The sequence below is a fragment of the Agrobacterium genomosp. 2 str. CFBP 5494 genome (genome assembly GCF_900013495.1).
GTDB lineage: Bacteria > Pseudomonadota > Alphaproteobacteria > Rhizobiales > Rhizobiaceae > Agrobacterium > Agrobacterium pusense.
This window is the reverse complement of record NZ_LT009718.1, coordinates 527,048-582,734: the sequence shown is the minus strand read 5'-3', so window position 1 is coordinate 582,734 and position 55,687 is coordinate 527,048. Positions and strand designations below refer to the sequence as shown.

The window sequence follows — 55,687 nt, the reverse complement described above, 5'->3', positions numbered from 1 at the left end:
CCGAAATGCGGTGGAGAATATCGCGGATGACCGCGCCCGTTGGCGAGGTCACAACTCCAATGACGCGCGGCATGAAAGGCAGGCGGCGCTTGCGGGCCGGATCGAACAGCCCTTCCGCCGCCAGCCGCCGGCGGCGATCTTCCAAAAGCGCCATCAGCGCGCCGGCGCCGGCAGGCTCAAGGTTTTCGATGACGATCTGATATTTCGAGGAACCGGGAAAGGTGGTGATCTTGCCGGTGGCGATGACTTCCATGCCCTCTTCCGGGCGGAATTTCAGCCGCGAGAAGGTGCCCTTCCAGATCACCGCATCGATGCGGGCACGATCATCCTTCAGTGAGAAATAGGCGTGTCCTGACGAATGCGGCCCACGATAACCAGAAATTTCGCCCCGCACCCGCACCTGTTCGAACGCCGTCTCCACCGTGCGTTTGATGGAGCCCGACAGTTCGGAGACCGAGAATTCGGCAAGATTGCTCAATGCGGCGTGGGAGAAGATATCGCTCATGCCTGTTTGTAACCAAAAGCCGTCGATTCGGAAATGCCAGCGCCGGCCAGCGCTTTTTTAACCGCGATGAAACCATATCCTCAACTACCGAGTTAGGAAAATGGGGAATGGAGGAGAAAACAAGGGTTCGTTAGGGAAGACGGCGTTACGTCTGTCCCAGGCCCGGCAACCAAAGAGGAGGCGGCATCATGATTTTTCTTACCGCCACATTGCTTGGCGTAACCGCAGTTGCGTTACGTTCGGTTTTCAGCATCGTTTTCATTTGCATGATGATTATCGGTGCCTATGGCGTGGCGATTGCACTTTCTCCCACGGCCGTACCGCTGATGTCGCTGCTTCTGGCACTCGCCGGTTACAATTTCGGTGTCGTCGGTGTCGTTATCAGCCTTCTCGTGCTGCAGCGCCCGCGTTCCACTCAGCCAACCCTCTAAAAGTCCCCCGGCCTTGAGGCTTCCGCGCTTCGCCCTTACCGAGATTTGCGGGCTGGCCGCCGACATCATCGTTACCTGCCTGCTTATGTTCTATCTCGGCGTTGATCCGCTCGTCGCCCGCGTGCCCGGCGCGGCAACGGGTCTCGCAACAAGCTGGCGGCTGAACCGGGTCAATGCTGAGGCATCAGTTAGGCCGAACGGTTTCTTGATGAACGCCGTAACTTTTACCTCACGTATTGTCAGCGTCGGGCTTTTTGCGCTGCTGCAATGGCGCACCCCCCTGGTGCAACCGCTCGTGCCACTTGTCTTTTCAGCATTCGCGGCACTGGTGCTGGCGCTTTACGGCTATTGGCGGCTTCAAAGGCAACGGCAAGAGCGAGACTAAACCGTTTCCCAGCCGTCCTTTTCCGCCGCCCGGTAGATGGCGTCGATGAAAAGCTGGTTCTTCCTTGAGCTTTCCAACGTGACGACGTCTTCCTCACCTTTCGCCGCACGTGCAAAGGCCTCCGCTTCCAACTTGTACTGACGGCTGTCCTGAAACCGGAAGATTTGCGAGGCGTTATGGGTCTGATTGGTTAACTCGATCTCTTCCGCACCCCACCGATTGGCGTTGAAGGGCGACTTCACCTCGATGTAACCGTCCGTGCCATGGAAGATCATCAGCTGGCGGGAGGCGAGTTGTGTCGCTAGATAGAAGCTCAGTTCAAAACCGCCGAAATCGGCCCTGACGCTAGCGTAGATATCCGTGCCGAATTCACTGTCGCGTTCGACGGTCGCTTGCACACGTTTTGGTTCCGCACCGGTGGCAAAACGCGTCACGATCGTCGGGTAGACGCCGATATCCGGCAGGGCGCCGCCGCCCAGTTCGGGAATATTACGCATATTACCGGGATCGCGGTTGAAGTAGGTGAAAGCGCCCTGCACATGTTTCAGCGAACCAATTGCGCCCGAAGCCAGCAGTTCTTTCACTTTCGCCCAGACCGGAGCGTAGGCCACCATGAAGGCCTCGGATACGATAACGCCGTTACGGTCGCGCGCGGCGATAAGGGCGTCTATCTCCTCGGCCTTTAATGAAATCGGCTTTTCGCAAAGAACATGCTTGCCGGCATCAGCCGCCCTGACGGTCCATTCCACATGCTGCGAGGTGGGAAGCGGAATATAAACCGCATCGATGACATCAGAAGCCAGCATTTCTTCATAAGAGCCGAAAGCGTAGGGCACTGAAAAGCGATCGGCCACCGCGCGCGCTTTGGCAGGATCGCGGCTGGCGATGGCGCTGACCACACAGTTCTGTGCATCCTGTATTGCCGGAATAACGTGGTCCTGAGCGATTTTCGCCGTTGAGATTATACCGAAGCGCAGCATTCCGTTCTCCCGTTCTGTCATTCCTGGAAACTTAGCACCGCCACACACTCTGGCAACCCGCGGCAGCGCGACTGATAAAGAATGGCCGGATTTGTCCGGTCATTGTCGGTCTGGCTGCTTTTATACGTACATCAAAAGGGAAATGATGCTAGACATGAACCCAAGGGAGAACCGTGAAATGTCCTCTTCCAACACCGCGCTGCTTGTCATCGACGTTCAGGAATCCTTTCGTCACGCCCCCTACTTTGATGAGAGCGGCCTCACGCTTTATCTTGAGAAGCAGCAGGCGCTCATCGATGGCGCCAAAGCTGCTGGTATTCCCGTTGTGCAGATCTTTCATGTCGATGGTGACAAGGCCTTCTCAAAAGACAGCGGTTACATCCGCGCACTTGAGGGCGTAAGAATTACCCCAGATGTCACCTTTCACAAGAACCGCCATTCGGCCTTTGCCGGCACCGGTCTTGAAATCTGGCTGACTGAGAAGGGCATCAACCGATTGATCGTCTCCGGCATCCGTACCGAGCAATGCTGCGAAACCACCACCCGGCACGCTTCCGATCTTGGTTACAAAGTCGACTACGTCAGCGAAGCGACGCTGACTTTCCCGATGACACATGCTTCCGGCACCGTTTTCAGTGCGGAAGATATCCGCAAGCGAACCGAACTGGTGCTGGCTGGCCGCTTCGCGCGCATCGCAACTGTCAGCGACGTGCTTGCAACCGTCAAAGAGGCCACCTGATGGATGAGGGCGGCACCCGCGTCATTCCCTTTTATACGCTTGTGCCGCCACATGCGCTGTTGCTCGATATAGCCGGCCCGCTCGAGGTGATCCGTTATGCCAACGGGGAACAGCGCGACATTCATTTTGACTGCCGGTACATTGCTGCGAGCGACGAGCAACAAACTTCCATTGGCCTTGCGCTTGCCCGGCTTGAGAGCTTGCCGGCGACGTTGCCGGAAAATGCTCTTCTACTGATCTCCGGGAGCACATCACGCTTCGACAGTGATCCGGGAACGCAGCGTGAGCGGCAGGCGCTGGCGACATGGCTGCGCCGTGCAGTGCGTCCCGACACCACGGTGATTTCCATTTGCTCCGGCGCGCTTCTGGCGGGCGAAGCGGGCCTTTTCGACGGCCGCAACTGCACGACCCATGCCGACTGTCTAGAGGGGCTACGCCGCATTGCGCCATTGTCACAGGTGGCCGAAAACCGCCTTTTCGTCGAGGACGGCAACCGTTTCTCCAGCGCCGGTATTTCCACCGGCATCGACCTGATGCTGCATGTGGTCTCCCGGCTGACATCGCCTGCGGTTGCGGCACGCATCGCCAAAACCATGGTGGTTTATCTCAGGCGTAGCGGTAACGATCCGCAAATCTCCCCTTGGCTCACAGGCCGCAACCACATCCATCCCGCCATTCACCGGGTGCAGGACCGCGTGATGGCCGAACCGGCGCAGGACTGGTCGCTGGAGCGGCTAGCGGATATCGCCGCGCTCAGCGAAAGGCATCTCTCACGTTTGTTTCGCGAGCAGCCGGCATCAGCGTCATCGATTATGTCAACCTGATGCGGGTCAACCTCGCCCGTGATATTCTCGCAAACAGCCGCCTTGATATGGAGACCATTGCCGAACGGGCGGGTTTTGCCTCCGCCCGGCATTTGCGACGGGTCTGGCAGCAGCATAACCGTTATCCGCCCAGCCACTATCGCGGCTTTCACGCCTGATAATCTCGGACCTCCCGCAGCCTGATGATTGCCATCAAAGGAATTGAATGGTTATGCCAGCAGGCAGTTGCTAACCTTGCGATAAGACAGCAACAGGAGCATTCCCCGTGGAAAAACGAAGCCTCGGCCGCACCGGCCTCTCCATCGCCCCCATCGTCTTCGGCGGCAACGTGTTTGGCTGGACAGCGGATGAAAAGACGTCCTTTGCCCTGCTTGACGCCTTTTTTGATGCGGGGTTCAACGCCATCGACACGGCGGATGTCTATTCCGCTTGGGTGGATGGGCATGTGGGCGGTGAATCCGAGGCCATCATCGGCAAGTGGCTGAAACAATCCGGCGTCAGGCGCGAGGACGCGGTGATCGTCACCAAGGTAGGTTTCGACAATCGCGGCCAGAAGACCGGTCTCAGTGCCAAGTGGATCGCCGAAGCCGTCGAAGCTTCGCTGAAGCGGCTTCAGACTGATTATATCGACCTTTACCTCGCGCATAAGCCGGATGCCGACGTGCCGCTGGAAGAAACACTTGCCGCCTTCGCAAAACTGAAGGAACAGGGAAAAATTCGCGCCATAGGCTGCTCCAACTATTCCGCGGGCCAGCTTCAGGATGCGCTGGACACGGCAGAAAAAAATAATCTTCCGCGTTACGACGTGCTGCAGCCGGAATACAACCTCTATAACCGCAAGGATTTCGAAGGCCCGCTTGCCGAGCTTTGCCAGAAGGAAGAGATTGGCGTCATCAATTATTACAGCCTAGCGGCCGGCTTTCTGACCGGGAAATATCGTGCCAAGGCCGATACAGAGGGCGTCTCCCGCAGCTATCGCGTGGGCGAATATGTCAATGCCCGTGGCCTTGCCGTCCTGGGGGCCATGGATGCGGTGGCAGTCGAAACGGGGGCCAAGCTTGCAGATATTGCACTGGCTTGGCTGTTGAGAAAGAAGGCGATAACCGCGCCCATCGCCAGCGCCACCAGCCTGTCCCAGCTCGAAAGCTTCAAACGCGCCGTCGAGTTGACCTTGACGGATGAGATGATGACGCTTCTCGACAAGGCGGGTGCATAAATGGAGCTTGTAATTCGCGATGCGCAGCCGGCTGACCGGGCGGAATGGCTGCGCCTGTGGAACGACTATCTCGCCTTTTACGATGTCGATCTCGCCGACGAGGTAACCGACCATACCTGGGAGCGCATTCTCGACCCCGCCTCGCGCGTTTCGATGCGGGTGGCAATGCTTGGCGACCGCATGGCCGGTTTCGCCATTCACCACTTCCATGATTCTACCTGGGTGAAAACGCCTGACTGCTATCTGGAAGACCTTTTTGTCGATGGCGAAATCCGCGGTAAGGGGACGGGCCGGGCGCTGATGGACGACCTTATCGCTATCTGCAAGGAAAAGGGCTGGTCCAGGCTTTACTGGAACACCGGTGAGGACAATTACCGCGCCCAGAAGCTCTACGACAGCTACGTGAAAAGCGACGGCCATATCCGCTATCGCATCACCTTCTGATCACCCCCGGAAGCGGAAGAAATCCACGAAGGCCCTCAGCGCCGGACGCATCTGCCGGCGCGAGGGGTAATAGATGTAAAATCCGTCAAACGGCGCGCACCAATCCTCGAGAACGCGGATCAGCCTGCCCTCCCTTATATCGTCTTCGACACGCTGTTCAAAAACGAAGGCAAGCCCTGCACCGTCTATCGCCGCCCGGCGAATGAGACTCTGGTCCGACAGGATCAGCGGCCCCTGAACGTCGACCACAAGCGCTTTGCCATTTTTCTCCAGCTCCCAGCGATAGATCAATCCACTCGCAAAACGCCGGCGGATGCAGCGATGCCGGATGAGGTCCCTCGGATCACGGGGAGGCGGATTTTCCGCAAAATAGGACGGTGCGCCGACAATCGCGCCACGCCAGGCCCCGCTCGCTTTCACGGCGATCATATCTGCATCGAGATGTTCCCCGAGACGAAGCCCGGCATCGAAACCTTTTGCGACAATATCTTCAAAGCGATCATCGGTCGAAATTTCGAGGGAGATTTCGGGATAGAGCCGCAGGAATTCCCCCAGTCGGGGCACAATAAGATCTTCAGCGGCAAGTCTGGGGAGAGTGATGCGCAAAGGACCTGCGGGTCGACCGCCCTGTTCGGCAAGAGTATCGATGACGGCGTCGATATCGGCAAGCGCCGGACCCAAGGTTTCGAGAAGCCGCTTTCCCTCCTCTGTCGGAGAAACGCTGCGGGTGGTACGGTGAAGTAGCCGCAGGCCCAGGCTCGCCTCCAGCGACGAGACCGCATGGCTGACGGCGGAAGGGGCAATGCCGAGTTCGGCAGCCGCCTTGCGAAAGCTCCGGCCTTCGGCAACGGCGGAGAGAACGGCCAGTTGGGAGAGTTGCACACGGTTCATTGTTCTAAATTATAGAACAACCCACGCGGATTTGCAGCGATTATTTTTCCTGCTCTCATTCGCTATGTTCCCATCACGCCCTGATGACGGGCGGTTCCTTATGGAAGGACGAACAGATGAAAAGCAGAACCCTTGGAGACAATCTGACCGTATCGGCGCTCGGCCTCGGTTGCATGGGAATGACCCATGCCTATAGCCCGACGGGCGATGAAAGCAGTGCGATCGCGACGCTGCATCGCGCTGTTGACCTCGGCGTTACATTTTTCGATACGGCGGAAGTTTATGGGCCCTACACGAACGAAATTCTCCTCGGCAAGGGCCTGAAGCCTTACCGTGACAAGGTGGTGATTGCCACCAAGTTCGGCTTCAAGATTGATGGCAGCAAACCCGCGGGCCAGATGATGGTGGGAACGGACGGTCGACCGGAAAATGTTCGTGCCGTCGCCGAAGCCTCTCTCAAGCGCCTCGACGTTGACGCCATCGACCTCTTTTACCAGCACCGTGTCGACCCCGATGTGCCAATCGAAGAAACTGTTGGGGCGATGGCGGAACTGGTGAAGCAGGGCAAGGTAAAACATCTTGGCCTCTCCGAAGCCAGTGCCGAAACGCTTCGAAAAGCCCACGCCACCCACCCGATTGCCGCCATTCAGAGCGAGTACTCGCTGTGGACCCGCGACCCGGAAGAAAATGGCGTGCTGGATACCTGCCGTGAGCTCGGCATCGGTTTCGTACCGTTCAGCCCGCTTGGGCGCGGTGCGCTGACCGGAGCGCTGAAATCGCTGGACGGACTTGCAGCCGATGATTTCCGGCGTGGCCTGCCGCGTTTCCAGGGTGAAAACTTCGACGCGAACCTGGCGCTGGTCAGACTTCTGGAAGACATGGCTGCCGAAAAGGGCGTGACTGCCGGGCAACTGGCATTGGCCTGGGTGTTGGCGCAGGGGGATTTCATCGTACCGATCCCGGGCACCACGAAGATTGCCAATCTGGAGAAAAACGTAGCGGCCGCTGATGTGTCCCTGACGCCGGAAGAAGTCGAAAGCCTTGGCGCGTTGCTGGCTCCGTCCAAGGTTGCGGGCGAACGTTATCCCGAACGCATGTCACAGATGGCCAATCGTTGAAAAACAAAAAGCCGCGGTGGTTGCCGCGGCTTTTTTCAATCTGTTATCCGACGTCAGGCGCGCAGAACGCCGCCTGTCGATTTCTCGACATTACCGACGATCTTGGCCGTCAAGGCTTCGAAATCCTCATCGGTCAGAGTCTTGTCGACCGGTTGAATCTGCACTTCGATGGCGACCGACTTGCGGTTTTCTCCGAGCGATGCGCCTTCGAAAATATCGAAGACATTGACGCCTGTGATCAGTTTGCGATCAGCGCTCGTTGCCGCCTTGATGATCGCCCCCGCCTCTACGGCCTTGTCGACCACGAAGGCGAAGTCGCGCTTGACCGCCTGGAAGGGGGAGAGTTCGAGCGCAGGCTTGGTGCGGGTGGCTTTCTTCTTCGGCTCCTGCATGGCGTCGAGATAAATCTCGAAACCGCAATAGACACCCGACACATCCAGCTCGGACAGTGTTTTCGGATGGAATTCACCGAAGTAACCAAGCACGACCTTCGGGCCCATCTTGATGGTGCCGGAGCGGCCGGGATGATACCAGGCAGGCCCGCCGGCCTCGATCTGGACATTGGCCATGGGGAGGCCGCAGGCTTCCAACACCGTCAGTGCATCCGCCTTTGCGTCGTAGACATCCACGGGCTTGCCGCCGCCCTTGGACGCATTGGACCACATGCGGCCGCTGCCAGCGAGCGAGGCCGTGCCACGGCGAACGCCGCCAGCAACACGGCGCTGCGTATCAGGCGTGTCGCCTTCATAGGTGCCGGAGACCTCGAAGATTGCGACGTCACCATAGCCCTTGTCGGCATTGCGCTGTGCGGCGGTCAGCAGGCCCGGCAGCAGCGAGGGCCGCATATCCGACATATCGGCCGCAATCGGGTTGGCGAGCTTCAGCGCCGGCGAGCCGCCGCCGAATAGCTTCGCCTGCGCTTCCGGGATGAAGGACCAAGTGACGGCCTCCAGCATGCCGCAGCTTGCCAGCGCACGGCGCGCGGTGCGCGTGCGGACCTGCAGCGTGGTCAGGATGCGACCGTTGACGGCACCGAAGCTTTCCAGCGGTTCCGGCTTGATATTGTCAACGCCATGAATGCGCATGACTTCTTCAACCAGATCAGCCTTGCCGTCGACATCCGAGCGCCAGGACGGCACAGTGACGGACACGCGCTCGCCCGTTCCCTCGACCCCAAAACCCAGGCCCTTGAGGATGGCGAGGCTCTCTTCAGCCGAGACTTCGAGCCCCGTCAGCCGCTTGACTTCCGCAAGCGGGAAATCCACGACCCTGGGCTGATATCCCTTGTAACCAACGACCTTGGCTTCGCCGGCAACGCCGCCGCAGAGCTCCAGAGCCAGTTCGGTGGTCCGCTCCAGGCCCGGAACCATGTACTCCGGATCGACACCGCGCTCGAAACGGTAGCGCGCATCGGTGATGATGCCGAGCGAACGGCCGGTCTTGGCAATGTTGATCGGGTCCCAGAGGGCGGATTCGATCAGCACGTCGACGGTGTTTTCGTCGCAGCCGGAATGTTCGCCACCCATCACGCCGCCGATAGACTCGAGGCCCTTTTCATCGGCGATGACGACATTGTTCGGGCCGAGCTTATATTCACGCTGATCGAGCGCGAGGATCGTCTCACCCTCCTTTGCGCGGCGAACGGTCAGATCACCCTTGACCTTGGCGGCGTCGAAGACGTGCATCGGCCGGCCCTGATCGAAGGTCATGTAGTTGGTGATATCAACAAGCGCATTGATCGGACGCAGGCCGATCGCCAGAAGACGCTGCTGCATCCACTTCGGGCTGGGGCCGTTCTTCACACCGCGCACGATGCGTAGCGAAAAGCCAGGGCAGAGGGCGGGATCGTCCAGTTCCAGCTTCACATCGACGGGCGTTGCGCCTTCCACCTTGAAGGAGGGTGCAGGCTTTGTCTTCAGCTTGCCGAGACCGGAGGCCGCGAGATCACGCGCAATGCCGTAGATCGAGGTGCAGTCCGGACGATTGGGCGTGAGATTGATCTCGATGACAGGATCATCGAGGCCGGCATATGATGCGAAGGAAGTACCGACGGGCGCATCCGCCGGCAGGTCAATGATGCCGTCGTGATCGTCGGAAATGTTGAGCTCCTTTTCGGAGCACATCATGCCATGGCTTTCCACACCGCGAATCTTCCCGATGGCGAGCGTGACATCGATGCCCGGGACATAGGTGCCGGGACGTGCGAGCGCACCGACGAGCCCAGCGCGCGCATTCGGTGCACCGCAGACGATCTGCACCGGCTTGCCGTCACCGGCATCGACCATCAGCACTTTCAGGCGGTCGGCCTCGGGGTGCTTTTCAGCGGAAACCACCTTGGCAATGACGAAGGGCTTGTAGGCCGCCTTGTCGTCAACATCCTCGACCTCAAGGCCAATCGCCGTCAACCGCTCGCAGATCTCGTCCAGCGTCGCATCGGTATCGAGATGCTCTTTCAGCCAGGAAAGAGTGAATTTCATGTCTTTGCTCCTTGGCTAACCGGATTAAACGCTCAGACCGCCGAACAGCGTCGGCATGTCGAGCGGGCGGAACCCGTAGTGGTTCATCCAGCGGACATCGGCGTTGAAGAAATCGCGCAGATCGGGCATGCCGTATTTCAGCATGGCGATGCGGTCGAGACCCATGCCCCAGGCAAAGCCCTGATATTCATCCGGATCCAGCCCGCCGGCGCGCAGCACGTTCGGGTGCACCATGCCGCAGCCGAGAATTTCCATCCAGTCCTTGCCCTCGCCGAACTTGACGATGGGGCCGGAACGGTCGCACTGGATATCCACCTCGAAGCTTGGCTCCGTGAAGGGGAAGAAGGACGGGCGGAAGCGCATGACGACGCTGTCGACCTCGAAGAAGGCCTTGCAGAACTCCTCAAGAATCCAGCGCAGATTGCCGACATGCGCCTTCTTGTCGATGACAAGACCTTCGACCTGATGGAACATCGGCGAATGGGTGGCATCGGAATCCTGGCGATAGGTCTTGCCGGGGATGACGATGCGGATCGGCGGCTTCTGGCTCTCCATGGTGCGGATCTGCACCGGTGAGGTGTGGGTGCGCAGCACCTTACGCTCGCCTTTTTCGTCCGGCTGAAAGAAGAAGGTATCGTGCATCTCGCGGGCCGGGTGGCCTTCCGGGAAGTTCAGTGCCGTGAAATTGTAATAGTCAGTCTCGATGTCAGGACCTTCGGCGATGGAGAAACCCATATCCGCGAAGATGGCAGTGATTTCGTCGACGATCTGACTGATGGGATGAATGCGGCCGCGCTCTGCCGGAGACTGGCGGACGGGCAGGCTGACGTCCACCGTTTCGGCCTTGAGACGCGCGGCGATGGCGGCGTCTTTCAGCGCGTTCTTGCGCTCGCCGATAAGGTCGGTAATTTCGGTCTTGAGCTGATTAATGGCGGCGCCGCGGGTCTGGCGCTCCTCCGGGCTCATGCTGCCAAGCGTCTTCAGAAGCTCCGAAACCGAGCCCTTCTTGCCAAGCGCGGAGACGCGCACGGCTTCGATGGCCGGTTCATCGGCAGCGGCGGCGATCTCCGACATCAATTGCGATTTCAAGGTATCAAGTTCAGTCATCTTTTCCTGCCTTGCCGGATTTTTTAACAGCGGCGTCGGTGTTCACAGCATTCATCAGATAGTCGGTCGCCATGATAAAGCGTCGCAGATCACTACCCATCCGCACGCGCCCGATCAACCGGGCAAGCGGTAAAAAACGCCCGAGAATGCGGGTCAAGCGGGTTAATTCTTCCAGTGCGCGGGGTGGAGCATTTTCGAGCCACCGCGAAAAGGCGGCGTCGCGGGTTTTGGGGGCATCATTGGCGCGCGTGGCAACCTGCAGAAACAGCAGCCAGATATCACGAGCCTGCGCCGTTTCCAGCGGCATGACATCCTGAGGGCGCTCCTCGAAATCCATGAAACCGATACGGCCATCCTTCAAGAAGAAGTCTCGTACATGCGGGCGGCCGTGGCAGAGGCCTGCGGCATGCAGCTCGCCAAGTGCTTCTGCGGATTTAACAAGCAGGGCGTCATGCTCGATTGGATCGGAGGCCTTCAGGGCATCCATGCGCTCCATGAGCGTCGGGCCTACATCTCCCAGCACCACGGCCGTGCGGGATGAGTAGATCAGCGGCGGAACCGGGAAGCCGCGCTGCTGGAACTGCTGCAAGGTTTCCAGTTCTCGCTGCATGAGGCCCGCGCCATCAAGCGGCTCGGAAGGGCGAAGAAAAGCGTAGGGCAGCAGTTTTGACAGCAGCTTCTGAATTTTCATCCACCACGTCACACGCTCCGTGCCCTGCCGTTTGATCCACACCGTCAGCTGCGAGAGTTCAACCTTCTGAATGCGACGGTCACTTTTCAGGAGGACACGCATCACGATTGCGATGTCATCGTCGTCGAGATGAACGCGAAAACCTTCCGCTTCCACAACCTCACTTTTATTGACCTGCATTTCGTCCACCAAAGGTTTCGCTTCAAACGGCGTGAATACTCCAACTCTTCTAAATTTCTAAATTAAAAAACGCCGATAGAAATGTATGGCAGCTGAAAAGAAAAAACCCGCGCCGGTTGCCCGACGCGGGTTCAAATGAACAACAGATTGTCCGCGCCGTAATTACTTTACAGCGGTTTCAAACTCGTTGGCCGTACCAGCATCCTTGAGGTACTCAAGCGCCTTCTTCGCTGCTTCGACGAGCGCGCCGAATGCTGCCGGCTCATGGATAGCCATGTCGGACAGAACCTTGCGGTCCACTTCGATGCCAGCCTTGTTCAGGCCGTCGATGAAGCGGCCATAGGTGAGGCCGAATTCGCGGACAGCAGCGTTGATACGCTGGATCCAAAGAGCGCGGAAGTTACGCTTGTTGACCTTGCGGTCGCGGTAAGCGTACTGCTTGGAACGATCCACGGCAGCCTTTGCTGCGCGGATGGTGTTCTTGCGGCGGCCGTAGAAACCCTTGGCTGCCTTGAGTGTCTTGGTGTGCTTGGCGCGGGAAGTTACGCCACGTTTTACGCGTGCCATGTCATGATCTCCTTAAAGTGTCCAAAAATGCGGAAAAGTCTCAGAGACCGTTCGGCAGGTAGTTCTTGACGACCTTCTTGCCGTCAGCTTCGGCGAGAACCATGGTTCCACGCGCGTCGCGAATGAACTTGTTGGTACGCTTGATCATGCCGTGGCGCTTACCGGCGGCGGCTGCAACAACCTTGCCGGTTGCAGTGATCTTGAACCGCTTCTTTGCAGCGGACTTCGTCTTCATCTTGGGCATTTTGCTACTCCGTTTTTGTATCGAAACAGGCAGACGAGGCCTATTTCAAGCTATTCAGGAACGGCCTCGGCATGCCCTGCCGGACCGTTCGGACGCGCGCTTATAACCGCAGTCGGTTAAAAGCGCAACGGGGAAAGCGAACTTCCCCGTGCGGCTCATTACGCCAGTTCTGTGGCGGTATAAATTATTTCGGCGCGAGAACCATCATCATCTGACGGCCTTCAAGCTTCGGCTCGGCCTCCACCTTGGCAATCGCCTGAGTGTCTTCCTTCACCTGAAGAAGAAGCTTCATGCCCAGTTCCTGGTGGGCCATTTCACGGCCACGGAACTTCAGCGTCACCTTCACCTTGTCGCCATCTTCAAAGAAACGGCCCATCGCCTTCATCTTCACGTCATAATCATGCGTGTCGATGTTAGGGCGCATCTTGATTTCTTTGACTTCGACGATCTTCTGTTTCTTGCGCGCTTCAGCGGCCTTTTTCTGGGTCGCGTATTTCAGTTTGCCGAGATCGAGGATCTTGCACACCGGCGGTTCAGCGTTCGGCGAAATCTCAACGAGATCGAGACCGGCCTCCTCCGCCAGTTTCAATGCCTGATCCGTCGGCATGCTACCGAGGTTCTGGCCCTCTTCATCAATAAGCTGAACTCTGGGAACCCGAATTTCCCGGTTGGAGCGCGGCCCCTCCTTGACGGGGGCATCGGCTTTGAAAGGTCTGCGAATGGTCGTATTCTCCTGATCTGTTTCTGGATCACGTCGGCAAAAAACAGCTTGTTTGGTACAAGCGGCGGAAATGTCGTTATTGCCGTGGCGAAGTCAATAGCATATCTGCCCGAAAAGATCACCTGTTGTCACGGTTTTTGCAAATACGCCGCCGTTGTTGCACTAAAATCAGGAGAATTGCATATACATGAGCGAACAAGCCGCCGAATTCCTGCGCGTAGGTCCCGATAACGACAGCCGCGAGATTGCCATTCTCCATCGTCCGGCGATTTCCGGCAAAAGCGCACCCATGCTGGTGTGGCTCGGCGGCTATCGTTCAGACATGACCGGAACAAAGGCGGTCGAACTGGATCGCTTTGCAGCGGAAAACGGCCTTGCCTGCCTTCGGTTCGACTATTCCGGCCACGGCGCGTCCGGCGGAGATTTCAAAAAAGGCACGATCTCCCGATGGCTGGAAGAGGCACTCGCCGTAGTGCGTGCAAAGGCGCCGTCGAGCGTCATTCTCGTCGGCTCTTCGATGGGCGGATGGATCGCCTTGCGCATGGTTGAGGAACTACGCAAGACAGGTGGCGCCCCATCCGTCGCAGGCCTGATCCTCATCGCGCCTGCGCCTGATTTCACGGCGGAACTGATAGAGCCCAGCCTGACGGAGGCAGAAAAGACATCGCTGCTGGAGAGGGGATATTTCGAGGAGCACTCGGAATACAGTCCCGAGCCCAACATCTTCACCCGCGCGCTCATGGAAGACGGCCGGCAGAACCGCGTGTTGCAGGGCATCATCACCACCGGTTGCCCCGTTCACATCCTGCAGGGCATGCGCGATCCCGACGTGCCCTATCAACACGCGCTGAAACTTCTGGAACACCTGCCAGCCGACGACGTGGTTCTGACGTTGATCCGCGACGGCGACCACCGGCTCTCCCGGCCACAGGACATTGAAAGGATGCTCACGGCGGTTAGAGCCCTTGCAACATAGGCATTTCCGCAACGCTCTTAACCATATTCAACGAGTCTTGCGCGCCATTGATTGCTAAAGATTGACTCCTGCCCCCCAACCCTCTTAACTTTTCATTAAGAATTAAGGGACGGGTTTCATGATGAACGCACCGCTGGCGCGTGCGCTGCTGTCTGCAGTTGCCGCCGGGCTAATGACTGCTGCCTCCGCCATGGCGGAAACCAAGGGAAGCCCTTCCATGGTGACGGGCGGGATCACCTCCCAGCCGATCGGCCATTACGAGTTCTGTCAGAAATATGCCGATGAGTGCAACATTCGCAGCAAGGCGACGCCGCCGCCACGCGTCACCGACTATGGCTGGGGCGTCATTCGCGAGGTCAACACCTCGGTCAACACGACCATCGTGGCGATGACCGACCAGGAAATCTATGGCAAGGACGAGGTCTGGGAATACCCGACAACCGCCGGCGATTGCGAAGATTTCGTACTGCTGAAGCGCAAGAAGCTGATCGAGCGCGGATTTTCCGTGGCCGACCTGCTGATAACAGTCGTTCGCAAGCCTGATGGTGAAGGTCATGCGGTGCTTACCCTTCGCACCACGGATGGCGACTATATTCTCGATAATCTCACCGACGACGTGAAGCTCTGGACCGACACAAACTACACCTATCTGAAGCGGCAGGCGTCCTTTAATACGGGCCGCTGGGTTTCCATCGAGGATGGTCGGGACGTTCTGGTCGGCGCGTTGCGCTGATCTGCATGAAATCGATTATATCGAAAAGCCCGCGGCACGCGCCGCGGGCTTTTGCCTTTTAGCCATTGCCGATGATAATGCCGGCCGCCAGCACCAATGAGCCACCGAGGACCACCTGAAAGACGGCGCGCAGGAATGGCGTTTCCATGAAGCGGTTCTGAATGAAGGCGATAGCCCAGAGTTCCACGAAAACAACGATCGCGGCAATAGCCGTAGCTGTCCAGAAATGCGGGATGAGATAGGGCAGCGCGTGGCCGAGGCCGCCAATGGCCGTCATGATGCCCGATGCCAGGCCGCGCTTCAGTGGCGAGCCCCGACCGGAAAGCTTGCCGTCATCATGAGCGGCTTCCGTAAACCCCATGGAGATGCCCGCGCCGACGGAGGCGGAAAGACCGATGAGGAAGGTCTGCCAGGTATCCTGTGTGGCAAAGGCCGCTGCAAAGATTGGCGCCAGCGTCGACACGGAACCGTCCATAAGCCCGGCGAGACCCGGCTGCACATAGGTCAGGAGGAACTGACGCTTGGCGGTCTCCTCTTCTTCCGTTCTGCCGTTTTCATCGAGATGTTTTTCCTCGAGCATATGCGCGATATCCTCGTGGCCGCGCTCTGCCTCCGCCAGATCACCGAGCAACTTGCGCGTCGAGGCATCCGTGGTGCGCTTGACGGCTTCGTCATAAAAACGGATTGCCTGCGCTTCCATCAATTCCGCCTGGGCGCGAATTTTTTCCAGTGAGAGATTCTTCACCAGCCAGTCCGGTGTGCGTTCGTAGAAACCACGCACATGTTCCCGGCGTATCAACGGTATGGTTTCTCCGAAGCGGCGGCGATGCATGTCGATCAACACGTTTCGATGCTGCTGCTCGACCTCGGCCATGTCGTCAAAAACCTTCGCCGATTGAGGATATTGCGCGCGCAGATGATCAGCATAGGAGCGGTAGATGCGAGAGTCATCTTCTTCCGACGAGATGGCGAGCGCCAGGATTTCCTGTTCGCTGAGGGAGGAAAAGGGACGTTTGGAAAGCGAGAAAAGACTGTGGAACATGGCTGAAACCTTTTTTTAGAATAATTCTAAATACATCCGCATCACCCCGCGATCAAGCCATCTTAGAATAATTCTAACCAGTCAAAGCGCCGCATTGCCGATGGCAGCGCAGCGGCGTAAATTCGCCGGGAAAGGATCGATGATGCAGAACCCAACCGCGGCAAGAGCCGCTCACAGCGCAGAAATTCAGGACAGGGCAGAAAAAGCGATGGCGGCTATCGGTGTCGATGCCCGTTTTATCGATCTGCTGGTGGAAACATTTTACGGTCGCGTGCTGAAGCACCCCGCGCTCGGGCCCGTTTTCGATGCGCGGCTTGCAGGCCGCTGGCCGGAACATATGGCCAGGATGAAGCAGTTCTGGGCGGCCGTCGCGTTCAAGAATGGCGGTTATGGCGGCAAGCCGGTCCAAGCCCATCTTGGCGTAGAAGGCATGACCGCCGAGCTTTTCCCCCAATGGCTTGCGCTGTTTTCCGCCACACTCGATGACATTGCACCAGGCAGAGAGGCGCACGACTGGTTTATGGAAACCGCTGAACGCATCGCCAGAAGCCTGACGCTCTCGCTCTTTTACAATCCGGCGCTCGATGATCCCGCGTTGACGCGATCGTCGTCTTAACCGCAAGGCGCGGGGCCTGGGTACGGCACCTGATTGCAGAGTTGGAACGATGACGAAGCGCCGCGCAGGAGCGCGCAGGTTTAGAACATTCCCTCTTGATGGCCGTAAGGATAAATGTTTAGTAGCCGGCGGGAGGCGTACCGTGCGGTTCGCCTGTAATATGAAGTATAGCAGGGCTTATCGACATGGATCGCAGATCATTTATCCGCAAGGCTGGCGCCGTGGGCGCCGGTGTTACCGCAACGGCGCTGGCCGCTCCGGCCATCGCACAAGAAAATCCCAAGATTACCTGGCGCATGACGTCGTCCTTCACCAAGGGCCTCGACATTCTGTTCGGCGCGGGCCAGATCGTCGCCGATCACGTCAAGGAAGCTTCCGGCGGCAATTTCGTCATTCAGCATTTCGCGGGCGGAGAGATCGTGCCGGCCCTGCAGGCTGCGGACGCGGTGACGGCCGGAACCGTCGAAATGGCGCATACATGCGCCTATTATTACGTTGGCAAGGACCCGACCTTCGCGCTCGGGACCTCGGTTCCCTTCGGCCTCAATGCGCGCCAGACGAATGCCTGGTTCAACCAGGCCGGCGGCAACGAGCTGCTCAATGAGTTCCTTGCCCAGCACAATATCTACTCGATCCTGCTCGGCAACACCGGTGCCCAGATGGGCGGCTGGTTCCGCAAGGAAATCAACACCATCGACGACCTCAAGGGTCTGAAGATGCGTATTGCCGGCCTCACCGGCCAGGTGATGCAGAAGGTTGGCGTGACGCCGCAGCAGATCGCCGGCGGCGATGTCTACGCCGCGCTCGAAAAGGGCACGATCGACGCCACCGAGTTCGTCGGCCCCTATGATGACCAGAAGCTCGGCTTCTACAAGGTCGCGAAATATTACTATTACCCCGCATGGTGGGAAGGCGGCCCGGCCGTTCATGCCTTCGTCAACCTGCAGAAGTTCAACGAACTGCCGGAAAACTACAAACGCATCCTGAAAGACGCCTGCGCCGCGGGCAGCGCCAGCATGCTGGAACGCTACGATGCACGCAATCCGAAGGCGCTGAAGGAATTGGTAGCGCAGGGCGCGATCCTGCGCCCCTTCAGCCAGGAAATCCTCGATGTCTGCCACAAAGCGGCGCAGGAAACCTACGCGGAGATTTCGGCCAAGAACGAGAGCTTCAAGAAAATCTACGAGAGCCAGCAGGCCTTCAAGAAGGATGCCTATCTCTGGGCACAGATCGCCGAATACACCTATGACACCTACATGATGATCCAGCAGCGTAACGGCACGCTCTGATCGACAATCATTTCCCGACGATCTTCAGACGGTCATCCGGCATCTGCCGGGTGGCCGTTTTGTTAGACGAGACCAGTTTCCACACCTGCCGTTCCCGCCAGTCGACCGGGCTCATGCCGGTGACGCGGCGAAATTCCCGGTTGAAGTTGGACTTGGTTTGAAAGCCGGAAGAAAACATGATCGATGTCACCGATTGATTCGTCTCCTCCAGCAACCGGCAGGCTTCGCGGATGCGCAGCTGGTTGACATATTGCGATACGTTGACGCCAAGCGAACGATTGATCGCACCCGAAATCTGCCGGCTCGGCAGGCCGAGGCGTCTTGCTAGGCGCGACAGGTTGAGATTTTCGTCGCGGTAGAGCGCCTGCGACGTCATCAGGCGATCGAGGCCCGCAACAATCTCGCGGTCCTGTTGTGTTGGTTCTGAAGGAGGCGGCACCTCTGCCGGCGGCTCCGCGGCCGCTTGCGACGCCTTGCTTTTCCCGGCCATGGCCGCCATCAGCCCGATCAGCAACAGGCCGAAAAGATTGGCGTTGCTGACGAGCGCCGCGACGTTCTCGCCATGTGCCCATTCGAAATCGAGAAACACCAGAAGATCGAACATCGCGGAAACGCACAGCGCCGCAGCAGCGATGATGAGCGCCTTGTGTGCCGAAGCGACGCTCGCAAATTGCGCCTCGTCCAGCCCATCCGGCCCTTTTCTTCCGAGTAATAGCAGAGCGGTGGCATGGCCAACGAAGAGGGCAATCAGGCCAAGATCGATAGCGACCGGGAATGTGAATTCCAGAAGAATGATCAGCAGAGGGGACAGGGCGAGGCTTGCCAGCATGGCCCTTCTGCTTTCCGGCCCCACTTTCATCAGGCCGCGAAAGGCAATGTACACCAGTGGTGGCAAGCAGGCGGCCAAAACCGGCAGCACGTATCGCACCAGGCTCACACCATATCCCCAGCGCAGGCCGACGAGCACAGACTGCACGGCGCAAAGGGCGATAAGCGCCAAAAATACGCGGCTTGTCCGCACATCGTCTCCGCTTCGAAAGAAGACGATGAACATGACCACCAACAACAGCGCCACGACGAAAGGCAGGGGAATGAAAAGCACGATAACCATCCCGGAGCGAAACCTTGTCGCACTTCATGGACCAGATCGCGTTTCGGTACGACCTTTAACGCGATCAAGGACGCAAAAAATACGTGGCGGCGCAGATTGAGCACCGTTCTTCCCAAACACACGAGGTTTTCATGCGCCCTGTCACCACCATAGCGACCATGTTATTTTCCGCTTTCGTCACTCAACCGGTTTTTGCGGCGGACGCCGTCGGCATCAGCGAAACTACCGTTCATTCGCCAGCTCGCGGCAAAGACCTTGCTCTCACCGTCTGGTATCCATCTGACGGAAAGGGCACACAGGCGCCTTCCGGCGAGGACCGAATTTTTCTGGGCACGCCCGTGTTCAAGGATGGTGCGGTGAAAACTGGCCGTTTGCCGCTCGTGCTTCTGTCCCACGGCTCGGGTTCAAGAGTGTCCGGCATGGCATGGATCGCCGCGAAGCTTGCGAGCGAGGGTTTCATCGTCGCCGGCACCAACCATCCCGGCACCACCAGCGGCGATTCCACGCCCGCCGATACGCCGAAAATCTGGGAGCGAACAGACGATCTCTCAACGATCATTACGGTCATGACGGCAGAAGGCAAGTGGTCGAATGCGATCGACACGAAGAGGATCGGCGTTCTCGGCTTCTCGCTGGGCGGCAGCGCGGCGATGGAGATTGCGGGTGCGCGCGCCGATCTCGATGCCTATGCCCGCTATTGCGAGGACTATTCTTCGATGATGGATTGCCAGTGGTTCGCCGGCGGCCGGGGTTACCTCAATGGCGAGCCGGTCAGCGTTCCGAAGCTGGATATCAAAACCCTCGACAAGGCCCGTTTTGAGCAGCAGAACCGCGATCCCCGCATCCGCTCCGCCGTGCTGGTTGATCCCGGCCTGGCGCTGGCTTTCAAACCGGAGAGCCTGAAAGCGATCGATATTCCGCTGACCTTCATCAATCTCGGCAGCAAAGGTAAAATTCCGCCGGCCGTGCTTGCGGATAAACTCGCAGACGACGTGCCCGGCGCGACCTACCTGCGGGTGGACGACGCCAACCATTTCAGCTTCCTGCCCCTCTGCAAACCGGATGCCGATGCATTTCTCAAATCCATCGGCGAGCGTGATCCGATCTGCGAACCGGCCGGACCACGAGACCGCGCGGATATTCACGCACAATTGGAGACGATGATCCTTACAGCTTTCAACCGCACGCTGAAGCCGGGCCAGTGAGGCTGCAGTCTCAAAGGCCTAGCCGATCCGCTTATAGAACAGGGTCGTGCTGCAAAAGCGTCCATCCGGAAACAGGGCGTAATCCGGAATGACGCCGACCCGTTCCCAGCCGAGACGGGGATAAATCGCCTCTGCATCGCTGCCAGTTGCCGTATCCAGAACCAGAAGGGTACGGCCACGTTTTGCCGCTTCCTCCTCCACCCTTTGCATGAGCTTGCGGGCGACGCCAAGGCCTCGGGCGGATGGGTGCACGAGAAGTTTCATCAGATCGCCGCGATGTGGCTGGTTGGGTTTGGAGGCGAGCCCCACCTGCACGGTGCCGACTACCTTGCCATCCACTTCCGCTACCACATGAATAGTCGCACCCTGACCTGCCGCTTCAGCCACGGATCGCCAGAAGGGTTCGGCATCCTGCGGGGAAAAGGGCAACATGAAGCCGACGGAGGCGCCGCCGTTCACGCAGGCGGCGAGGACTTCGCAGAGTTCTGGCAGGGCATCGATGGTCTCTTGCCCGTTCAACATGCGGATGATGGTCATAAAAACTCCTGTGGGGAAATCAGCGCTGTCTTTGATCCAGCACAACGGCATAACGGGCAGGTTTTTCGGAAGGATTGTGGAAGACGTGCCCTTCTCCGACCGGCATGAAAAGGCAATCGCCCGGCTCCAGCCGGTGAACGTTTCCGCCGCTCGTCATTTCCAGCACGCCTTCGAAAAGCCAGACATATTGCGTCATGCCCCGGCTTGCCGCATGCGGCGGAAAACCGACGCGCGCGCCGGCTGGAAATTCGACTTCGACAATATCGACATTCGATCCCACACGCGGCGGGGAAATGGCGCGGCGGACATAGCCTGTCTCGGGATCTTTCCAGAGCTGCTGGTCGCGCTTTCTCACCAGCGGAGAAACGGTCTCTTCATTTTCGGCGAAGAAACCGGAGAGCGACAGGCCAAATGCCGCGCAGATGCGGGCGAGCAGCGACGCGGTGGGGCTCGCCTCTCCCCTTTCAATACGGGAAATCATGGCGCGGCTGACGCCCGATTCGGATGCAAGCCTGTCCAGCGTCAGGCCGCTTTCAGCCCGCAACGTTTTGATACGCTCGCCGATCGAGCGTTCGAGAATGTGATCTTCGTTTTCCATCATATGAGAATTTCACTCTCACATGATGGAGTCAATATCCTTCATAGTGGAAATTGTCATTTTTCCGCCGGGTGCTTATCGGCAAATAGGCGTCAGGCGCCGACCTGGGCAATCCAGTCATTCAGATTATAGTAGTTCGTTACTCGACTAACCTTTCCATCTTTCAGGTCAAAAAAGGCGCCGGCCGGCAGCACATATGTCTGACCGTTCGCCTCGGGCAACCCTTCGTCAGTCTTGAGATATTCGCCATTGACAATGAATTCGGCGGACGCGCGCTTTCCATCCTCGCTCGCCATGATCACCATATCGGTAAGGTTTTCCTTATAGCAGCGGTTCATATGATCCATGAAGGACGCAAAGGCGGCCTTGCCGGTCTGGCGCTCGCCCTGATTAATGTCATGCACCACCTCATCGTGAAGCAGCGCCAGGAAGGCATCCATATCCTGACTGTTGAAGGCATCGTAATAGGCGCGGATGGTCTCGGCAGCGGTCATCGTCTTCTCCGTTCATGCTTGCGCGGGTGTTCCACGCCGGTATAACCAGTGCAACCGAGAGTGAAAATGCCCATGACCGTCGAAATCAAGTCTCTTTCCGGCATTGACGCCACACGTTATTTCGATGACCTCGCGCGCCTGCGGATCGGGGTGTTTCGCGCCTTTCCGTATCTCTATGACGGCTCGCTGGAGTATGAGCGCAAATATCTTGCGACCTATGCCGATACGGACGGGGCGATCTTCGTGCTGGCGCTCGATGACGGCAGAGTGGTCGGCATGTCCACCGGCATGCCGATGGCCGCCGAAACCGACGAGGTGAAAACGCCATTCGTGGAAGCGGGCTACGATCCGAACCGGATATTCTACTTCGGTGAAAGCGTGCTGCTTCCCGGCTATCGCGGCCACGGCGTCGGCGTGCGCTTCTTCGAGGAGCGGGAGGCACATGCAAAGCGGCTCGGCTTCAACCAGTGCACCTTCTGCGCTGTCGAGCGGCCTGCCGACCATCCCCGCCGGCCGACGGATTACGTGCCGCTCAATACCTTCTGGGAAAAGCGCGGTTATCGCCACCACCCCGAGCTGCATACAAGCTTCACCTGGCAGGACCTCGACGAAAGCACCGAGAGCCCCAAACCCCTGTCATTCTGGATGAAGACCATCCTTGCCGGAGATGGAGACACATGACACGCCTCGCCGCCAGCCAATATGCCATCGAGCTGATCGAGACATGGGAGGCCTATACCGCCCATCTGTCCGCCGTTGTCCGCGAGGCCAAGAGCGAGGGCGCAGAACTCCTGCTGCTGCCGGAATATTCGGCTATGACGCTGACCGGTCAGTTGCCACCCGACATCCGTTCTGATCTGCACCGTTCCATCGAAGAGATACAGCCGATGATCCCCTCCTGGGTAGAGCTATGCGAGGAGCTGGCGCGGCAACATCAAATTCTGTTCCAGCCCGGCAGCGCGCCTGTGAAGGACCCGGACGGCAAATTCCGCAATCGCGCGTGGCTTTTCGGTCCGGATGGCCTGATCGGTTATCAGGACAAGCAGATCATGACCCGCTTCGAACGGGAGCAATGGAACATCCATGCCGGCGTCGAGGGCCTTAAAGCGTTTAATACGCAGATCGGCAGGCTGGGCATTCTCATCTGTTACGACAACGAGTTCCCGATGCTTGGCCGCAGGCTGGCGGAACTCGGCGTCGAACTGGTCCTCGCGCCCAGTTGCACCGATACCCTCGCGGGTGCCTATCGGGTCCGCATCGGCGCGCAGGCGCGGGCGCTGGAAAACCAGTATGCCGTCCTGTCATCGCCCACCGCCGGGGAAGCGCCATGGTCCCCGGCCGTCGATGAAAATCGTGGTCGCGCTGCCCTTTACGTGCCGTCGGACTACGGCATGCCAGCATCCGGCATCGTCGCGGAAAGCGAAAGTGATGCGGTGACGCAAAGCAGCCTTTTGATCGCCGATATCGATCTTGCCGCAGTGGCAAGGCTGCGCACCGAAGGACAGGTGGCCACCCGCCGTGACTGGCCGGAGCAATTTGCGATCTGAAAAGCCGATTTTAAAAGGCTTTTAACCAAATTCCCGCTTTGCGGCATGACAAGCCCCTGCTATAGCGCGGAACATGAGCACAAATTCGACCCGCACGCCCCTGGACCATATCCGCAACTTTTCGATCGTTGCCCACATCGATCACGGCAAATCGACGCTGGCCGACCGGTTGATCCAGTCGACAGGCGGCCTCGCCGAACGCGACATGTCGGAACAGGTCCTCGATTCGATGGATATCGAGCGCGAGCGCGGCATCACGATCAAGGCTCAGACCGTGCGCCTGCATTACAAGGCGAATAACGGCGAGACCTATGTGCTTAATCTTATCGACACGCCCGGCCACGTCGACTTTGCCTATGAAGTCTCCCGCTCGCTTTCGGCTTGCGAAGGTTCGCTGCTGGTGGTCGACGCTTCGCAGGGCGTGGAAGCCCAGACGCTCGCCAATGTCTATCAGGCAATCGACAATAATCATGAGCTGGTCACGGTGCTCAACAAGATCGACCTGCCTGCGGCCGAACCCGACCGCATCAAGGAACAGATCGAGGAAGTCATTGGCATCGACGCTTCCGATGCGGTGATGATTTCCGCCAAGACAGGTCTTGGCATTCCCGATGTTCTGGAAGCCATCGTCCACCGCCTGCCGCCGCCGAAGAGCGATGTCGGCGAAAACGGGCCGCTGAAAGCGTTGCTTGTTGACAGCTGGTACGACACCTATCTCGGCGTCATGGTTCTCGTGCGCGTCATTGACGGCGTGCTGAGCAAGGGCCAGCAGATCCGCATGATGGGTTCGGGCGCGAAATACGGCATCGAGCGCGTCGGTGTCCTGACCCCGAAGATGGTCAATGTCGATAGTCTCGGCCCCGGCGAGATCGGCTTCATCACCGCCTCTATCAAGGAGGTGGCCGATACACGCGTTGGCGATACCATCACCGACGACAAGCGCCCGACGGCGCAGGCCCTGCCCGGCTTCAAGCCCGCGCAGCCCGTGGTGTTCTGCGGCCTCTTCCCGGTCGATGCGGCCGACTTCGAAGATTTGCGCGCGGCGGTGGGCAAGCTTCGCCTTAACGACGCCTCCTTCTCCTTCGAAATGGAATCGTCTGCCGCTCTCGGCTTCGGTTTCCGCTGCGGCTTCCTGGGCCTGCTCCATCTCGAAATCATTCAGGAACGCCTCGAGCGCGAATTCAATCTCGATCTCGTCGCGACAGCGCCTTCGGTCGTTTATGAAATGACGCTGACGGACGGCACGGAAAAGGAACTTCACAACCCGGCCGACATGCCCGACGTGGTGAAGATCAAGGAAATCCGCGAGCCCTGGATCAAGGCCACGATCATGACGCCGGATGAATATCTCGGCGGCATCCTGAAACTCTGTCAGGACCGGCGTGGCCTGCAGACCGAGCTGACCTATGTCGGCAACCGCGCGATGATCACCTACGAATTGCCGCTCAACGAAGTAGTGTTCGATTTCTACGACCGCCTGAAGTCCATCTCCAAGGGCTATGCCTCGTTCGATTACAACATCATCGATTATCGCGAAGGCGATCTCGTCAAGATGTCGATCCTCGTCAATGGCGATCCCGTCGATGCGCTTTCCATGCTGGTCCACCGCTCGGCGGCCGACCGGCGCGGGCGCGGCATGTGCGAAAAGCTGAAGGAACTCATTCCGCCGCACATGTTCCAGATCCCGATCCAGGCCGCCATCGGCGGCAAGGTCATCGCCCGCGAAACCGTGCGCGCGTTGCGCAAGGACGTGACGGCGAAGTGCTACGGCGGCGACGCCACACGCAAGCGCAAACTTCTGGACAAGCAGAAGGAAGGCAAAAAGCGCATGCGCCAGTTCGGCAAGGTGGAAATTCCGCAGGAAGCCTTTATCGCCGCTCTGAAGATGAACGACGAATAAGCGGCGAAGTACCGCGATTGCTTTTGAAAGGGAGGCTTGCGGCCTCCCTTTTCCTTTCAAAAACACCGTTCTCAGGCGTGCAGCTTCGCGCCTTTTGTAATCTTGTCGACGATTTTCTTATCGGCTCTAAGCGCCATTCCGACAACCTTTGCGGTTTCCGGAGAAAATTCCGAGAAGACCTGACGGTTCGCCGCGTCGTGTCCGGTGGAGAACATTTCCTCGATATAAAGCGATGTCGTGACATCACGCTCAAGAGAACGCTGATGGATTTTGCGCAACGCCTCCTGATCCGCGGCCATCACGACAATCGGCTGGACAGACAGAGGATTGTAGACGTTCCCCGCCCCGTCGCGGTATGGTTCCCCGATGATCTCTCCGGTCTGGGCTACGATCCCGGACATGAGAAATGCGGTGACGTTCAATTTTTGCCAAACGGCAAGGTCGTCACGAAGGACGACGGCGATCTTGGTATCAAACATGCGAACTCAATCTGGCTGTGGTTACGAACGAGAAGCAACCCTACAGCCTCTGCATGCCACCGATCTTGAACGTTCGTGCAAATTCGAGGGCATCGTGCAGGCCCCCGCGAGCGACGGTTTCGAGCGCATAGAAGCGCGCTTTCACGGTAATGCTTACGCGCCGCACCGGCATGATACCTATGCGCTGGGCGTTACGCTCTCAGGCGTTCAGACCTTTTCCTATCGTGGCGCCTCGCATTTCAGCATGCCCGGAAATGTGATCGTGCTGCATCCCGACGAAGTTCACGATGGCGGCGCCGGCACGGATGAGGGCCTGCGCTACCGCATGCTTTACCTTCCGCCTGAAAAGATGATGCAGGCAGGACATAAGTCGCTGCCTTTTTCCAAACATCCCGTTATCGAGGACGAGGCCTTTCGCCTATGCCTGATCGAAGTGCTTGCCAACCTCGAAAGCGAGCCGGACAATCTACTTGTGACAGACTGGCAGGCGCGACTTGCGGATCTGGTCTGCAAACATTCGAATGAAAGAACTGGGAATATCAAGCGAGTTGACAGGGCCGCCGTCTTGCGGTGCAGGAATTACCTGCTGGAGAACAGCGCCGCAACCGTGGGATCGGAAGAGCTGGAAGAGATAAGCGGGCTCGACCGCTTTACGCTTTTTCGGCATTTCCGTTTCCTGCTCGGAACGAGCCCGCACCGTTATCTCATCATGCGGCGGTTGGAAAAATGCAAGGAGATGATGCGGGCCGGTGGCAGCCTTGCGGAAACAGCCTTCGCCTGCGGGTTCGCGGATCAGGCACATTTCACGCGGCATTTCAAAAATGCCTTCGGCATGCCACCGGGGCGCTGGCTCAACCTCGTTTCACACTGATCATTGCGGAAACAGGATCGACCGATGCGCTGCCGCACCTGCCATTGCGCCGTCGCCAACCGAAAGGGCCACAGAGCCGGCAGCCCTTGCCACATCGCCGCAGGCAAATATGCCGCCAATGGTCGTCTGTTTCATCGGATCGGTGACGATGGTCGATCCCATCGGTCCCTCCTCGATTGCGCAGCCAAGTTTTTTTACCCAGTCTGAGGCGATACGCAATTTCGGCTGGGTGAAAAGGCCCGCCAGTGCAACATTACGCCCATCCACCAGAGCGATATCCGCATGTCCGGCGATTTCCCGGATATGCGTTTTTTCCACATGGACCCCGCGAGCAGACAGAAGCGCATCCTGATCAGCATCCAGCTCGAAGACGCCATTGGTAAAGAAGGTCGTCTCCCCCCAGTCCGGGAGCATCAGTGCATGATGTATGGCCAGAGGTGAAGCCGCGATAACGCCGATCTTTCCGTGATCCAGTTCGTAGCCATGGCAATATGGGCAGTGGAAAACAGAGGACCCCCAGCGGTCCTTCAGCCCGACTATATCCGGAAGTTCGTCGGTGACGCCCATGGCGAGAATGAGACGGGCGCCGCTTTCACGGCGGCCGCCATCGATTTCGACCTCAAAGTCACCAAAAGTCCCTTCCGCATCCGTTACCCTCCCCCGCGCCCACTCGATCGTCGGGTAGCGCTCGATCTGGCTGCGTGCCTCGCTCACGATCTCGCCGGGCGCCTTGCCGTCCTGCCCAAGAAAACCATGGGAGTGGCTGGCAAAGCGATTTCGTCTTTCGCCTGCGTCCACCACCAGAACCCGCTTCCTTGCGCGGCCCAGCTGCAGGGCGGCGGATAACCCGGCGTAACTGCCGCCTATTATGATCACGTCGAATTTCATGATGCACCCATGGTTTGAGACCGACCGTAACCGCGGCCCATATCATGCTACTTATATTGTTACATGAAAGGTCGAGTCAATGGTCATGCAACTTATATTGTTACGTCAGCCGGAGGGTGGTAAGCGTGAATGCAAACAGGTGGGCTTCAACAATGAGACACGACACGCGACTTTCCCGGGTGCTGCATATTCTGATCCATATGGAAAAACATGAGGGCGCGGCGACTTCGGAGAGTATCGCAGCCATGTTGCAGACCAATCCGGTGGTGGTGCGCAGGACGATGGCGGGCCTGCGCGAGCAGGGATATGTTTCTTCGGAAAAAGGACATGGCGGAGGATGGGTTCTGGCGCGCCCACTCAATGAGATTACATTACTCGATATCTACAGAGCGCTTGGCGCACCCGACCTGTTCTCTATCGGGCTGGCAGGTGACAATCCGGATTGTGTTATTGAACAGGCAGTCAATGCTGCACTTTTCGAGGCCATGACCGAGGCGGAGAGCATTTTGTTATCCCGCTTCGGAAATATTACGCTTTCGGCGCTGGCGGCAGAATCGATCACCCGCTGGTCAAAAGTCTCCAATCATCCTTCCGCCATGGACCAGCTCTGAGCGAGCAAACCAGCGATTGCTCAATCGAAAAAACCGCCTGCTCGGAAGCAGGCGGCTTCATCATGTCCAGTCAGCCATTAAGGCTGGGTCTGGGTTCCACCCGTGTTCGGACTTGCCGGGGCGGCGTTATTTGCCGGCGGCGTTGCCGGGGTAGTCGGTGCCATCGGTGCCGGCGCCTGGTCCGTCGCAGCGGGTGGCGTAGTGGACGACGTCGTGGCCGGATCGGTGGTCGGGCCGCTCATCTGCGACCAGGCGAAGACGCCCACCAATACGACGACGATGATTGCCAGCCATGGCACCCAGGACGACGAGGTGCGGGCACGCGGTTCGTTGTTGATATTCAGTTCCGGACGAAGATCGCGGTCCGGACGCGGGTTGTTGGGATCGAATGTCATGGTGTTTCCTCCTCTTCATTCTGCCGAGAAAACGACGTTCCCGCGATTTTGTTCCGATCAGTCGCCCCTGCGGTCAGGACGAAGGTGAAACGGGCGGCTGACGAAGAGCGTCTGCAAGCACGGTCATGACGTGTGGACCACCCATTTGCGACACGTTGAAACGCATGAAACCGGACGCGCTCTGCGAGGAACTGAACACATTCCCCGGCGCCAGCACCAACTGCTGCGCGAGCGCGCGGCGCGCCACATCGGCAGCATCCGCGCCTTCCGGCAGGCGGCACCATAAAAACATGCCCGCCTGCGGTTCGATCCACGGCACGCATCCAAGTGAGATGAGGCGCGCCGCCGCCTCCGGCATCGCCGCCGCAAGCCGCAGACGAAGCGCCTCGACATGTTTGCGATAACTGCCATCCGTTAGAAGCGACAGGACCAGCGCGGCTGAGAAATGCGCTCCGCCAAAAGCGGTGGCGATCTTGAGGTCGGTCAACGCTTCCACCCACGCCAGGGGCGCTGCTATAAAACCGCAGCGCACGGAAGCCGACAGTGTTTTTGAAAAACTACCGATCTGGACAACGCGGTTCAGGCCGTCGAAGGCCGCCAGACGCGGGGCGGCCTGAGTTTCGAAATCGGCGAAAATATCATCCTCAATGATGGTCAGTCCCGACTGTTCGGCCAACATCAACAAACGGTGGGCATGAACGGCGGAGAGCCGCGCGCCAGTGGGATTATGGATCGCGGAATTGGTGATATAGAGCCGTGGCCGGTGCTCTTTCAGCGCCTGCTCGAAAATCGGCAGGTCCGGCCCTGTAGGTGTATAGGGCACGCCAATGGCCCTGACGCGGTGCGCGCGCAAAAGGGCGTGGAAATTGAAATAACATGGATCATCGACGATTACCGTATCTCCAGGCTGCAGCAAAAAGCGGCACAGGAGATCGATTGCCTGGGTACCTGAATCGGTCAGCATGATCTGGCTGGCCCCGGCCTGAACCCCGTGATCGGCCAGCCTGCGCGACAGGAGCTGCCGCAGCGGCAGAAGCCCCATGGGGCTCGCATAATCCGTCAGCAGGGCGGCATCCGCGCGCGCAAGCCCCCTGATCGCCCGCCGCATTGCCTCTTCCGGCATCCAGGACGCGGGAAGCCAGCCGCAACCGGGCTTGGCGAGGACGGACCCTTCGTCCAGCGCCTGACGGGATACCCATAGCGGGTCCACCGCCCTGTCCAGCCGGGGCTCGATATCGGCGAGAGACAGGGGCGCAAGCGGACCGGCTACAAAAAATCCGGAGCCCGGCCGCGAGCTTATCGTGCCATCGGCCACCAGCCGGTCATAGGCTTCGACAACGGTGGAGGTGGAAACCTGCATGGCTTTCGCCAGCCCGCGCACCGAAGGCAGGCGCGCGCCTGGAACGAGGCTGCGCGAAGCAATGCGCTGGCGAATGCTCGCCATGACCTTTTCTATGCGCGTACCGGGTTCGATCTGCGCGAAGGTTGAAAGCCGCCCGTCCACAACTCTCTCCATCCGTACTGGAACATCAACCATAACAGTTTCTTTAAATTGTACATGACTGTCGCTGTTGCCGCCAGCAGTTCCGGAGGAAGAAGGACAAAATGCAGGAGATGACGGTGGACAAGGCGACAAGCGGCTGGCTGAACGGTCTGACGGGCGTGGTGATATTTAGCGGCTCGCTGCCCGCCACGCGCGTTGCGGTGACGGGTTTCGATCCCGTGTTCCTCACTGTGGCCCGCGCCAGCATTGCGGGTCTATTGGCGGTGGTGCTGCTGCTTGTCTTCAGGCAAAAGCGCCCGGCGCGCCATGATCTGACATCGCTCTTCATCGTCTCGCTTGGGGTTGTCGTGGGCTTTCCGCTGTTGACGGCGCTTGCCCTCCGACACGTTACCTCGGCGCATTCCATTGTTTTTGTCGGGCTGTTGCCGCTGGCCACCGCAATCTTTGCGGTTCTGCGCGGAGGCGAGCGCCCGCGCCCGGCCTTCTGGCTCTTTTCCTGCGCGGGCAGCGCCCTGGTGGCGGGCTTTTCGATGTGGAATTCATTTTCGACCGGGCTTGAGGCCTCGCTTACCGGTGATCTCCTGATGCTCAGCGCAATCATCGTCTGCGGACTTGGTTATGCAGAGGGTGCCGCCCTTTCCCGCAGGCTGGGGGGCTGGCAGGTCATTTCCTGGGCGCTGGTTCTCTCCCTGCCGGTGATGCTGCCGCTCGCGTTTTTCACAGGGCCGCAAACGCTCGCCGGCATCGATCCCCAGGCTTGGGGCGGCCTTGCCTATGTTTCCCTGTTCAGCATGCTGATCGGCTTCATCTTCTGGTATCGCGGCCTGGCGCAGGGCGGCATTGCGGCAGTCGGACAATTGCAGCTGCTGCAGCCGTTCTTCGGCCTCGCGCTTGCCGCAACCCTGCTGCACGAAGAGGTAAGCCCTGCCATGATTGCCGTTACGCTGGTTGTGGTGCTGTGCGTCGCGGGCGCCAGAAAATTCGCGCGCTGACACGGGCGATCCTTCAGCTGGAACGGCGATCTACCCAGCGGTGCCACGCATCTTCGCTGCCGTTGAAGACATTGAGATCGATGCGGCCATCGACGCCATGTGACAGGCCCGAGCCGGAATATTGCCAGAACAGCCATTTGCGACCGGGATAGACCACCGATGGGTGCTGGGCGACGGCGCGCAGCCAGAAAGGATAGTCCAGGAACTCGCCGGTCAGGTTATCCTTGTAAAAATCCGGCGCGGTATAAATGATTGGCCGCTGCCCGTAATGGCGCTCGAGCTTGTTCATGAAGACGCGCATCTTTTCCAGAACGCGCTCACGGGAATGGCGCATCTTGCAGCTCGACTCGCCGTTATATTCCACATCGATCACCGGTGGCAGCGCGTCGGGATCGCGTGGCACGTTGCGAATGAACCAGTCTGCCTGTTCGCTGGCCGAACGGCACCAGTAGAAGAAGTGATAGGCGCCACGGCGAATGCCCGCGGCCTTTGCACCCTGCCAGTTGGTGCGGAACATCGGATCAAGGTGATCGCCGCCATCCGTGGCCTTGATGAAGGCGAAATTGGCCCCGCGGGTGCGCAGCAACGGCCAATCGATATTGGCCTGCCAGCGCGACACATCCACGCCGTGCACCTGGAAATGCCGCGGCTGAACCCGGCCGAAATTGATCGGTTTCGCATCGCTGAAGCTGGAACGGAAAATGCGGGAGCGGATCTGCGCACCGGCGCTCGCCGCCGGAGCCGCCGCCATGGCCAATTGGACCGGACGCTCCATCGGCCGTTCGGCCGGCCGTATCATCCCGGCCTGCGGCGGGACCGGCAAACGGATTTCAGGCGCATCCTGCGGCAGCGACGCCCTCGGCGTGACGGCGGAAAAAGCCTTGGGCTCTTCCGGCACCGGCCCACCCCAGGCCAGTACTTCCTGCCGCGGTTGAGCGGTTATCGGCTGCGAGCCGACGCTTGCCTGCGGCACCGGCGCTGATGGCGTGACAGAACTCGTGGTTTCCTTTGACGGCAAGCCGGCAACCAGGCTTTCCGGACCGGAACTGGACGTGCAGCCGCCAAGCAGAAGGCAACCGAAAAGAAGTGCTGGCACAGCCGAAGAACGCATGAGAACCCGTACGCAAAACAAATCGGGGGCGCACTGGCGCCACCCGGAGACCTCGAAATACAAATGCTAACGGAAGATTATCAAAAAAGACTGAATCTTATCTTTACGCCGACACCCACCAATGCGCCCTTCATTTCTGGCAGGTAAATTGCATTCCGGTTCTCATTGGACGACTCAGGCCGTCATGGTGCTGAGATCAACGGTATCGGCGCCGGGGGAATTTCTCTTGATCGACTCGATCGCGTGAATGGCCGAGGCCTTGGCCTTATAGCCTTCAGAGACAAACATCGTCTCGCCGTTCGAAGCCTTGAAGCGAAAGCGAAACTCTCCGGCTTTGTCTTGATAGATCTCGAATTTGTACATGGGCTTTGCGGCTCCTTCGCGCTGAAAAATGAACTCCACGCAATTCTGGTCTGGCACCATGATATTCGCAACAGAAAATCCGTCAGATGAGCCGCACCCAGGCACGGGCAATCTCCAGACCCGCTGCATCCGCCATCCCTGCACGCAGGTCGCGATGATCGGGATATTGTGCCAGCCAGCCGGGCGCCATTTTTTCGATGGAAGCGGGAAAGGCCTCGCACCACCCGTCGACGACTGCTGCGGAGGCCTCGAAATGGAACTGTGTGCCATAGACCGCCCGTCCGAGGCGAAAGGCCTGATTCCGCGTCGCGGCATTGGTCGCAAGCCGGGTGGCGCCGGGTGGTAGTGTAAATGTATCGCAGTGCCATTGGAAAATCGGAAAAGCTCTATCCAGCCCGGCCAAAAGCGGATCGGAAATGCCCTCTTCCGTGAGGGACACCTTTTGCCAGCCGAATTCCGGTGGACCGGAGAGAATATTATCGCCACCATAAGCGCGGGCCAGCAGCTGGCTGCCGAGGCAAACACCCATGACTGCCCTGCCCGCATCGCCAAAGGTTTTCATCAAACGCGCAAGCTCTGGAAGATAGGGATAGAGGGCATCGTCGAGTGCGTTCTGCTCCCCGCCCAGAACGATAAGGGCATCATGACCGCCCGCATCTTTCGGAAGCGGTTCCCCCGCATAGGCGCGAATGACGTGTACCGCCGCATTCGCCTCCGCCAATGCCACGCCGAGTTGTCCATACGGCGTGCCCGCCATGTTTTCGATAATTGCGACGCGCATGCGACCTCTTGATGATAACAGATGATTCAGCCGGCAGGTTTCGCCGATTGAATCCAAGCTTCATCATGATGAAAAGGGATTTTCAAGAGGTACGGCAGCAGTGGCGTGGCACAGCATGGGCCCTGCCACTGGATATTAGAATTCCCGCGAGAGCTTCGCGTCGACCGAATGCCGGTTGCCGCCCCGAATCGCGAAGAACAGGAAAATCGCCGCCCAGAGAATCGATTTTTCCGCACCGCCCAGACCTTCCGCCTTCACCACACCATGGAACCAGACCGTTACCAGAAGGACGATCATGGCGGCGAAGGATGCCGGCCGCGTGAAAAGGCCGATGGCGATGAAAATACCGCCGAAAAATTCCGTTGCCGCCAGCAGCGGCGACCAGAAGACGCCCGGGTAAAAACCGAGGCTCTCCACCATGCCGACCGCCCCGAAGGGATTGAGAATCTTGCCGAACCCATGGGTAACCAGCAGAAGTCCCGCCGTGACACGCAAAATGGTCTCCACCACATCGTGTGTCCCGTTATAAAGCGGTGCAACGGCGGGAACGAACAGACGCTGACGATTATTGTCGAACTGGGCCATAGGATCTCTCTGTTTGAGCATTCGATTGACTTATCTGTTCGCAAAGCCCCGTGATAAGAACAAGCATGTGCCGGGTAAAACATGATCGTTAAAGTTAACATTATCGTGACTCGGCCGCGAAGGAGACGTGATGATGACCGACACCAAACCGCGCATAACGATACGCTACTGCACCCAGTGCAACTGGTTGCTGCGGGCTGGATGGATGGCGCAGGAGATCCTGCAAACCTTCGCCTCGGATATCGGCGAAGTGAGCCTTGTCCCCTCGACCGGCGGCGTGTTCGAGATCGGGGTGGACGGTACCATTATATGGGAACGTAAACGTGACGGCGGTTTTCCCGGCCCAAAAGAGCTCAAACAGAGAATCCGCGACATCATCGACCCGGACCGAGACCTCGGTCATGTCGACAGGACGAAGCACGAAGGCCTCGACACCTGACCCGGCGACGGGTTTCAACAGCATCAGACAAGTTTTTTCCCTTTAAAATCAATGACCGTCATAAAAGTTCAAAAAGCCTGTTGACACCGGGCGGCTGCCCTCGTACATCGCTCTCCGTCGCCCAGATGGCGGAATTGGTAGACGCGCCAGCTTCAGGTGCTGGTACTCGCAAGGGTGTGGAGGTTCGAGTCCTCTTCTGGGCACCATTCCATTTTGATCTTAGCCAGATCAAATACTTAGACGAAAAAACAGCAACATTTGGCCCTCCTGCAGAACGCAGGGGTACATGTTGCGGTTTTTCGTTTTGCTGACGCCCAGCGCCAATCTTACCCTTAGGAAAAGATGCAGATGACGAGCCAAGGCTCACGCCTTCACGTCATCGAATACGGCGGCTCGATCGTTCGGATTTGAGGCGGACCAAGCCTTGTTACGGCTGGGCGTCTTTGTCGCCACTGTTTTGCGAATGCTGCTCACAATTGGGCGTACAGGAAAGAACGGTTCGCTCCGTCTGGCGGAAAACACGGACCGTATTGCCTTCATCAATGGAGACGAGAATCCGCTCATCGACGATTGGATTCCCTTCGGCGTCGAGAAGTACGAGATTTGTCGTGCCGAAACTGCGGCCGGTCAGAACGATCGTGGTGGCGTCGGCAACCGTGGCATCGGCAACTTTCGAGTTGCCGACGATAACCTTGCTGACAGGACGGTCGAGACGGAGGACGCGGGCGTGATTCATCGAGACGCGCAATATGTCTTCCTGGGCAAAACCGGGCTGGAACGCCCCTCCCAGAATGACCGACAAGCCGACCACAATTTTCGTCAGTTTTCCGGATGACACGCTTTTTGCCCTTGCTCACTAACCAGCAGTTTACCGCGTCAAAGAATGCGTGGTTTTAGTGAATGAAGCGTTAAGTGACGAAAATGCACGATTAAAGCGATAACCATGCGCATCTCAAGTCATTCCCCACTGCCGCAAACCCGCACCAAAAATGAACATATATGTCTCATCTATAGCGCGCTCTTCTCAAAACAGGAAACAGCTTGCAGCGGAATATATTCGTTTTCCAGCAAATATAAAAATACAGGCAATACTTTTTATATTTGTTTACCAAGAGAAACTCAACAGGACGTTTACTTTGGATTAATCCTTTTTTTTAAGTGCTTGGAAATTGCTCGGCGGTAGTTTGAACGCAACCGAACAACGGAGAACAGTTGTCGGCGTGCTGAACCAAACAAGAGTTAGGAGATACTCATGACCAAGATTTTCGCTCGTTTCCTCAAGGACGAATCCGGCGCCACGGCAATTGAATACGGCCTGATCGCCGCGCTTATTTCCGTTGCAATCATCGGCGGCGCTTCGGCCGTTGGTACGAAGCTCAACGCTTTCTTCCAGGCTCTCTCCGAGAGAATCGATGCCAACAAGCCTGCTACGACGAACTAAGCGCCACTGAATCAGAAGTGGACACGCCGCCCTTGAGGCGGCGTGTCTTTTTATAGATACCTTCGATGGAGTAGCTGCCGTGAAAAGCAGCACGAGGAGACGGTCGTGGTAGTCGCTGCAATTTTCCTGATATTGCCTTTTTGCCTCGCTTTTGCTGCTCTGAATGATCTCTTCAGCATGACGATACCGAACAGGATAACACTTTTCCTGCTATCGTCTTTTGTGGTCATCGCCCCTTTTTCCGGAATGGACTGGCATACTTTTGCCATGAGCCTCGCGGCCGCCGCTATTGTATTTTTTGCCTGTTTTGCGCTTTTCGCCGCCAATGTCATGGGTGGAGGAGATGCCAAGCTTCTGACGGCCGCTGCCGTGTGGTACGGCTTCAACATCTCCCTCATAGAATTTCTGCTCGCAGTGACCTTCATCGGCGGTGTGTTGACACTTGGCATCCTGCTTTTGCGGTCGCGCTCACAGGAAATAATGACGATAGGCATTCCTATCCCAGATTCACTGATGGTGGCAAAGAAGATCCCCTATGGGATCGGTATCGCCATTGCCGGACTTCTGACATACGGTGAAGCACCGCTGGTAAAGGCCGCCATCGCCGGTCTTCTTTGAATGAATTACTTCAAGGACCGAAATTAAAGGCTCGTTAACCACAAACCCAAGTATAATATTAACCATAATTATACCAATGACGCGCCATCCTGACGGGAGAAGAATCTGATTCCCTCAAGGATCGAGCATGAAACCGTCGCGTATCGTCATTCTCTCCGTTGCCCTGGTTGCAGCCGGCCTTGCCGGTCTTGTCGCCATGCAGATTTCCGGTGCAAAACAGGTTATCGAAAAGGCGGAAACGATCATCCAGAAAGAGCCGACGGTCAACGTTCTCGTTTCCTCGGTCAATTTACCCGTCGGCAGCCGTCTGAATGACAGCTCGGTGCGCTGGACGCCCTGGCCGCAGGGCAATGTCGTCGACAGCTTCATAACCGAAGCCAAAAACCCCAACGCAATCACCGAACTCACCGGCGCCGTCGTGCGGTTGCCCCTGTTCGAGGGGGAACCGGTGCGGCCGGAAAAAGTCGTCGATTCCAGTACCCGCATCATGTCATCGCTTCTGCCGGCCGGAAAACGCGCCGTTGCCACGGAAATTTCCGTTTCAACCGGCGCGGGCGGCTTCGTACTGCCCAATGACCGTGTCGACGTCATCATGGTTCGCAAGGGTGAGAACGGAAACTTCCTGACCGAGAATGTTTTGAACAATGTCCGGGTTCTCGCGATCGACCAGCAGATCAAGGAAGGCGAAGACGGGATTTCCGCCGTCGTGGGCGCAACGGCCACACTGGAACTGACACCTGAGCAGGCGAAGATCATAACGGTGGCGCAGCAGATGGCGGATCGCCTCACTCTCGCCCTGCGCTCGATCGCCGATGCACAGGAAAACGACACGCTTTCGGCGGGCTATCTTCTCAACGGCGGCTCCGGCCAACCGGAAATTCAGGTGATCAAATCCGGTTCAATCGTCAAGGGCAATCAGGGAGCATCACAATGACCGGGGGGTTCATGGCAAAGCGCGTTAAAAAACACCTGCGTTCATCGATGCTGGGCGGACTTGCATTCTGCGTGGCTTTTTCAGGCATTCCAGGCCCGCATTCGCCCGAATTTCTGCGTCTCGGCGAGGCCGCGGCACAAAGCGCCAGCATCGTGCGCATCACCGAGAGTGGCTCGGGCGTTCGCAAACGCCTGAAACTCGGCCTCAACAAGGCTTTGGTCATCGACCTGCCCGAGGACGCCCATGATATTCTCGTTGCTGACCCCAGCCTTGCCGATGCCGTGACCCGCACGTCGAGACGAATCTATCTCTTCGGAAAAACGGTGGGGCAGACCAATATTTTCATTTTCGGCGATAGTGGCCGTGAAATCGTCAGCCTCGATCTCGAGGTGGAGCGCGATATCGTCGGGCTGGAGACCAATATTCGCCGCTTTATTCCCGACTCCGACATCAAGGTCGAAATTGTTTCAGACAATATCGTTTTGACGGGAACGGTTCGTACACCGCAGGACTCGGCACGGGCAGTACAGCTTGCCGAAGCCTTTCTGAAGGGTGGTGAAGCCACCACCCGTAACATATCGCTGACAGGTGGCGACAATGGCGGAGACGCCGCAATTTTTGCCGAAAACCGCCAGGTATCGCAAATCGTCAATATGCTGACGATCGAAGGCGAAGATCAGGTAACGCTGAAGGTTACCGTCGCCGAGGTCAGCCGGCAGGTGCTGAAACAGCTGGGTTTCAATGGCTCCATCAGCAGTTCGACAAGCAATAACGGCTTCGAATTCGCAAATCCGTCCAATCTTGGAAATGCAATCAGCGGCGCCTCGCGGATCGCCAGCGGCGCGATCGGTTCCGGTTCGCTCAACTTTGCCACCTATCTCAATGCCATGGAGCAGGCCGGTGTCGTACGCACGCTGGCCGAACCCAGCCTCACCGCCATTTCCGGCGAGCAGGCAAAGTTCTATGTCGGGGGCGATTTCCGTCTGCCTGCGGAACAGGAAGTCACCATCGACAAGGATACGGGCCAGCAGACCATAACGCGCACGACCGACACGGTCGACTACGGCATAACCTTGAATTTCCGGCCGGTCGTGCTTTCGCCAGGACGGATCAGCCTCAAGATCGAGACCAATGTTTCCGAGCCTACCTATGAAGGTAACGTGGTAACCGGAAATGCAGGCCGGAACATCCCAGGTTCGACTTATATGTCGATCCGCAAGCGCGAGACCTCGACAACGGTCGAACTCCCATCGGGCGGCTCGATCGTCATCGCCGGCTTGGTCCAGGATAATATCCGCCAGGCCATGTCGGGGCTTCCGGGCATTTCAAAGGTTCCGATCTTCGGTACGCTTTTCCGCAGCAAGGACTTCATCCGCAACGAAACGGAACTGGTCATCATCGCGACGCCCTATCTGGTGCGGCCAGTCGCGCGCAACCAGATCGCCCGGCCGGATGACAACTTCAATCCGGAAAACGATGCAGCCATGTATTTCATGAACCGCGTCAACAAGGTCTATGGCCGCAAGGACCAGGTTCAGGCGGCTCCTTATCAGGGATCGGTGGGGTTTATCTACAAATGACCAAACGCGCACGAAATCCCCTCTTCAGAGCAAGCCCGGCGGGGGCAGGAAACATCATGCAGGAAACCTCTTCCTTTTTGTCCATCAAACGCGCCGGTCTCGTCGCCATGGTTGCGCTCACCGCCGGCCTTCTGCAGGGCTGCGCGCGTGACCCTTTGACGACCAATGCCATTCCTGACGACTATCGCACCCGCCATCCCATCACGCTCTCGGAAGCGGAACATTCGCTGGACATTCCGGTTTCGGCAGGCGACAGCCGGCTGACCACGGCGATGGCGGACAATATACGTGGTTTCGCCCAGAATTATGCGTCGATGTCGACGGGTGTCATCAACATCCAGATGCCGTCGGGATCAGCCAATTCGGCAAGCGCCGCTAGAATGGCGAAACAGATCCGCACTACGCTGTCCGGCGTCGGGGTCGCACCGGGCAAGATCATGGAGACACGTTATGCGGCTTCGCCGAACGGCGACTCCGCCCCCATCCGACTGAGCTATGTCGCTATTACCGCCATGACCGGGCAATGCGGCCAATGGCCGGAAGACCTTTCGGACAACACCTTCGCCAACAAGAACTGGTACAATTTCGGGTGCGCTTCGCAAAGCAATCTCGCGGCTCAAGTCGCCAATCCGATGGATCTGGTCGGCCCGCGCGGCATGAGCCCCATCGATGCCGAGCGCCGCGCAGTGGTTATCGATACGTATCGTAACGGCAAGAACACGGCCACCGCAAACTGATGCGGTCCCAACAATTGTCACGGCAGGAAAGACGATGAGCGCTGTAGAATACGACATCAAGTCAAGCGACGGAGCAGACACCCTGCAGCCGGTGCGCACCTCCGATATGGACCGCCTGCGGCCCCTGCCACGCATCTCCATCCACGCCTTCTGCGTCAGCGACAACATGCAGGGCGTCATGGACGCATTGTCCGGTGACAGGCGCATGAGCAAGGTAACATTGCGGGTGACGAAGGGTGACATCAACGCTGCGGCCACGATGTTCTCCGCCTCGCCTACGCCAAATCTCATCATTCTGGAGACGGCAAGCGCGCCGGCTTCGCTGCTGGATGATCTTGCTCCTCTCGCGGAGGTTTGCGACCCCTCCACCCGTGTCATCATTGTCGGCCGCCACAATGACATAACGCTCTATCGCGACCTCATCCGCAACGGTATTTCCGAATATCTGGTCGCCCCGGTCAACATGGCCGATCTTCTGGCTTCGATCGCCGCGATCTTCGTCGACCCCGAAGCGGAGCCACTTGGCCGCAACATCGCCTTCATTGGCGCCAAAGGTGGGGTGGGCTCCTCGACGGTCGCACATAATTGCGCCTTCGGCATCTCGACCCTGTTTTCGACGGAAACCATTCTCGCCGACATGGATCTGGCTTATGGCACAGCCAATATCGATTTCGACCAGGACCCGGCCCAGGGCATGGCGGAAGCGGTTTTCTCGCCGGAGCGGCTGGATGAGGTATTTCTCGACCGCCTTTTGACGAAATGCTCCGATCACCTATCGCTGCTCGCGGCACCGTCGCTTCTTGACCGGACTTACGATCTAGACCGCCAGGCCTTTCTGCCGATCCTTGAGGTTTTGCAGCGTAGCGCCCCCGTCGCCGTCCTCGACCTTCCCCACCAATGGTGCGACTGGACACGGGCTGTGCTTGCGGAAGCGGATGAGGTCGTCATCACCGCGGTTCCGGATCTTGCGAATCTTCGCAACACGAAGAACCTGTTCGACGCGCTGATAAAACTGCGCCCCAACGATAAATTGCCGCATCTCATCCTCAACCAGGTGGGCATGCCGAAGCGACCCGAAATCGCTCCGGCGGATTTTTTCGACCCGCTGGAAATCGAGCCGATCGCGATCATTCCATTCGAGGCGCAATTGTTTGGAAACGCCGCAAACAGCGGACGCATGATTAGCGAAATGGATGAAAAATCCCAGATCGCAGAAACCTTCTCGCAAATTGCCCATACCATCACCGGTCGCACGGTGCTGCGCAAAAGCCGGCGCGGCGGTCTGGACAGACTTAAGAATATTCTCAAGCGCAAGTAGGGATTCCCTCCGCGCCTATTGACGGAAACGCCGATGTTCGGAAAACGCGGGGCCGAGGGCCCAGCCAGAAGCACGAAGCCGGATCCCGTCGCACCTGTCCCCATGCAGGTGGCGGCGCCCGAGCCGCGCTCTCTCTCCATCGACACGCTCGAGCCGGGCCAATCACCCGTAGCGCGACAGATGGCGGTCACGCAGCCGGCGCAAAAAAAGCGCGCCCGCACGGAGGATTATTACAATACCAAGAGCCAGGTATTTTCCGCGCTCATCGATACGATCGACCTTTCGCAGCTCGCCAAACTTGATGCGGAGAGCGCGCGCGAGGAAATTCGCGATATCGTCAACGACATCATCACGATCAAGAATTTCGCAATGTCGATTGCCGAGCAGGAAGAACTGCTTGAAGACATCTGCAATGACGTTCTCGGTTATGGGCCGCTTGAGCCCCTTCTTGCCCGCGACGATATCGCCGATATCATGGTCAATGGTTCGGGCCAGACCTTCATCGAAGTCGGCGGCAAGACCATCGAATCCGACATCCGCTTCCGCGACAACGCGCAATTGCTTTCCATCTGCCAGCGCATCGTCAGCCAGGTTGGCCGACGAGTGGATGAATCGAGCCCCATATGCGACGCCCGCCTGCCGGACGGCTCGCGCGTCAACGTCATCGCGCCGCCGCTCGCCATCGACGGCCCGGCGCTGACAATCCGAAAATTCAAGAAGGACAAGCTTACGCTCGACCAGCTCGTGCGTTTCGGTGCGATCACACCCGAAGGCGCGACCCTGCTCAAGATCATCGGTCGTGTCCGCTGCAACGTCGTCATCTCGGGCGGCACCGGCTCCGGCAAGACCACGCTTCTCAATTGCCTGACGAGCTTCATCGACAGGGATGAGCGCGTCATTACCTGCGAAGACACCGCCGAACTGCAGCTGCAGCAACCGCATGTCGTCAGACTCGAAACGCGGCCTCCGAACATCGAAGGGGAAGGTGAGATCACGATGAGGGATCTCGTCAAGAACTGCCTTCGCATGCGGCCGGAACGCATCATCGTCGGCGAAGTGCGCGGACCGGAGGTATTCGACCTGCTCCAGGCGATGAATACCGGCCATGACGGTTCAATGGGAACGCTGCACGCCAATACACCACGCGAGTGCCTCAGCCGCATCGAATCCATGATCGCCATGGGCGGCTTCACCCTGCCGGCCAAAACCGTGCGTGAAATCATCTCGGGATCGATCGATGTCGTCATTCAGGCGCAGCGCCTGCGTGATGGTTCACGCCGGATAACCCAGATCACGGAAGTGATCGGCATGGAAGGCGACGTGATCGTCACTCAGGATTTGATGCGATACGAAATCGAAGGTGAGGATGCCAACGGAAAACTGATCGGCAGACATGTATCGACGGGCATCAGCAAACCCCATTTCTGGGACCGTGCACGCTATTATGGCGAGGAAAAACGCCTGGCCGCCGCGCTCGATGAAATGGAAAAGACCTCCTAAGGGAAAGCGACCGCCATGGACCCGACAATCCTCCTATTGGCCGCACTCGTCGCCGTTTCGGCGGGCGCGCTCGCTTACGCTTTTCTTTTCCAGCAGATAGAGGTCGAAAAAAAGACCACCAGCCGCTTCAAGCGGGTCCAGGCCGCGGAGACGGACCACACCAACATCAAAGCCGCACGTGACCGCGTGCATGAGCTCAGCAAACGCCGCAAATCCATGCAGGACAACCTGCGGGAAATGGAAAAAAAACAAAATGAGAGGGCAAAAAAGGCAAAAAATGTCGGTTTGCGCGAAAAGCTCGTTCAGGCGGGGCTGACGCTGTCCCTGCGACAGTTTCAGCTGCTGAGCGTCGGCGCGGCGGGCTTTGCCACCCTCATCGCACTTCTTTATGGCCTGTCATTGCTTATCGCCCTACCGATAGGCGCCGTTATCGCGCTGGGGCTGCCGCGCTGGGCACTGGCGTTCCTCCTCAAGCGCCGGCAGAAGAAATTCCTCGAAGAGTTTCCCAACGCACTTGATGTCATGTGTCGCTCGATCAAATCCGGTTTGCCGCTGAACGACGCGGTGCGATTGATCGCATCTGACGGCCAGGAGCCGGTGAAAACGGAGTTCCAGCGGGTTGTCGACGCGCAGCAGGTCGGCATCGGCATTCCCCAGGCGATCGAGCGCATGATGCTGACAATGCCGCTTTTCGAAGTGAGCTTTTTCAGCACCGTCATCAACATTCAGGCGCAGGCCGGCGGCAACCTCTCCGAAGCGCTGTCGAACCTTTCAAAAGTTCTGCGCGACCGCAAGAAGATGCGGGCCAAGGTGAATGCACTTTCGATGGAGGCAAAGGCGTCTGCGGTCATCATCGGCTCGCTGCCCTTTGTCGTCATGATGCTGGTGCACTTTACCTCGCCGGAATATCTATCGGTGCTTTTTACCGATATTCGCGGCCATATCATTCTTGGGGCGTCGGCCGTCTGGATGTTGATCGGGATATTCATCATGCGCCAAATGATCAATTTCGATATTTGAGGGCGCAGAATGAGCGGGAGTTTTCTTTCGAGCCTCACCAATCCGCAAACGATCGTCGCCGTTCTGGTGACGCTGGCGGTTTTCGCCACCCTTTATACGCTCATCATGCCGGTTTTCGAGCGGAAGGATTTTGCCAAACGCATGAAAGCCGTGTCGTCGGAACGCGATCTCATCCGCAGCCGCGAGCGCGAGCGGCTTGCGACCGTTACCAGGGAAGGCAAAACCTCCTTGCGCGGCAACAATAACAAGTCCGCCCGGCGCATCGTGGAGAAATTCAACCTCCAGGAAGCGCTTGCGGACAAGAACACGATGAACAAGCTGCGGGCAGCAGGGCTTCGTTCCCAAAACGCGTTCAACACGTTTCTCGCCGCCCGCTTCATCCTGCCTTTCATTTTTCTGGCCGTAGCCTTCACCTGGATCTTCGTGCTCGGCAATCTCTCCGACAAAGCCTTCATCGTCCGGCTGATGGCTGTGTTGCTGTTCGGCTATATCGGTTTCTATGCTCCCAATATTTATGTGTCGAACCGCATGAACAAACGGCAGGCGTCGATCAAGAAAGCCTGGCCGGATGCGCTCGACCTCATGCTGATCTGCATCGAATCCGGCGTGTCCATGGAGGCCGCGATGCGCCGCGTGGCAGAGGAAATGGGTGAGCAGTCACCCGAACTGGCTGAAGAAATGATGCTGACGACGGCGGAACTGTCGTTCCTGCAAGACCGGCGGGTCGCTCTCGAGAATTTCGGCACGCGAACACAGCTCGAAGCCGTGAAAAGCGTCGTGCAAGCGCTTATTCAGGCGGAACGTTACGGAACGCCGCTCGCTCAGGCGCTGCGCGTTCTCGCACAGGAAGGCCGCGACGAACGCATGAATGAAGCGGAGAAAAAAGCGGCTGCACTGCCGCCGAAGCTGACCGTGCCGATGATTGTATTTTTCCTGCCGGTCCTCATCGCCGTCATTCTAGGCCCTGCCATCATCCGCGTGCTGGACACGTTCTGAAAAACATACCGCCCGAATTTCGCGGCGACGCGTCAAGTTCCGGATATAAGGACGCGGCATCGCGCGAAGCATCAGCCCGCCGGCTTTCCGTCTTTTTTTGCGAGCTGCTGCCAGGAATTTTGCTGGGACAGCATTGCCCGCAGATAAGTCAGGTTTGCCTGAGCCTGCTGCGGCGAGAGTTCCTGTACCGCAATGCGCTCTGCTTCGGCGAAGCGACCCTGGAGGCCGACAACGAGCGCGAGGTTCTGGCGAACGCGGCTGTCGGCGCCAGGCTGGGCGATGGCCGATTGCAGGTAGGTTTCGGCAGTGCGCGGATCGCTCGATAGCACATAGGACATGCCGAGATTTGAAAGCACGCTCGGATCGTTCGGCTTCAGGTCAAGCGCCTGCCGATAGCGGGAGCGGGCTTCGCTCGAACGTCCAAGCTGGTCGAGCACCGCGCCTTCGGCCGAATAGAGGCGCCAATCGGGTCGATCGGGTGTCTGCGCCCGCTGAATGGTTGAAAGCGCCTGCTCCAGCTGTCCCGCAGCCGCCTGTGCCTTGCCATACGCGGCAAGCACGTCGCGGTCGGCGGGATTGGCGATGGCTATCTGCTGCATGACTGCAAGAGCCTGCGTGTTCTTGCCCGTCATCATCAAGACGCTGGCATAATTCATGCCCACCGACTTGTCCTTGGGATTTCGTTCATAGGCTTTGCCGGCGGTTTCTTCCGCCTGGCGAAGCTGGTCCATGTTCATGTGATCATAGGAGCGCGCGGCGGCGGGAATGGAGCCGGTAGACATCCGGTCCGGTTTGTTGGTGCTTGCACATCCAGAAACCGCAAGAACCAATGCGGCAAAACACGCGCCCCGCAGCAACCCTGTCCGGCCTGTCTCAGCCAAAGAAAAAGCAGTCATGGCAGCGCCCTCGCCCAAGAATTATCAATCTTGCGCCCGACAAACGACAGACTCACATGACGCAACTTTCGCTTAAGCAATAATCTGTTAACCCTAACAGAGCGTTAATCGCACCGATTCTCGACATTTACGGAAGCATATAATGGCGCCCTATCAGTTCATCGAACGCCCGACCCCTTTCAGCTCAAAGGCAGGCAGTACACTGCCGGTTTTCGCAGTCACGCCCGCCCACATCGAGCAGGGCGCCATTGACCCCGTCGCTCTGGACTGGGCAAAGAAAGCAGGGTTCAAGGCCGAGGCCGGTGCCATCCTGCTCGTTCCCTCTGCCGATGGTTCGCTCGGCGGCGTGCTTCTCGGCCTTGGCGGCAATCCCTCTGAAATCCCGTTCATCACCGGCAAACTCGCCCGCGAACTGCCTGAAGGCGAGTGGCACATCGAGACCGCACCACTGACGGCCAATCGCCTCGCTCTCGGTTTCGGCCTCGGCAGCTACCGCTTCGACAAATACAAGACCACCAAAACCAGCGGGGCCAAGCTGCTCATTCCCCAGGATGCCGAAGACGGCGAGATCAAGCGCATTCTCGCGGGCGTCTTTCTCGCGCGCGATCTCATCAATGTGCCTGCCAACGACATGGGACCGGATGAGCTGGAGATCGCTTTCCGGGCCCTTGCCGCCCATTACAAGGCGAAGGTGAAGGTGACCACCGGCGACGACCTGCTGAAGGAAAACTTCCCCCTCATCCACGCCGTCGGCCGCGCCAGCGAAAGCGCACCACGCCTTCTGGAAATGAACTGGGGTAAAAAGGGTAATCCGCGTCTGACGCTTGTTGGCAAGGGCGTGTGCTTCGACACCGGCGGTCTCGATATAAAACCCGCAGCGTCCATGGCCCTGATGAAGAAGGACATGGGCGGCGCCGCCAATGTCCTCGGCCTGGCGCTGATGATCATGGACGCGAAGCTGCCGGTCGACCTGCGCGTCCTCGTGCCCGCCGTCGAAAACTCCATCTCTTCCAACGCCTTCCGTCCCGGCGACATTTACCGGAGCCGCAAGGGGCTGACGGTGCAGATCGACAATACCGATGCGGAAGGCCGCCTCGTTCTGGCGGACGCTCTGGCCTATGCCGATGAGGACGCGCCAGACCTGATGATCGACATGGCAACATTGACCGGCGCCGCCCGCGTCGCGCTCGGTCCCGATCTGCCGCCCTTCTACACCGACGACGACGATCTGGCCCATGACATCGCTGAAGCCAGCATCGATACCGACGATCCGCTGTGGCGCATGCCGCTCTATATGGGATACGACAAGGACATTCGCTCGCGCGCGGCCGATATTACCAATGCGCCGTCCGGCGGCATGGGCGGATCGATCACCGCCGCGCTGTTTCTCAAGCGTTTCGTGACCAACACCCGGCGCTGGGCGCATTTCGATATTTACGGCTGGTCGCTGAGTGAAAGGCACCACTCATCGATCGGTGGAGAAGCGCAGGGTATTCGCGCCCTCTTCCATTATATCGCACATCAGTTCACGAAATAGCGGCTTTAGGGACGCTTCGTCGACCGGAGCGCCCCGCTTTGATCAAACCAGAACCTTCTGTTCCTTGTGATCTTCCTGGCCGAAGAATTTCAGGTAACGCTCCACTTCGGCCGGTTCACCGGTTGCTTTTTGCGGATTGTCCGAGAGTTTCACAGCCGGCCGGCCATTGGCATCGCTGACCTTGCAGACGATGGAGATCGGCTTGAGGCTGGCGATGGTTTTTGGCGCGCAGCCAGCAAAATCATTGGTGAGGTTGGTGCCCCAGCCGAAGCTCATGCGAACGCGGCCTTCGAAATGCCTGTAAGTGTCGATGATGGCATCGACATCGAGGCCATCGGAGAAGATCAGCATCTTCTTGCGCGGGTCGCGACCCATCTTCTGCCACCACTCGATGATCTTCTCGCCGCCCTCGATCGGCGGTGCGCTGTCCGGGCGGAAACCCGTCCAGTCAGCCACCCATTCCGGCGCATTGCGCAGAAACGCCGCCGTGCCGAAGGCGTCGGGCAGAACAATCAGCAGGTTGCCACCATAAAGCCGGTTCCAGTCCTTCAGAACCTGATAGGGCGCGGCAGCCAGCTCCTCATCCGTCTGCGCCAGCGCCGCGACCACCATCGGCAGTTCATGCGCGTTGGTCCCGACGGCTTCAAGGTCCGAATCCATGGCGAGCAGCACGTTGCTCGTACCGGTAAAGGCCGGCCCGATGCCTTCCTTCAACGCCTCGACGCACCAGCGCTGCCACAGAAAGCTATGGCGGCGGCGGGTGCCGAAATCGGAAATGCGCAGGCCCGGCAGTTCCCGCAGCCGCTCAACCTTCTCCCACATCTTGGCCTTTGCGCGGGCATAGAGAACATCCAGCGTGAAATAACCGAGCGAGCGCATGGCGCTACGCGAACGCAACTCGTTGATGATGGCGAGCGCCGGGATTTCCCAGAGCGTCGTGTCCATCCAGCGGCCGTGGAAATTCAGCTCGTACTGCCCGTCGCGCTTGAAAAGCTCATATTCCGGCAGCTGATAGCTTGATAGCCAGGAGAGAAATTCCGGCTCGAAAATCTGCGAGCGGCCGTAAAACGTGTTACCCGCAAGCCAGATATTCTCTTTTTTGGAAAGACGCAGAGTACGCGCATGATCGAGCTGTTCGCGCAGCTCCATCTCGTCGATCTCCTCGGCCAGCCGCACCGTCTTGGTGCGGTTGATCAGTGAAAACGTCGCGTCGACTTCCGGATAAAGCTTCCAGATCATCTGCAACATCAACAGCTTGTAGAAATCCGTATCGATCAGGCTGCGGACGATCGGGTCAAGTTTCCAGGTATGATTGTGGACACGGGTGGCTATATCGGTCTTCGTCATACTTGCATTCCCCAGTATCGGCCAAAGGTCAGAATAGCCGATGTCAATCCGCACCCTGGCAGGTATCAACCCGTCATGCGGAAGATTTATCTGAAAAAGCGACAACAAGTCCAGAGCACCGGCCCGGCAAATGCCTCACCAAGCCGCCCGCGCGTTGATTTCCCGGCAACCTCATTATCGTTTTCAGCCAGGGGCTACGGGCACGCAGCGTCAGAAAGTCGGATCAACGGGATTGATGCCGGGGTACCAATCCTTGGAAACGGGGTTGCGTCCGCCAAAGCTGGAAATACCGTTTTCATCGGTGCAGCGGTAACCCTGGACGGGAAGTCCGCGACTGCCGAAGACGGTCCGGTAGGGCCCACGTGAATATCCGGTACTTCCCAGTTCGCTATGGCAGTTATAACGGACCTTGGGTTGGAGCGTTCGAGGGTCTTTTACACCGGGCAGGTTGGCATAGGCGTCGGGTGCCGGGGCAAAACCGTTCTGGAACACCGTCTGGGCCTCTGCCGAAGTGCTCAATAGGACCGCCGCGAGGATCGCTGCCAATCGTGCCGCCGTTCTTGTCTTCATCAGTGTCCGTCCCGTACCATTATTGACAGCATGTAGGCCGGCGACGGCTGTCGCACAAAGGGCAAGACGGGAACAATTTCGTGAAGCGCTCCCTCAGTCCTCCATGCGACGGAACGCCGTCGGCTTTTCATAAAGCCAACCGATGCGCTCAATGGCTGCAGCGAGATTTTCGCGCGCGACATTCATGGTATGGCCGTTGGCGTGCAGCAGCGTTTCCTCATTTTCCATCAGCCCGACATGGCCTTTCCAGAAAACCAGATCGCCGCGCCGCAACTCGTCCCGCTCTATTTCCACACCGAGCGATTTCACCTGCATGTCGGTATCGCGCAGCACCCGCCGGCCCGCCATCGCCATGGAAAGCTGTACGAGGCCTGAGCAATCGATACCAAAGCCGGAGCGACCGCCCCACAGATAGGGGGTTTCGATGAAGCGCAACGCCACCGCGACATAGTCGTCGTCAGGGGCAGCATCGACGGTCCGGCAGTGGGCGGCAATGACGCCTTCGCCATTTTCGGTCATGAGATACCGGGTGCCACGGGTCTCCTCTTCACCGACGATCCGGATCAGGCTGCCCATGGACAGCGCCGCCACCGGTGGCTTGCGCAGTTCGGCCGAAGGATAAACAAAGGTACGGGGAGCAACGATACGGTGAGTGGCCGCGACGACATCACCAATGGCCGTTTCCGGCACGTAACCCGCATAACCATCCGCATCCGCCTGCACCCAGGCCCAGCCGTTCGCCCTGTCGAAAACGCGCAGGGTCTCGCCGAACAGCAGTTCGGTATCGATACCGGCGACAAGGTCCGGCGTGGGCCGCAGGCCGATGACAGGTACCGCGACCTGTGCGGGAGATCCGCTGACGAAACGATCGGCCTGCACCGCCCCTTGCAGTTTTTCGTCGGCGAGATCGGAGCGGAAGACATTCAGGCGGCGGTCGAGCATCATGGGGTTCACGTCCAGAGGTTAGATATTACGGGCCTGATCAATAATCAGATCGCCGAATTTTTCCAGATAAAGCGCACCTGCGACGGTGCGCTTTATCACGACATTGCGCCTGTCCCGCTCATCCCGGGCCCGGTCAACCAGCCCTAGCGCGCCGAGACTGTCGAGCGCGCGGGTGATGACCGGCTTGGTCACGCCCAGCAGGCCGGCGAGGCCGCGCACGGTATGCGGCGGCGGCACAAGATAAATCTGCAGCAGGATGGCCGTCTGACGCAAGGTCAAATCGGGCGCATAGGCCGTGACCTGCGCCATCGAGACGCGATGCCAGAGCCCGAGGGCGGCCGTGGGCGAAAGTTCTGCAGGCAAGCCGATAAACCTTCCAGTCGTTGTCCTATCGTTTTCATGCAACAGCGCGAAAAACTCAAGAACCATCCCCACAAACAGAACCGCCGCACGGCGCAGATCCGAAAGATCGCGCGGCGCGGCGGTACTTGTTGCCCCATTTTTGGGCCATATGTCCCCTCTGGACTTGCAAGATAAGATGCAGAAATCGTGCCAGTTTTGCTGCGCCGCACAAGTATATTTTAAATCAGGGACTTAATGGATAAATGACGCGCGCAGCGAAGGCGTTTGCAAGGCGTAAATGGCGATAAAAAGAGGCAAGAACGAACTCAATGCTTAAAAACTGTCTCCCGCCGTGACGGCGGAAGACAGGGGTATTGTGGATCAAATCTCTGCGCCGCGTGCGGCATCGACTGCATCGGCATTCTGCTGCCGATTATAGCGGATCGACGACCAGAGCGAGATACCGATCAGGGTTGCGCCGCCAAGGCCCGTGATGACTTCAGGTATATGCACCATGGTCTGCACATACATGATGACCGACAGGATCAGGATCGCATAAAAGGCGCCGTGCTCCAGATAGCGATATTCGGCAAGCGTTCCTTTCTCGACCAGCATGATTGTCATCGAGCGCACGTACATGGCGCCGATGCCGAGGCCGATGGCGATGATGAACAGGTTCTGCGTCAGCGCAAAGGCACCAATCACGCCATCGAAGGAAAAGCTGGCGTCAAGCACTTCGAGATAAAGAAACGCACCGAAACCGCCCTTTGCTGCGCCTTCCAGCATTTCCTGGCTACGATCGAGAATGCCGCCAACAACTTCTACCAGCAGGAAGGTCAAGAGACCCCAGATCGCCGAATGGAAGAACGTGTTGGCCGCGACCGGGCCGAGTTCCGGGTTGTCGCTGGCGCCGATGATGCGCGAAAAGATCAGCATGACAACAAGCACGAAGGCGATCTCGATGCCCTTGACGGAAGAATAGGTCGCAGCCTTTTCCTCGATCCAGCGCACCCAATGCACGTCCTTTTCATGGTCAAAGAAGAAGTTGAGACCGACCATCATCAGGAAGGTGCCGCCGAAAGCCGCAATCGGCAGATGGGCGTCCTGCATGATTTCCGCATAACGTTCCGGCTGGGTTGCCGCCATGACGATGGCCGTCCAGGGACCGACATTGGCGGCGACGACAACGATCAGCAGCGGGAAGACGATACGCATGCCGAAAACGGCAATGAGAATGCCCCATGTCAGGAAGCGGTGCTGCCAGACCGGCGTCATGTCCTTCAGCTTGTTCGCGTTGACGATGGCGTTATCGAAAGAAAGCGAGATTTCCAGCACCGCCAGAACGACGCAGATGAAGAAGATCGTCGCGGTACCGCCAACCGTACCGGTCATTTCCCAGCCAAGATAGCCGCCGAGGATGAGACCGACGATGGTGACGATAAAAGCCCACTTGAAGTAGGAGAGCGTGGTTTTCTGGGCAGCGCTCATGTCCGGTCACCGTTCATTACGAGGACGGTTGCAGACCGACGCGGGGCGTCAGGCCGCACGCAGAAAGCACGCGCGCGAAGCACATTCAGGTTTTTCATAGTTTTTAATCCGCCGGCGAATTTTGCAGGCGGTACCGACATCACGAGAGCGCCGTAAAACTCTCGCCAGAGGGGCCCGGCACCTTTGTTTCCTCTGCCCTTGCGAGACAAATCATCGCAGGGCCCCTTCTTACTCCCTGAAGATCACGCCTTCGTCAAGTCCCGTGATCGCAACCAGAGATCAAACCTGCTCTGCGGCCAGATCTTCGGCGGTTTCGCGACGGCGTTTGAGCGTATTTTCGCGAAAGAAGATGTAAAGGCCCGAAAGAACAATCAGGCCCGCGCCGACCACGATACTTGTCTGGGGCACATCGCCGAAGAACAGCCATCCGAAAATGACCGCCCAGAGCAGCAGCGTATATTGCAGCGGCGCAACCGTTGCAGCATCGGCAAGTTTGAGCGCCCGGTTGACCAGCACATGCGCCGCCATGGCGACGACGCCGAGCAGGCCGAGGAAGGCAAGATCAAAACCGGATTGCACCGGCAGCCATCCCGACGGCGTGACGAGCACGGCGACAATGCCCGCAAGCGCCGCGCCGATGATCTGCCAGAAGGCGAGCACCGTGTCGGGCGTATTGCGCAGCTGGCGGCCGGACAACATCATGAATGCAAAGGCAGCGCTGCCGAGGATAGAAAAGAGTGCAGCGGAGGTGAGGCTTGCCGAGCTCGGCTTGAGCGCGATGAGAACGCCGACAAAACCGATGCCAATGGCCGTCCATCTACGCCAGCCGACCTTTTCTCCGAGCAGAAACGGGGAGAGCGCAGCCACGTAAATCGGCGCCGCGAGCCAATAGGTCATGACGTCCGCCAGGGGCAGCGCCGCGACCGCGAAATAGAAACAGAAAAGCTCGGCCGTGGAGAAAAAGACGCGCGCCGCCTGAAGGCCGGGCCGCTCGATTTTCACGAGGCCGGAGAGGCCGGCTCTCCAGACGATCGGAACAAGGATGACCAGCGCCGCGGCGCTTCGGATAAGGATCACCTGGCCCTGGCTGTAGGTCGATACGAGCCATTTTCCCATGGCGTCGTTCAACGCGAACAGCAGCATTCCAAGCAGCATCACGGCCACGCCGAGGCCCGTCGGCGAAAGCTTTTTCATCATAGTCGACATGTCAGTTCCGATCTCCCAATGGTTGCATTGGTCGTCCAACCAGCCGTCCTTTGTCAAGTCCAGAACGGACGGGTTTGCACAATTAATAGTACTATTACGCCGGAGCTTCGGATATCAGGTGAAGATGCGTCGTTCTTCGGCCACGAGTTCCTGGAGAAAATTGACCGCCGTGCGGACACGGACCAACTGGCGAGCGGATTCGTGATAAGCCGTCCAATAGGACCGGCTGATGGTGAGATGCGGGATGATCCGTATAAGTTCGGGATATTGGCCCGCGATGTAATTGTGCAGGATGCCGATTCCCGCACCGGATCGTACTGCCTCCGTCTGGCCGGTAGCGCTTGAGATTTCAAAGGCGGCGTCCCAATCACGCATGATTTCGCCGGTGAAGTTCAGCGAAGGCGAAAAGATCAGGTCCTCCACGTAACCGATCCGCCGGTGGCGTTTCAGTGCCTCGACATCATCAGGCGTTCCGTAGTCAGCCAGATAGTTCGCCGAGGCATAGAGGCCGAGTGAATAATCGGTGAGCTTGGAAAACATCAGCCTGCCCTGTTCCGGCCTTTCGATAGTGATGGCGATATCAGCCTCACGTTGCGACAGCGAAAAGGAACGCGGCACCGGAACGAGCTGGATTTTCAGATCGGGATAACGCGCCGTCAGTCTGCCAAGCCTTGGCGCGAGGAAGGATACGCCGAGGCCGTCCGGCGCGCCGATGCGCACCGTTCCCGCAACCGCCGTATCGACGCGACCGAGATTGGCCTGGGCATTCAGCATTTCAGTTTCCATGCGCTCCGCACTCGCAAGGAGCCGCTGACCCTCCTCCGTCAGTTCGCAGCCATTGGTGCTGCGCAGGAAGAGCTGGGTGCCGATGGCGGCTTCCAGCGCGGAAACCCGGCGGCTGAGAGTGGCATGGTTCACACCGAGCTTTCTGGCCGCGGAAAGAAACTGGCCGCTTCGCGCCACGCTCAGGAACAAACGTACATCATCCCAGTTCATGCCACGTTCCTTGTGTCTATTTTTGCACAATTGATGCTTATTTCAGGCGATTGATTTGTGCAAATCGAAAGGCAATGCTGCGCCATCACATTCTGGAGGAACACCATGAAGGAAATCGGTCATTTCATTAATGGCAAACATGTGCCGGGCACCAGCGGCCGCACATCGAATGTCTACAATCCGGCCACGGGCGAAGTTCAGGCTACGGTCGCGCTTGCCAGCGACGCCGAACTGCGCGCGGCTGTCGAAAGCGCCAAGGCGGCACAGCCGAAATGGGCTGCGACCAATCCGCAGCGTCGTGCCCGCGTTTTCTTCAAGTTCGTCGAACTTCTGAACCGAGACATGAACGAGTTGGCGGTGCTGCTCTCCAGCGAGCACGGCAAGACCGTCGAAGATTCCAAGGGCGATATCGTCCGCGGGCTTGAAGTCTGCGAATTCGTCTGCGGCATTCCGCATCTGCAGAAGGGTGAGTTCACCGAAGGCGCGGGCCCGGCCATCGACATGTATTCGATCCGCCAGCCGGTCGGCATCGGCGCAGGCATCACCCCGTTCAACTTCCCCGGCATGATCCCGATGTGGATGTTCGCCCCGGCGATCGCCTGCGGTAACGCCTTCATCCTCAAGCCTTCCGAGCGCGATCCCTCGCTGCCGATCCGCCTCGCGGAACTGATGATCGAAGCCGGCCTTCCGGCCGGCATCCTGAACGTCGTCAACGGCGACAAGGGTGCCGTCGACGCCATCCTCACCGATCCCGATATCGGCGCGGTTTCCTTCGTCGGCTCGACGCCGATCGCCCGTTACGTCTATGGCACCGCTGCCATGAACGGCAAGCGCGCGCAGTGCTTCGGCGGCGCAAAGAACCACATGATCATCATGCCGGACGCCGATCTCGATCAGGCCGTGAACGCGCTGATGGGCGCCGGTTACGGTTCGGCCGGCGAGCGCTGCATGGCTGTTTCCGTTGCAGTTCCTGTCGGCGAAGAGACGGCAAACCGTCTCGTTGAAAAGCTCATTCCGCAAATCGAGGCACTGAAGATCGGTCCTTACACCGATGACAAGGCCGATATGGGCCCGCTCGTCACCAAGGAAGCCCAGACGCGCGTCAAGGGCCTGATCGACAGCGGCGTGGAACAGGGCGCAAAGCTCCTGGTCGACGGCCGCGACTTCAAGCTGCAGGGCTATGAAGACGGCTATTTTGTCGGCGGCTGCCTGTTCGACCACGTCACCCCTGACATGGACATCTACAAGACGGAAATCTTCGGACCGGTTCTGTCGGTCGTTCGTGCCAAGAACTACGAAGAGGCGCTGGAACTGCCGATGAAGCATGAATATGGCAACGGCGTCGCCATCTTCACCCGCGACGGCGATGCAGCCCGCGATTTCGCAAGCCGCGTCAATATCGGCATGATCGGCATCAACGTTCCGATCCCGGTTCCGCTCGCCTACCATTCCTTCGGCGGCTGGAAGGCTTCGAGCTTCGGCGACCTCAACCAGCACGGCACGGATTCGATCAAGTTCTGGACGAAGACCAAGACCATCACCTCGCGCTGGCCGTCTGGCATCAAGTCGGGTGCCGAATTCGTCATGCCGACGATGAAATAAGCCGCAAGCAGGCAATACAAAAAAAGC

The 55,687-nt window shown here is 58.5% G+C and carries 60 protein-coding genes, 1 tRNA gene and 1 pseudogene (1 of these 62 only partly in view); 31 read left to right on the top strand and 31 right to left on the bottom strand.

All coding sequences use genetic code 11. The features are described 5' to 3' along the window. On the bottom strand, positions 1-505 hold the 5' end (the start) of the coding sequence (gene xseA, locus AGR2A_RS02705; protein WP_072493846.1) for an exodeoxyribonuclease VII large subunit. 1,094 nt of this gene lie to the left of the window's left edge; 505 of the gene's 1,599 nt are visible here — the first part of the coding sequence; the start codon lies at positions 503-505; the stop codon falls past the left edge of the window. A 188-nt stretch (positions 506-693) separates the two neighbouring features. On the opposite strand from xseA, the gene AGR2A_RS02700 reads away from it, so the two are divergent. Beyond that, positions 694-936 carry a hypothetical protein gene (locus AGR2A_RS02700; RefSeq protein WP_004439396.1) on the top strand — a complete coding sequence of 81 codons (243 nt, stop codon included), beginning with the start codon at positions 694-696 and terminating at the stop codon, positions 934-936. Between the two features lie 13 nt (positions 937-949). Then, positions 950-1,321 carry a hypothetical protein gene (locus AGR2A_RS02695; protein WP_072493845.1) on the top strand — a complete coding sequence of 124 codons (372 nt, stop codon included), beginning with the start codon at positions 950-952 and terminating at the stop codon, positions 1,319-1,321. Here the strand turns inward: AGR2A_RS02695 and AGR2A_RS02690 are convergent. Further along, positions 1,318-2,301, bottom strand: coding sequence for a Gfo/Idh/MocA family protein (locus tag AGR2A_RS02690; RefSeq protein ID WP_072493844.1), 984 nt, complete (start codon positions 2,299-2,301; stop codon positions 1,318-1,320). The genes AGR2A_RS02695 and AGR2A_RS02690 overlap by 4 nt on opposite strands. Positions 2,302-2,479: 178 nt before the next feature. Here AGR2A_RS02690 and AGR2A_RS02685 point away from each other — a divergent pair, with 178 nt between their 5' ends. The 4 genes and pseudogenes from AGR2A_RS02685 (at position 2,480) to AGR2A_RS02670 (ending at position 5,524) form a co-directional block, all read left to right on the top strand. Beyond that, positions 2,480-3,040 carry an isochorismatase family protein gene (locus tag AGR2A_RS02685; protein ID WP_072493843.1) on the top strand — a complete coding sequence of 187 codons (561 nt, stop codon included), beginning with the start codon at positions 2,480-2,482 and terminating at the stop codon, positions 3,038-3,040. After that, positions 3,040-4,022: pseudogene (locus AGR2A_RS02680) on the top strand (GlxA family transcriptional regulator). The gene AGR2A_RS02685 and the pseudogene AGR2A_RS02680 overlap by 1 nt, the downstream one beginning before the upstream one ends. Positions 4,023-4,129: 107 nt before the next feature. Beyond that, the gene (locus AGR2A_RS02675; protein ID WP_072493842.1) at positions 4,130-5,080 is read left to right on the top strand and encodes an aldo/keto reductase; all 951 of its coding nucleotides are present in this window, start codon (positions 4,130-4,132) and stop codon (positions 5,078-5,080) included. Beyond that, complete coding sequence (locus AGR2A_RS02670) at positions 5,081-5,524, top strand: GNAT family N-acetyltransferase (protein ID WP_072493841.1); 444 nt, start codon at positions 5,081-5,083, stop codon at positions 5,522-5,524. Here the strand turns inward: AGR2A_RS02670 and AGR2A_RS02665 are convergent, their stop codons facing one another. Beyond that, positions 5,525-6,415, bottom strand: a complete 891-nt coding sequence (locus tag AGR2A_RS02665; protein WP_004439376.1) for a LysR family transcriptional regulator — start codon at positions 6,413-6,415, stop codon at positions 5,525-5,527. It abuts the gene before it with no gap. Positions 6,416-6,531: 116 nt separating this feature from the next. Between AGR2A_RS02665 and AGR2A_RS02660 the strand changes: the two genes are divergently transcribed. Further along, entirely contained in the window at positions 6,532-7,533 is a 1,002-nt protein-coding gene (locus AGR2A_RS02660) for an aldo/keto reductase (protein ID WP_045533043.1), read from the top strand. A gap of 53 nt (positions 7,534-7,586) precedes the next feature. On the opposite strand, the gene pheT is transcribed toward AGR2A_RS02660, so the two are convergent. The 6 genes from pheT to infC form a co-directional block, all read right to left on the bottom strand. Further along, entirely contained in the window at positions 7,587-10,010 is a 2,424-nt protein-coding gene (gene pheT / locus AGR2A_RS02655) for a phenylalanine--tRNA ligase subunit beta (protein WP_072493840.1), read from the bottom strand. Positions 10,011-10,034: 24 nt separating this feature from the next. Next, a complete protein-coding gene (gene pheS / locus AGR2A_RS02650; protein WP_004439367.1) occupies positions 10,035-11,117 on the bottom strand; it encodes a phenylalanine--tRNA ligase subunit alpha in 1,083 nt (360 codons plus the stop codon). Further along, positions 11,110-11,988, bottom strand: a complete 879-nt coding sequence (locus tag AGR2A_RS02645; protein WP_037089609.1) for a lipopolysaccharide kinase InaA family protein — start codon at positions 11,986-11,988, stop codon at positions 11,110-11,112. Before AGR2A_RS02645 ends, pheS begins: the two co-directional genes overlap by 8 nt. Before the next feature lie 162 nt (positions 11,989-12,150). Then, complete coding sequence (gene rplT, locus AGR2A_RS02640; RefSeq protein ID WP_003493358.1) at positions 12,151-12,555, bottom strand: 50S ribosomal protein L20; 405 nt, start codon at positions 12,553-12,555, stop codon at positions 12,151-12,153. 40 nt (positions 12,556-12,595) lie between these two features. Beyond that, positions 12,596-12,799, bottom strand: coding sequence for a 50S ribosomal protein L35 (rpmI, locus tag AGR2A_RS02635; protein WP_003493355.1), 204 nt, complete (start codon positions 12,797-12,799; stop codon positions 12,596-12,598). A 184-nt stretch (positions 12,800-12,983) separates the two neighbouring features. Next, entirely contained in the window at positions 12,984-13,520 is a 537-nt protein-coding gene (infC, locus tag AGR2A_RS02630; protein ID WP_004439353.1) for a translation initiation factor IF-3, read from the bottom strand. A gap of 187 nt (positions 13,521-13,707) precedes the next feature. On the opposite strand from infC, the gene AGR2A_RS02625 reads away from it, so the two are divergent. Together AGR2A_RS02625 and AGR2A_RS02620 are read left to right on the top strand one after the other, a co-directional pair. Continuing rightward, positions 13,708-14,496, top strand: a complete 789-nt coding sequence (locus AGR2A_RS02625) for an alpha/beta hydrolase (RefSeq protein ID WP_022555455.1) — start codon at positions 13,708-13,710, stop codon at positions 14,494-14,496. 118 nt (positions 14,497-14,614) lie between these two features. After that, positions 14,615-15,229, top strand: a complete 615-nt coding sequence (locus tag AGR2A_RS02620; RefSeq protein ID WP_004439350.1) for a transglutaminase-like cysteine peptidase — start codon at positions 14,615-14,617, stop codon at positions 15,227-15,229. 58 nt (positions 15,230-15,287) lie between these two features. Here AGR2A_RS02620 and mbfA read toward each other — a convergent pair whose 3' ends face one another. Next, positions 15,288-16,271, bottom strand: coding sequence for an iron exporter MbfA (mbfA, locus tag AGR2A_RS02615; RefSeq protein WP_006699734.1), 984 nt, complete (start codon positions 16,269-16,271; stop codon positions 15,288-15,290). A 142-nt stretch (positions 16,272-16,413) separates the two neighbouring features. On the opposite strand from mbfA, the gene AGR2A_RS02610 reads away from it, so the two are divergent. Together AGR2A_RS02610 and AGR2A_RS02605 are read left to right on the top strand one after the other, a co-directional pair. Continuing rightward, positions 16,414-16,887, top strand: a complete 474-nt coding sequence (locus AGR2A_RS02610; RefSeq protein ID WP_107326952.1) for a group III truncated hemoglobin — start codon at positions 16,414-16,416, stop codon at positions 16,885-16,887. 185 nt (positions 16,888-17,072) lie between these two features. Beyond that, a complete protein-coding gene (locus AGR2A_RS02605) occupies positions 17,073-18,176 on the top strand; it encodes a TRAP transporter substrate-binding protein (RefSeq protein WP_004439343.1) in 1,104 nt (367 codons plus the stop codon). A 7-nt stretch (positions 18,177-18,183) separates the two neighbouring features. Here AGR2A_RS02605 and AGR2A_RS02600 read toward each other — a convergent pair whose 3' ends face one another. Continuing rightward, positions 18,184-19,278: a helix-turn-helix domain-containing protein gene (locus tag AGR2A_RS02600; protein ID WP_072494844.1), complete on the bottom strand. Its 1,095-nt coding sequence runs from the start codon at positions 19,276-19,278 to the stop codon at positions 18,184-18,186. 140 nt (positions 19,279-19,418) lie between these two features. Between AGR2A_RS02600 and AGR2A_RS02595 the strand changes: the two genes are divergently transcribed. Next, complete coding sequence (locus tag AGR2A_RS02595; RefSeq protein WP_072494843.1) at positions 19,419-20,492, top strand: alpha/beta hydrolase family protein; 1,074 nt, start codon at positions 19,419-19,421, stop codon at positions 20,490-20,492. 18 nt (positions 20,493-20,510) lie between these two features. Here AGR2A_RS02595 and AGR2A_RS02590 read toward each other — a convergent pair whose 3' ends face one another. From AGR2A_RS02590 to AGR2A_RS02580, 3 genes are all read right to left on the bottom strand, one after another. Next, complete coding sequence (locus AGR2A_RS02590) at positions 20,511-21,029, bottom strand: GNAT family N-acetyltransferase (RefSeq protein ID WP_022555450.1); 519 nt, start codon at positions 21,027-21,029, stop codon at positions 20,511-20,513. A gap of 19 nt (positions 21,030-21,048) precedes the next feature. Continuing rightward, positions 21,049-21,630, bottom strand: coding sequence for a helix-turn-helix domain-containing protein (locus tag AGR2A_RS02585; RefSeq protein WP_080822387.1), 582 nt, complete (start codon positions 21,628-21,630; stop codon positions 21,049-21,051). Between the two features lie 89 nt (positions 21,631-21,719). After that, entirely contained in the window at positions 21,720-22,121 is a 402-nt protein-coding gene (locus tag AGR2A_RS02580; protein ID WP_072493839.1) for a ketosteroid isomerase-related protein, read from the bottom strand. Positions 22,122-22,193: 72 nt separating this feature from the next. Here AGR2A_RS02580 and AGR2A_RS02575 point away from each other — a divergent pair, with 72 nt between their 5' ends. The 3 genes from AGR2A_RS02575 to lepA all read left to right on the top strand — a co-directional run bounded on the left by AGR2A_RS02575 (position 22,194) and on the right by lepA (position 25,568). Next, complete coding sequence (locus AGR2A_RS02575; protein WP_072493838.1) at positions 22,194-22,802, top strand: GNAT family N-acetyltransferase; 609 nt, start codon at positions 22,194-22,196, stop codon at positions 22,800-22,802. After that, a complete protein-coding gene (locus tag AGR2A_RS02570; RefSeq protein WP_035206605.1) occupies positions 22,799-23,668 on the top strand; it encodes a carbon-nitrogen hydrolase family protein in 870 nt (289 codons plus the stop codon). Before AGR2A_RS02575 ends, AGR2A_RS02570 begins: the two co-directional genes overlap by 4 nt. Before the next feature lie 73 nt (positions 23,669-23,741). Further along, positions 23,742-25,568 (top strand): translation elongation factor 4, encoded by a 1,827-nt coding sequence (gene lepA, locus AGR2A_RS02565; protein WP_004439328.1) that lies wholly within the window; start codon positions 23,742-23,744, stop codon positions 25,566-25,568. A gap of 71 nt (positions 25,569-25,639) precedes the next feature. On the opposite strand, the gene AGR2A_RS02560 is transcribed toward lepA, so the two are convergent. Then, on the bottom strand, positions 25,640-26,047 hold the full coding sequence (locus AGR2A_RS02560; RefSeq protein WP_004439326.1) for a DUF2000 family protein: 408 nt from the start codon (positions 26,045-26,047) through the stop codon (positions 25,640-25,642). Positions 26,048-26,141: 94 nt separating this feature from the next. Here AGR2A_RS02560 and AGR2A_RS02555 point away from each other — a divergent pair, with 94 nt between their 5' ends. Continuing rightward, entirely contained in the window at positions 26,142-26,918 is a 777-nt protein-coding gene (locus tag AGR2A_RS02555) for an AraC family transcriptional regulator (RefSeq protein ID WP_072494841.1), read from the top strand. Here AGR2A_RS02555 and AGR2A_RS02550 read toward each other — a convergent pair whose 3' ends face one another. After that, positions 26,919-27,806 carry an NAD(P)/FAD-dependent oxidoreductase gene (locus AGR2A_RS02550; protein ID WP_072493837.1) on the bottom strand — a complete coding sequence of 296 codons (888 nt, stop codon included), beginning with the start codon at positions 27,804-27,806 and terminating at the stop codon, positions 26,919-26,921. 152 nt (positions 27,807-27,958) lie between these two features. Between AGR2A_RS02550 and AGR2A_RS02545 the strand changes: the two genes are divergently transcribed. Further along, entirely contained in the window at positions 27,959-28,417 is a 459-nt protein-coding gene (locus tag AGR2A_RS02545; protein ID WP_072493836.1) for an Rrf2 family transcriptional regulator, read from the top strand. Positions 28,418-28,494: 77 nt separating this feature from the next. On the opposite strand, the gene AGR2A_RS02540 is transcribed toward AGR2A_RS02545, so the two are convergent. Both AGR2A_RS02540 and AGR2A_RS02535 read right to left on the bottom strand, forming a co-directional pair. Continuing rightward, positions 28,495-28,812 (bottom strand): hypothetical protein, encoded by a 318-nt coding sequence (locus AGR2A_RS02540; protein ID WP_004439319.1) that lies wholly within the window; start codon positions 28,810-28,812, stop codon positions 28,495-28,497. Between the two features lie 73 nt (positions 28,813-28,885). Next, entirely contained in the window at positions 28,886-30,328 is a 1,443-nt protein-coding gene (locus tag AGR2A_RS02535) for a PLP-dependent aminotransferase family protein (protein ID WP_072493835.1), read from the bottom strand. Between the two features lie 104 nt (positions 30,329-30,432). Between AGR2A_RS02535 and AGR2A_RS02530 the strand changes: the two genes are divergently transcribed. Then, positions 30,433-31,308, top strand: coding sequence for a DMT family transporter (locus AGR2A_RS02530; RefSeq protein WP_072494840.1), 876 nt, complete (start codon positions 30,433-30,435; stop codon positions 31,306-31,308). A 13-nt stretch (positions 31,309-31,321) separates the two neighbouring features. Here the strand turns inward: AGR2A_RS02530 and AGR2A_RS02525 are convergent, their stop codons facing one another. The 4 genes from AGR2A_RS02525 to AGR2A_RS02510 all read right to left on the bottom strand — a co-directional run bounded on the left by AGR2A_RS02525 (position 31,322) and on the right by AGR2A_RS02510 (position 34,148). Continuing rightward, positions 31,322-32,419: a glycoside hydrolase family 25 protein gene (locus AGR2A_RS02525; protein ID WP_004439315.1), complete on the bottom strand. Its 1,098-nt coding sequence runs from the start codon at positions 32,417-32,419 to the stop codon at positions 31,322-31,324. 174 nt (positions 32,420-32,593) lie between these two features. Beyond that, positions 32,594-32,782, bottom strand: a complete 189-nt coding sequence (locus tag AGR2A_RS02520; protein WP_004439314.1) for a YegP family protein — start codon at positions 32,780-32,782, stop codon at positions 32,594-32,596. Positions 32,783-32,864: 82 nt separating this feature from the next. Continuing rightward, positions 32,865-33,563 carry a type 1 glutamine amidotransferase gene (locus tag AGR2A_RS02515; protein WP_045533058.1) on the bottom strand — a complete coding sequence of 233 codons (699 nt, stop codon included), beginning with the start codon at positions 33,561-33,563 and terminating at the stop codon, positions 32,865-32,867. 135 nt (positions 33,564-33,698) lie between these two features. Next, the gene (locus tag AGR2A_RS02510; RefSeq protein WP_004439312.1) at positions 33,699-34,148 is read right to left on the bottom strand and encodes a DoxX family protein; all 450 of its coding nucleotides are present in this window, start codon (positions 34,146-34,148) and stop codon (positions 33,699-33,701) included. Between the two features lie 133 nt (positions 34,149-34,281). On the opposite strand from AGR2A_RS02510, the gene AGR2A_RS02505 reads away from it, so the two are divergent. After that, positions 34,282-34,587 carry a SelT/SelW/SelH family protein gene (locus AGR2A_RS02505; RefSeq protein WP_048902768.1) on the top strand — a complete coding sequence of 102 codons (306 nt, stop codon included), beginning with the start codon at positions 34,282-34,284 and terminating at the stop codon, positions 34,585-34,587. Between the two features lie 119 nt (positions 34,588-34,706). Beyond that, positions 34,707-34,793: transfer RNA gene (locus AGR2A_RS02500), tRNA-Leu, on the top strand. Between the two features lie 221 nt (positions 34,794-35,014). Here AGR2A_RS02500 and AGR2A_RS02495 read toward each other — a convergent pair. Then, positions 35,015-35,425 carry a pilus assembly protein N-terminal domain-containing protein gene (locus tag AGR2A_RS02495; RefSeq protein WP_004439310.1) on the bottom strand — a complete coding sequence of 137 codons (411 nt, stop codon included), beginning with the start codon at positions 35,423-35,425 and terminating at the stop codon, positions 35,015-35,017. Between the two features lie 414 nt (positions 35,426-35,839). On the opposite strand from AGR2A_RS02495, the gene AGR2A_RS02490 reads away from it, so the two are divergent. From AGR2A_RS02490 to AGR2A_RS02450, 9 genes are all read left to right on the top strand, one after another. Next, positions 35,840-36,028: a Flp family type IVb pilin gene (locus AGR2A_RS02490; protein WP_006699752.1), complete on the top strand. Its 189-nt coding sequence runs from the start codon at positions 35,840-35,842 to the stop codon at positions 36,026-36,028. Positions 36,029-36,133: 105 nt separating this feature from the next. Beyond that, positions 36,134-36,646 carry an A24 family peptidase gene (locus tag AGR2A_RS02485; protein ID WP_035206595.1) on the top strand — a complete coding sequence of 171 codons (513 nt, stop codon included), beginning with the start codon at positions 36,134-36,136 and terminating at the stop codon, positions 36,644-36,646. Positions 36,647-36,773: 127 nt separating this feature from the next. Then, positions 36,774-37,580, top strand: coding sequence for a Flp pilus assembly protein CpaB (gene cpaB / locus AGR2A_RS02480; protein WP_006699754.1), 807 nt, complete (start codon positions 36,774-36,776; stop codon positions 37,578-37,580). Then, positions 37,577-39,160, top strand: coding sequence for a type II and III secretion system protein family protein (locus AGR2A_RS02475; protein WP_006699755.1), 1,584 nt, complete (start codon positions 37,577-37,579; stop codon positions 39,158-39,160). The genes cpaB and AGR2A_RS02475 overlap by 4 nt, the downstream gene beginning before the upstream one ends. A gap of 56 nt (positions 39,161-39,216) precedes the next feature. Next, on the top strand, positions 39,217-39,897 hold the full coding sequence (locus tag AGR2A_RS02470) for a CpaD family pilus assembly protein (protein ID WP_072493834.1): 681 nt from the start codon (positions 39,217-39,219) through the stop codon (positions 39,895-39,897). A 34-nt stretch (positions 39,898-39,931) separates the two neighbouring features. Then, complete coding sequence (locus AGR2A_RS02465) at positions 39,932-41,215, top strand: AAA family ATPase (RefSeq protein WP_022555427.1); 1,284 nt, start codon at positions 39,932-39,934, stop codon at positions 41,213-41,215. 33 nt (positions 41,216-41,248) lie between these two features. After that, on the top strand, positions 41,249-42,715 hold the full coding sequence (locus tag AGR2A_RS02460) for a CpaF family protein (RefSeq protein ID WP_035206587.1): 1,467 nt from the start codon (positions 41,249-41,251) through the stop codon (positions 42,713-42,715). 15 nt (positions 42,716-42,730) lie between these two features. Continuing rightward, positions 42,731-43,735, top strand: a complete 1,005-nt coding sequence (locus AGR2A_RS02455; protein ID WP_004439301.1) for a type II secretion system F family protein — start codon at positions 42,731-42,733, stop codon at positions 43,733-43,735. A gap of 9 nt (positions 43,736-43,744) precedes the next feature. Further along, positions 43,745-44,731, top strand: a complete 987-nt coding sequence (locus AGR2A_RS02450; RefSeq protein ID WP_004439300.1) for a type II secretion system F family protein — start codon at positions 43,745-43,747, stop codon at positions 44,729-44,731. 71 nt (positions 44,732-44,802) lie between these two features. On the opposite strand, the gene AGR2A_RS02445 is transcribed toward AGR2A_RS02450, so the two are convergent. Next, a complete protein-coding gene (locus tag AGR2A_RS02445) occupies positions 44,803-45,627 on the bottom strand; it encodes a tetratricopeptide repeat protein (protein ID WP_004439299.1) in 825 nt (274 codons plus the stop codon). Positions 45,628-45,769: 142 nt separating this feature from the next. Here AGR2A_RS02445 and AGR2A_RS02440 point away from each other — a divergent pair, with 142 nt between their 5' ends. Further along, entirely contained in the window at positions 45,770-47,164 is a 1,395-nt protein-coding gene (locus tag AGR2A_RS02440; protein WP_072493833.1) for a leucyl aminopeptidase family protein, read from the top strand. A 42-nt stretch (positions 47,165-47,206) separates the two neighbouring features. Here the strand turns inward: AGR2A_RS02440 and pncB are convergent, their stop codons facing one another. From pncB to AGR2A_RS02405, 7 genes are all read right to left on the bottom strand, one after another. After that, on the bottom strand, positions 47,207-48,511 hold the full coding sequence (gene pncB, locus AGR2A_RS02435; protein ID WP_004439297.1) for a nicotinate phosphoribosyltransferase: 1,305 nt from the start codon (positions 48,509-48,511) through the stop codon (positions 47,207-47,209). Between the two features lie 210 nt (positions 48,512-48,721). Continuing rightward, positions 48,722-49,081 carry a hypothetical protein gene (locus AGR2A_RS02430; RefSeq protein WP_072493832.1) on the bottom strand — a complete coding sequence of 120 codons (360 nt, stop codon included), beginning with the start codon at positions 49,079-49,081 and terminating at the stop codon, positions 48,722-48,724. A 93-nt stretch (positions 49,082-49,174) separates the two neighbouring features. Further along, on the bottom strand, positions 49,175-50,026 hold the full coding sequence (locus tag AGR2A_RS02425; protein WP_072493831.1) for a C40 family peptidase: 852 nt from the start codon (positions 50,024-50,026) through the stop codon (positions 49,175-49,177). Positions 50,027-50,044: 18 nt separating this feature from the next. Beyond that, on the bottom strand, positions 50,045-50,389 hold the full coding sequence (locus AGR2A_RS02420) for a MarR family transcriptional regulator (RefSeq protein ID WP_072494839.1): 345 nt from the start codon (positions 50,387-50,389) through the stop codon (positions 50,045-50,047). 360 nt (positions 50,390-50,749) lie between these two features. Continuing rightward, positions 50,750-51,856, bottom strand: coding sequence for a DUF475 domain-containing protein (locus tag AGR2A_RS02415; RefSeq protein ID WP_004439293.1), 1,107 nt, complete (start codon positions 51,854-51,856; stop codon positions 50,750-50,752). A 279-nt stretch (positions 51,857-52,135) separates the two neighbouring features. Continuing rightward, positions 52,136-53,053, bottom strand: coding sequence for a DMT family transporter (locus tag AGR2A_RS02410; RefSeq protein ID WP_072493830.1), 918 nt, complete (start codon positions 53,051-53,053; stop codon positions 52,136-52,138). A 123-nt stretch (positions 53,054-53,176) separates the two neighbouring features. Next, positions 53,177-54,058, bottom strand: a complete 882-nt coding sequence (locus AGR2A_RS02405; RefSeq protein ID WP_037089480.1) for a LysR family transcriptional regulator — start codon at positions 54,056-54,058, stop codon at positions 53,177-53,179. Positions 54,059-54,163: 105 nt separating this feature from the next. On the opposite strand from AGR2A_RS02405, the gene AGR2A_RS02400 reads away from it, so the two are divergent. Next, the gene (locus AGR2A_RS02400) at positions 54,164-55,660 is read left to right on the top strand and encodes a CoA-acylating methylmalonate-semialdehyde dehydrogenase (protein ID WP_004439286.1); all 1,497 of its coding nucleotides are present in this window, start codon (positions 54,164-54,166) and stop codon (positions 55,658-55,660) included. The last annotated feature ends 27 nt before the right edge of the window (positions 55,661-55,687 follow it).

Bases quoted from the DNA above. Each gene is read 5' to 3' on its own strand.
- AGR2A_RS02700 (WP_004439396.1), top strand. From the start codon at position 694: ATGATTTTTCTTACCGCCACATTGCTTGGCGTAACCGCAGTTGCGTTA.
- AGR2A_RS02690 (WP_072493844.1), bottom strand. From the start codon at position 2,301: ATGCTGCGCTTCGGTATAATCTCAACGGCGAAAATCGCTCAGGACCAC.
- AGR2A_RS02685 (WP_072493843.1), top strand. From the start codon at position 2,480: ATGTCCTCTTCCAACACCGCGCTGCTTGTCATCGACGTTCAGGAATCC.
- AGR2A_RS02670 (WP_072493841.1), top strand. From the start codon at position 5,081: ATGGAGCTTGTAATTCGCGATGCGCAGCCGGCTGACCGGGCGGAATGG.
- AGR2A_RS02665 (WP_004439376.1), bottom strand. From the start codon at position 6,415: ATGAACCGTGTGCAACTCTCCCAACTGGCCGTTCTCTCCGCCGTTGCC.
- AGR2A_RS02660 (WP_045533043.1), top strand. From the start codon at position 6,532: ATGAAAAGCAGAACCCTTGGAGACAATCTGACCGTATCGGCGCTCGGC.
- pheT (WP_072493840.1), bottom strand. From the start codon at position 10,010: ATGAAATTCACTCTTTCCTGGCTGAAAGAGCATCTCGATACCGATGCG.
- pheS (WP_004439367.1), bottom strand. From the start codon at position 11,117: ATGACTGAACTTGATACCTTGAAATCGCAATTGATGTCGGAGATCGCC.
- AGR2A_RS02645 (WP_037089609.1), bottom strand. From the start codon at position 11,988: ATGCAGGTCAATAAAAGTGAGGTTGTGGAAGCGGAAGGTTTTCGCGTT.
- rplT (WP_003493358.1), bottom strand. From the start codon at position 12,555: ATGGCACGCGTAAAACGTGGCGTAACTTCCCGCGCCAAGCACACCAAG.
- rpmI (WP_003493355.1), bottom strand. From the start codon at position 12,799: ATGCCCAAGATGAAGACGAAGTCCGCTGCAAAGAAGCGGTTCAAGATC.
- AGR2A_RS02625 (WP_022555455.1), top strand. From the start codon at position 13,708: ATGAGCGAACAAGCCGCCGAATTCCTGCGCGTAGGTCCCGATAACGAC.
- AGR2A_RS02620 (WP_004439350.1), top strand. From the start codon at position 14,615: ATGATGAACGCACCGCTGGCGCGTGCGCTGCTGTCTGCAGTTGCCGCC.
- mbfA (WP_006699734.1), bottom strand. From the start codon at position 16,271: ATGTTCCACAGTCTTTTCTCGCTTTCCAAACGTCCCTTTTCCTCCCTC.
- AGR2A_RS02610 (WP_107326952.1), top strand. From the start codon at position 16,414: ATGCAGAACCCAACCGCGGCAAGAGCCGCTCACAGCGCAGAAATTCAG.
- AGR2A_RS02605 (WP_004439343.1), top strand. From the start codon at position 17,073: ATGGATCGCAGATCATTTATCCGCAAGGCTGGCGCCGTGGGCGCCGGT.
- AGR2A_RS02595 (WP_072494843.1), top strand. From the start codon at position 19,419: ATGCGCCCTGTCACCACCATAGCGACCATGTTATTTTCCGCTTTCGTC.
- AGR2A_RS02590 (WP_022555450.1), bottom strand. From the start codon at position 21,029: ATGACCATCATCCGCATGTTGAACGGGCAAGAGACCATCGATGCCCTG.
- AGR2A_RS02585 (WP_080822387.1), bottom strand. From the start codon at position 21,630: ATGATGGAAAACGAAGATCACATTCTCGAACGCTCGATCGGCGAGCGT.
- AGR2A_RS02580 (WP_072493839.1), bottom strand. From the start codon at position 22,121: ATGACCGCTGCCGAGACCATCCGCGCCTATTACGATGCCTTCAACAGT.
- AGR2A_RS02575 (WP_072493838.1), top strand. From the start codon at position 22,194: ATGACCGTCGAAATCAAGTCTCTTTCCGGCATTGACGCCACACGTTAT.
- AGR2A_RS02570 (WP_035206605.1), top strand. From the start codon at position 22,799: ATGACACGCCTCGCCGCCAGCCAATATGCCATCGAGCTGATCGAGACA.
- lepA (WP_004439328.1), top strand. From the start codon at position 23,742: ATGAGCACAAATTCGACCCGCACGCCCCTGGACCATATCCGCAACTTT.
- AGR2A_RS02560 (WP_004439326.1), bottom strand. From the start codon at position 26,047: ATGTTTGATACCAAGATCGCCGTCGTCCTTCGTGACGACCTTGCCGTT.
- AGR2A_RS02550 (WP_072493837.1), bottom strand. From the start codon at position 27,806: ATGAAATTCGACGTGATCATAATAGGCGGCAGTTACGCCGGGTTATCC.
- AGR2A_RS02545 (WP_072493836.1), top strand. From the start codon at position 27,959: ATGAGACACGACACGCGACTTTCCCGGGTGCTGCATATTCTGATCCAT.
- AGR2A_RS02540 (WP_004439319.1), bottom strand. From the start codon at position 28,812: ATGACATTCGATCCCAACAACCCGCGTCCGGACCGCGATCTTCGTCCG.
- AGR2A_RS02535 (WP_072493835.1), bottom strand. From the start codon at position 30,328: ATGGAGAGAGTTGTGGACGGGCGGCTTTCAACCTTCGCGCAGATCGAA.
- AGR2A_RS02525 (WP_004439315.1), bottom strand. From the start codon at position 32,419: ATGCGTTCTTCGGCTGTGCCAGCACTTCTTTTCGGTTGCCTTCTGCTT.
- AGR2A_RS02520 (WP_004439314.1), bottom strand. From the start codon at position 32,782: ATGTACAAATTCGAGATCTATCAAGACAAAGCCGGAGAGTTTCGCTTT.
- AGR2A_RS02515 (WP_045533058.1), bottom strand. From the start codon at position 33,563: ATGCGCGTCGCAATTATCGAAAACATGGCGGGCACGCCGTATGGACAA.
- AGR2A_RS02510 (WP_004439312.1), bottom strand. From the start codon at position 34,148: ATGGCCCAGTTCGACAATAATCGTCAGCGTCTGTTCGTTCCCGCCGTT.
- AGR2A_RS02505 (WP_048902768.1), top strand. From the start codon at position 34,282: ATGACCGACACCAAACCGCGCATAACGATACGCTACTGCACCCAGTGC.
- AGR2A_RS02490 (WP_006699752.1), top strand. From the start codon at position 35,840: ATGACCAAGATTTTCGCTCGTTTCCTCAAGGACGAATCCGGCGCCACG.
- cpaB (WP_006699754.1), top strand. From the start codon at position 36,774: ATGAAACCGTCGCGTATCGTCATTCTCTCCGTTGCCCTGGTTGCAGCC.
- AGR2A_RS02475 (WP_006699755.1), top strand. From the start codon at position 37,577: ATGACCGGGGGGTTCATGGCAAAGCGCGTTAAAAAACACCTGCGTTCA.
- AGR2A_RS02470 (WP_072493834.1), top strand. From the start codon at position 39,217: ATGCAGGAAACCTCTTCCTTTTTGTCCATCAAACGCGCCGGTCTCGTC.
- AGR2A_RS02465 (WP_022555427.1), top strand. From the start codon at position 39,932: ATGAGCGCTGTAGAATACGACATCAAGTCAAGCGACGGAGCAGACACC.
- AGR2A_RS02460 (WP_035206587.1), top strand. From the start codon at position 41,249: ATGTTCGGAAAACGCGGGGCCGAGGGCCCAGCCAGAAGCACGAAGCCG.
- AGR2A_RS02455 (WP_004439301.1), top strand. From the start codon at position 42,731: ATGGACCCGACAATCCTCCTATTGGCCGCACTCGTCGCCGTTTCGGCG.
- AGR2A_RS02450 (WP_004439300.1), top strand. From the start codon at position 43,745: ATGAGCGGGAGTTTTCTTTCGAGCCTCACCAATCCGCAAACGATCGTC.
- AGR2A_RS02445 (WP_004439299.1), bottom strand. From the start codon at position 45,627: ATGACTGCTTTTTCTTTGGCTGAGACAGGCCGGACAGGGTTGCTGCGG.
- AGR2A_RS02440 (WP_072493833.1), top strand. From the start codon at position 45,770: ATGGCGCCCTATCAGTTCATCGAACGCCCGACCCCTTTCAGCTCAAAG.
- pncB (WP_004439297.1), bottom strand. From the start codon at position 48,511: ATGACGAAGACCGATATAGCCACCCGTGTCCACAATCATACCTGGAAA.
- AGR2A_RS02430 (WP_072493832.1), bottom strand. From the start codon at position 49,081: ATGAAGACAAGAACGGCGGCACGATTGGCAGCGATCCTCGCGGCGGTC.
- AGR2A_RS02425 (WP_072493831.1), bottom strand. From the start codon at position 50,026: ATGATGCTCGACCGCCGCCTGAATGTCTTCCGCTCCGATCTCGCCGAC.
- AGR2A_RS02415 (WP_004439293.1), bottom strand. From the start codon at position 51,856: ATGAGCGCTGCCCAGAAAACCACGCTCTCCTACTTCAAGTGGGCTTTT.
- AGR2A_RS02410 (WP_072493830.1), bottom strand. From the start codon at position 53,053: ATGATGAAAAAGCTTTCGCCGACGGGCCTCGGCGTGGCCGTGATGCTG.
- AGR2A_RS02405 (WP_037089480.1), bottom strand. From the start codon at position 54,058: ATGAACTGGGATGATGTACGTTTGTTCCTGAGCGTGGCGCGAAGCGGC.
- AGR2A_RS02400 (WP_004439286.1), top strand. From the start codon at position 54,164: ATGAAGGAAATCGGTCATTTCATTAATGGCAAACATGTGCCGGGCACC.